This window comes from Microcoleus sp. BM001215392 (assembly GCF_036700185.1).
Classification (GTDB): Bacteria; Cyanobacteriota; Cyanobacteriia; order Cyanobacteriales; family Microcoleaceae; genus Microcoleus.
This window is the reverse complement of the sequence record NZ_JAUBOJ010000016.1, coordinates 1-40,959: the sequence shown is the minus strand read 5'-3', so window position 1 is coordinate 40,959 and position 40,959 is coordinate 1. Positions and strand designations below refer to the sequence as shown.

Genomic DNA, 40,959 nt, shown 5'->3' with positions numbered 1-40,959 from the left:
CGCCCAAATGCTACGCCCCTACATATACATTTCGACTTTTGCAAGAGATCTATTGTGCGGTCGATTTTATTTGTGGATTTTGGATGTATCCACACCCTACGGTGAACTGTATTTGGTAGGGTGCCCATCTTTGAGATTGTCGCTGTTGTTTGTGAATCTGCGATCGCGACCCACCCTACGGCTACTTAGCAAGGCTACTCCTCCTGGAAGATTATGGATAGAGGAAAAAAATACCCAGTTCGATCGTAACAAGCATAAACTCCATCAGATGTGTGGTGAGAGTCAAGTCGAATTTACAATTTTTCCTGGCTATTGTATGGATTCCTTTGTTTTCAGACCAGCTTTAGTTTTCACAAAATGAGGAGCAAGGATTGCATTTTAAAGTGTTGTCACCGTCAAGGACGAGCACCGAAAAAACAGTAAAGTATCACGCCCACAACATCCTGGCCTTTCATCCCAGCCGATCGGGATCGACACCCAACTCGCGCAACTTTGCAGCCAATACGTCCGCCCGCTGGCGTTCCTGTTCGGCCCGCTGACATTCCTGTTCGGCCCGCTGACATTCCTGTTCTGCTTGTTCCGAACTCCACAGCAGCAAATTTCCAGCTTCATCCCACCAGCGCAGCCAATTCATAGTTTGTCCCAAACGTTCCCCCCGCCAAATCCCCAGCCGCAAATCCAACTCTGGAATCCCCACCCGTCCGTCAGCATCAGCAGTCTGGGTTACATAACTCCCATTTTGCAGATACCGCACTTCCAAGTTGGGATCGTAGGGGTCGTAGGTAACATAGGTAGGAACTTGCAAAATCTGCTCGTAGAAGTAGAGCTTACCGTAGGGAGGAGTCGATCGCACAGACAATTCGCCGTAATCTTCATTAGACAAAAACTCCATCACCACCGATATCGGCGCACCCTCCAGATTCGGCGTGTAGCTGCGGCGAATCGTACCCTCTGCGACTCGATGCACTTGCGGCACGTAAAACCAATCGGGTGCTTTAACTACAGTTTTCTGATTGATAGTCGCTACCAGTCCAAAATTGGAACCGATAAGGGCGAGTCCAATGCGTCCAGCGGCCCCCAGAGCATCGGTGAGAGCAGCCGCAAGAGGTGGTTGTTGAATATTTTCCACGGGATCGTCCGGTAATACAAAGTCGGCTGGTAGGGCTTCCCAGGTGACAGTTGGTGCTTTGGAACTCGACGAAATTTGAAGTACCATTAGCCTATACCATTTGAGATTTTAGATTTGAGATGGGAAAAGAAGACGCTCGCGGTTGAAACCGCGTCTATACAGACCAAACCCGAGCGAGCGAGGGGTTAAAGAACGCGCTGTGAAGATTATGTTATTATCTTTACACCGCGGAGGCGGACTTTGTTTTTGTAGGCGCGGTTTCAACCGTACGTCCTATCTAAAAATCAATAGTCAAAGGTGCTCTCGGAAACGGAATCACATCCCGAATATTTCCCATTCCTGTCATAAACTGCACCAACCGTTCAAATCCCAAACCAAAACCAGCGTGAGGGACAGTACCGTAGCGGCGCAAATCCAAATACCACCACAATTCCTCCTTATTCATACCCTGAGCTTCCATGCGCCGCTCCAACACATCCAGCCGTTCTTCCCGCTGGGAACCGCCGATAATTTCCCCAATATTCGGAGCCAAAACATCCATGGCTCGGACGGTTTTCTCGTCATCATTTAAACGCATATAAAATGCTTTAATCCCGACCGGATAATCGCTGACAATGGTCGGCTTTTTAAACAAGTCCTCAGCTAAATAGCGCTCGTGTTCCGACTGCAAATCCAAGCCCCAACTGACGGGAAAATCAAATTTTTTGTCGGCTTTTTCCAAAAGTGCGATCGCCTCCGTGTAAGTGATCCGCTCAAACTGATTGTTAATAATATTTTCAGCATTCGCCAAAACAGTTTTATCAATCCGCTCGTTGAAAAACTCCATATCCTCCGGACAATGCTCTAAAACAAAGTTAAAAATGTACTTTAAAAACGCTTCAGCTAAATCCATATCTCCCTGCAAATCGCAGAAAGCCATCTCCGGTTCAATCATCCAAAACTCAGCCAAATGCCGCGAAGTATTGGAATTTTCCGCTCGAAAAGTCGGGCCGAAAGTGTAAACATTGCCGAAAGCCATCGCCATAACTTCGGCTTCCAACTGCCCGCTAACTGTTAAATAGGCGCGCTTTCCAAAAAAGTCTTTCGCATAATCAACTTCTTGCGAATCAGTGCGGGGCACATTCTTTAAATCGAAGTTAGTAACGGCGAACATTTCCCCCGCACCTTCGCAGTCGCTAGCAGCCAGAATCGGAGTGTGAACCCACAAAAAACCGCGTTCTTGAAAAAATTGGTGTACCGCCGCCGAACAAGCATTGCGGACTCTAAAAACTGCACCGTGGGTGTTAGTGCGCGGCCGCAAATGCGCGATTGTTCGCAAAAATTCTAAGGAATGGCGCTTTTTTTGCAACGGATAAGTTTGCGGGTCTGCTTCGCCGTAAACTTTTACTTGTGAAGCTTTCAACTCAATTCGCTGTCCTTTCGCTGGTGATGCTACCAGCACTCCTGAAACTTCTACAGATGCACCTGTATTGATTTGTTTGATGATTTTTTCAAAGTCTGGCAAATCCGTATTATTGATCACTACTTGCAAGTTAGCCATCGCCGAACCGTCGTTGACTTCGACAAAGGCAAATTCTTTTAATTCGCGTTTAGTCCGCACCCAGCCTTGAACCGTTACAGTTTCGTCAGGTTCCCCACCGCGCAAAATTGCTGCAATTCGTTGATTAGTCATTATATCCACTCCTGTTTATTTAATATTTTGCACCACAATTCTCTTGTTTCTCTTCCTCTGCGCCCTCTGCGCCCTCTGCGGTTAAAAAAAATCAAAAATCATCACATAATTCAACCGACATAGGATTTCAACATCCAACCCAGCAAAATGCCGAGTCCCCCAAAGCGAACTGCTTGCCAAAAAGGTTGTTTTATGCTTCCCCAAGAAAACAGGCTGCTTTCGAGATTCAACTCGATCGTTTCCAATTCTTGCTCAATTTCTCGCAATTCTTTCTTGAGTTGCGGTAATGGATTTTGGCGCACAGATTGGCGGACATCTTCGCGCAGGTTGCCGAGCTCGGCTTGGCGCTGGCGATCGCACTGAATCTGAGTGTAACGCTCTTTGACTGCTGCGAGCGATCGCTCCACAGATGCGATCGCCTGTACAAACTCATTTTCTGACTCTTCCCGATTTAACTCTGACGGCTGTTGAGGCATTTCGATCTGCAAACCTGACAATACTTTAAAAAAACCGATTCACTATTTAGTTGTTATTATGTGCAGTATATTATTTTTTCAATTCAGAAACAGCAGCCAAATCCGTATAATTGCCAAATATGCTTGAAACTACACAAACAACCCAAACTGTCAACCTCAACGATCTCAGCACAGTAGAACTGGCTCAAGCCCTAGCAGCCCGCCTCGCCATTTCCGAAAGAGATTGGCACCGCCTGAAAACCAACCGTTCCGCACGCGCCGGAGAGCAAGCCGCGGCCGCTTTGGTTTTTTTGCTCAAAAATCAGCCCGAAGAAGCCCTACCGCGCTTAAATCAAGCAGCAGGATGGTTAGATCGATCGATCTCTGCACCTCCGTGCCCGACTCACGGCAAATAATTTTGAGTCTTGAGTGAAATATTGGATCTGTGGCTCAAAACTTAGACAATCGCGCCGCTCGATCGAGCAGCGCGATTGCGAGCTAAAAAAGATTTATACTTTTCTGACTCAAAACTCACATTTTGGATTATCATCAACTATCAATAGCCAGAATATCAAAATTTTAAATCCCAGATTCAGCCCGGGAACTAAAAAATTTGCACTTCTAGCTTATGTGAATAATCTTGCCAAATATCAGTTTTAGCGCAAGCGAGGCAGTCGGTAGCGACTAGGAAGTTCTTTGCACAGTCGTAACTCTGTACCTTGAGAATTCCACTCTACCCGATCGAATATTTGGTAAAGAATAAACACCCCCCTACCACATTCTTGTTCAACATCCGGTAGTGCAGAATTATCTGCAACATCACTCTCGCAATTATCGAGATAAAGGTCACAGCCGCAAGGGGCCTTAAAGCCACAACCTTCATCCGATATCACCCACCAATATTCGTTTTGAACGATCGAAAAACGGACTCCAACAGTTTTACCGGGGTCTAACTTGTTTCCATGCTTAGCGGCATTTACCAAAGCTTCTTGAAGCCCCAACCGTAATTCCGCTTGCCAGTGAGCCGGAACCTCTGCTAGGAGCAGATCCAAAATAGGACAAAGGTATAGGGTAGAAGCGAAGCTAATCGTAATCCAATTGCGTCCGACGACCGGACGGGGTGAAATAGCAATCACTCAGAAAACTCCCTAACTCTCAGGTGGATAAAATTCACACCCTGCATAGTTGGCTCCCTAATATTCAAAATGCTAATTAATTGAGCTGCGCTGCTCTACTTCTATCTTAGAGTATCAAAGCCGTTAAGAAAAGCAAAGCCGATCGCCAAATATTCTGAGATTCTCAGAAACCGAAGCTGGCCACTACCAGTAATTTTACTTAGAACTTCTACCTGAAGTCGGATTTTTGATGTCGGCTTTTGCCACCACAGCCAAGCTGTTCCCTGCATCCATCAGCCGTCAACAGTTCACTAGCAAACGATCCCCACCTTGAAACTCTCCTAAATATCTATGAAAAAGTCGATCCCTTGACCTCCCCCCATCCGGCTCGCCGATCGCCCCCCATCAGGCTCGCCGATCGCCCCACAATTCCTACTTGCCGATCGAGATCGCACTTATCATACCTAGGTGTATTGCCGCCAATACCCAATATATTTCCCATATACCGATAGCACACCGAGATCCCACTGCTGCGGCCTTTACCAAATCAATATTTGTTACAAAACTTATTTACTCTCATGGATCTCGCCCGCCCTCGCGCAACTCGGACAAATTGACGTATCCCTTGCTGGGAGAACCCCAGCTCGTTGTCAAAACTTTATAAATCTGAACGTCGCGATACAATAGTTAAAGTAAATACTTATTTCTTTACATTATGCAAACCACCCCAGCCATCACCGCAGCCCCCATTCCAGGCACCTACTGGCAATGGCGGGGCCATTCAGTTTACTATGTGCGGTCGAGCGATCGGCATCCCGAACGCCCTCCCCTGCTGTTAATTCACGGTTTTGGAGCATCCACAGACCACTGGCGCAAAAATATCAGCGGGCTGAGCAAAGACTTTGAAGTGTGGGCGATCGACCTAATCGGATTCGGGCGATCGGCAAAACCCGAAATCCAATACAGCGGCGACCTCTGGCGCGACCAACTCCACGACTTCATCACCACCATCATCGGCCGGCCCGCCGTACTAGCCGGCAACTCCCTCGGAGGCTACGCCGCCTTGTGTGTCGCAGCAGGGTGCCCCGAATCAGCAGCCGGACTGATCTTAATAAACAGCGCCGGCCCCTTCAGCGAACCGCAGCCCGCACCCGAAGCCCCGCCGATGCAAAAAGCCATATCTGCTGTAGCTAAAACCTTATTTCAGCAAGATTGGGCAAGTTGGATGCTGTTCCAATACGTACGCCAGCGATCGACAATTCGGAAAACCCTAGAAAAAGTTTATCTCGACCAAAGCGCCATCACAGACCAATTAGTAGAAGAAATTTACCAACCATCCTGCGATCCCGGTGCGCCCAAAGTATTCGCCTCCGTATTCCGGACGCCCCAAGGCGAAAAAATCGACGTATTGCTGAGTCAATTAACCTGTCCGCTGCTAATGTTGTGGGGAGAAGGCGACCCGTGGATGAATTCTACAGACAGAAGCGCCAAATTTCGCCAACACTATCCGCAGTTAACCGAACACTTTATCAAAGCCGGTCACTGTCCCCACGACGAAGTACCAGAACAAATAAACGAACTGATTCGCGCGTGGATAATTGACCAATAGTCGATCGGCACATAGATGATTTTCCCCGTCCTTCCCCTACCTCGGAGCGGGGAAAATCATCCGATTTGTGCAAAAAATCTATGTATTGTCCGAACACAAACCCGATTAATTTAAACTAAAATATTCTGAAAATACCGAAACCACAACCTGCTTAAAAACTCAACAAAATTATATTCAGTAGCGCCGGAAATCGCAGCCACACCCAACAATCAAGCCACCGCCACATTCAAATAGCACAAAAACTTTTAGATAAAATCTGCACTTGATGCCGATTTTTAGTTTCGGATGGTTCCGACAAACACTGCTGTCGCAGCAGCGAAGAGTGGTTACAGTTAGAGGTTTGCTACTCGGGAAACTACAAAAGTGCTTGAAACAAATTATTCAAAAAATCACTCCGGGTTCAAATTTGTTCGTTGTCATCTGACAATTTTATTCTTGAAGCCCTATTCTAGATAGCTTCGTATTAAATTAGCATTGCTGAATAATGGCTGAAATTGTTTAAAATATATGCAATCAATATCGTGCGGAGTGCAATATTTATGCTCGCCGCCTACTCGCTAAATTTATAAATTTAAAAAAACACTTTTTTGAGCAATACTAATTAGAGACAAGTGAAACTAAGCTTCCAATGATTTTCAATGAAAAAAATATCACTTTTCAATCGCGCACATCCCTTTTTTAACTATCGAGTTGCACTTCTGCTGACCATCATCCCCGTTTTAATCATCGGTTTAAGCAGCGAATTCTATTCTGGCCCGGGACGAGAGTTTTTTAACGATTATTTTGGAGATTTCCTTTACCAAATTTTCTTGATTTTGCTAATTAGCTTCATATTTCCCCAAATCGATCCGAGTAAAACTGCATTGGGAGTTTTCATTTTCAACTGCATAGTTGAATTTAGCCAACTGTGGCGGCCTGCTTTTTTGCAAGCGATTCGCGCTACATTATTTGGGCGTTTGTTCCTCGGGAGCGGTTTTTCTTGGGAGGATTTTATTGGTTATTTTTTAGGATGTACTTTGGGGTGGGTTTTGGTGGTTTGGCTGAAACAAAAAATTAGATAATTTGCCCCTTTGTCAAACCTCGATTGGGTTGGATCGTTCCGACTGAGCGTCCTTTATGAATTCGGACTCTTAGTCAGAACGATCGAACCAATTTAATTAGGTGTTTTCGCTCTGGCTACTACAATGCCGATCGCACTTTCCACTCTGCTAATATATCTGTGTAAGTCGTAAGCAACTGTCACAGCCCCAGCCGGCGAGGCATGAATCAAACCCAGATTCCCGTCTGCATTCCTGTACACCAAACCCGTGTGGGTGACATCCAATCCTTTGACATCCGTGGCTACCGCCACAATATCCCCTGGTTTTAACTGGGAATAAATACTTTTTATCTGAGCGGTGGGGATGTAATTAACAGTTGTTTTGGCTAATTCTGCTTCGACGCCGACTATGCACTGATAAGTCGCTTCGTCTTCGATCATTTGCGGGTAACTGCTGCGGTGCTGGCTCATGAAGTTTAGTTGTTTGTTCATCGGGATTCCGCCCAATTGAACGGTGATGTTTTCTACAGTTTCGCGTTTTTGATTGTCGTTAATCCATTCCGAAAAATAGTGCAATCTGCTGCAATAACCGTTGAGTTTACCGTTTAAATACCGCTGTGATTCTAAGCGATTTACAAAATTTTGATATTCGTAATCTTTGACTGCTACGCCTCTGGCGATCGCCACGACTGTCTCGACAAACAAAACGCAATCAAATTGATTCAATGTGACGATTAACTTTTCTTCGCCGGATTTGTCCAGCAAACCCTCGGTGTAGGGTTTTCCTAGGAAATTATCGGCGATCGCCTGGACGATTTCTCCGATCGGGCGATCGGGCAAATTTTGTTGTTTTGCATACTGGACAACTTTTTCAAAACGTGCTACGTCTTCGGGTATGGCAGCAATTTCTGTCTCAGTAATCCTCTCGGTACTACTTGAGTCCGGTCGTCCCGCCAGCACCTCCAGCAATTGGGAAGAGGAAATTTCTGTTAAATTGTTGAAATCCCAAAACAGACTCGGCAAACTGAAAACTGTTTGTTTTTTTGTTGCTTCGGGATTTTCGCTTTCTCCCGTCAACTGAGTCGCTGCATCGGGGCCGCGTCTTTCTGTTTGTCTGGAGGTAACTTCTCTGGCTGGCGGGGACTGAAAAGCCCAAACATGAGGTATCAAATAATTATTCGTGCTGGCCACCGCCAATCCAAAAACTGCCAGACTCCAAAAATTTCTCATGTGTTTTAAAGGACTTTGCTTCAACTGAGTGCTATCCTGAAAATTTTACAATTACTTAGAAGTCTCAATCACCCTAGCAGACCGATAAAATTGCTAACAGCGGACTCGATCGACACCCTTGTCATTTAGACGCCGCCCTATTATAAACTGATCGTGCGAGTTTGATACCACAACACTGTAATGCAAGTAGACCGCCGACGCCGCCCCATTGGAACCCAACGCCCTGTTCAGCCCCGACGCCAAAGCCAGCGTCGGGTCCCATCTCGTCGCCCTATCCAGACCCTACGTGCAATAGATATCTGGCAAAAGTCGCTCTCAATTCTTAAAATTATCTGCGATCGCCTGCGTTCATCTGCTTTGTATCTGCACTTGAGCGATCGATCGCAGATTTATGCAAAAAATCTAATTCAACCCCGACGGCAAAATCAACAGCGCCCAGTCCACCCGCGACGGCAAAACACCCAGGGCCCAGTCCCATCTCGTCGCCGAGTCAGGACGAAATTTTCTCGGCTCAAATACCGTAACATTTTGTGTTTAATTGCCGGGGCGATCGCGTTCTGTTGGCTGATCGCCATGCCCTTCAGAACTCGCCGCCCCCCAGAACCGCCAGCGATATTGCCTCAAGAGGCCCTCTCGCCGCCGACAATTCAAACATCGGAAAATATAGTCGATGTTCAAAGCGATCCTACATTCAGCTACAACATCAAAACACCTCCCAATCCTGTTTACTCTCAAGAATTACAAGGGATTGTTGATGAAGCTGTCAAGATTGCCACCACCAAAGGATTGCCCGCAGAATCGCTCTCAATTAGTTTAATTGATGTCAGCAATTCCCAAAACCACACCTTTGCCGGATATCAAAATCAAACTCTGAGATTTCCCGCTAGCGTTGCCAAGTTATTTTGGATGACTGCCTTTTACTCAGCCATTGAAAAAGGCATAATTACCGAAAGAGAATATCGGTTTAAAAACGATCTAGAACAAATGATTCGCATCTCCAACAACGATGCGGCAAGCAGAATTTTAGACAAAATCACAGCTACAGAATCCGGGGGAAAGCTTGCAGGAGAAGAATTGCAAACATGGCTAAAAAAACGCAATCAAATTAACACATTTTTCCAGTCAGCAGGCTACAACAACATTAGTATAACTACCAAAAATTATCCCATATACTATTTAAGGCAAGAACAGCCAATCGGTCGCGATTTGCAATTGCGGGGCAATCCTTCTCAGCCGATTCGCAATCAAGTAACTACCGACCAAGCCGGAAGATTAATGTATGAAATATATACAAGGCAAGCAGTTTCGAGTATCGCCAGCCGCAAAATGGCTTACTTGCTGACGAGAGATTTAGAGCCTAAGGCTTGGAAAAATGACCCTAGTAACTCGATACAGGGATTTCTCGGCGAATCTTTACCAACTAATATTTATTTTGGTTCCAAAGTTGGCTATACTTCTCGTTCCCGTACCGAAGCTGCTTTTGTCAGAACTTTAGACGATCGCGCGATTTATATCTTAGTCGTTTTTGCCGACCATTCGGCTTATGCCAAGGACGAAACAGCTTTTCCGGCGATTTCGCGATACGTGTTCGATCGGCTCAACGCTCGCGGCCCGGGCAGTTGACAGCGATCGCACGGGCGATCGAACAACCACAATAAAATTTGGTCGTTCCTTCGGACTCTAGTTCTCAGATGAAGAAGGACTCAAGTCCTGACTACAAACCAATGAGTCAGGACGAAGAGTCCTCTTTCATCAACAATCCCAAAAATACTTTAACTGGGGCGAAAGGATTCGAACCTCTGAATGGCTGGACCAAAACCAGCTGCCTTACCACTTGGCGACGCCCCAACGTCTTAACCTTCATCATCTTAACATTCAAACACCGGAATCTGTCAAGCATTTTGACAATAAAACTTAAAAAATATTTTTCCAACCGATCGCCTGCGGGTTTATTCCTTGAGGCCCACGGGGCGGCACAGGGGGATCTCGATCCTGAACTCCGCTCCCTGTCCTGGTTCCGAGATACATTTCAAACTGCCGCCGTGTTTTTCCACCACAATTTGGTAGCTGATAGACAAGCCGAGTCCGGTACCCTTACCAACTGGCTTAGTGGTAAAGAAAGGGTCAAACAAGCGCAATTTTGCTTTTTGGGCCAATCCCGGCCCGTTGTCGCGAATCCGAATCACGGCAAGTTGACCGATCGACTTTCCTGACTCGCTTGGCTGGGAGTCACAGGGCACCACCGCCGTCGAGATGGCGATCGTCTTGGGTGCGGGCTGAGGTTCCAAAGAGTCGATCGCATTCCCCAAAATATTCATAAAAACTTGGTTTAGCTGTCCGGGATAGCACTCTACCTTAGGCAAAGCGCCGTAGTCTTTAATTATCTCAATTCCCGGTATCAGGCCGTTGGACTTTAAACGACTCTGCAAAATCAGCAGCGTACTGTCTATCCCTTCGTGAATGTCAACTGGCTTCATCTCGGCTTCGTCGTGCCGCGCGAAGTTTCGCAGAGACAGGACAATTTGCCTGATGCGTTCGGCTCCCATCTCCATCGAAGACAGAATTTTCAGCAAATCGGGCACGACAAAATCAATATCGATTTCTTCGCTTTTGTCGAGAATTTCCTCCCCCGGCTCCGGGTAGTGCTTTTGATACAAGCGCAGCAAATCCAGCAAATCTTTGACGTACTGCTCGCAATAAGTCAAGTTGCCGTAAATAAAATTAACGGGATTGTTGATTTCGTGGGCAACGCCGGCGACCATTTGACCGAGAGAGGACATTTTTTCGTTTTGGATGAGTTGAGCTTCTTTCTGCTGCAAACTCTGCAAAGTTTCGGTGAGTTGGCGGGCTTGAGTTTGAGCGGCTAAGGCGGCTGCTCGGGTTTGGGCGTAAAGTTCGGCTTGGTCGATCGCGATCGCCAGTTGGTCCACCACCGCTTGCAACAATTCCACTTCGCTCGCGGCCCAGGAACGGCTGGTGCTGTAATGGTTGCAAACTACCGCCCCCATTTGACCCGAGCGAGTTTTGAGCGGCAGCAGCAGCTTAGAAACAATCCCGACACCAGTCAAAAAATCTCGGGTGGGGGGTTCGATGCAGGGTGCGGTTTTAGCGTCGCCGATCCTGAGGGTTTGGCGGTGGCAAATTTTATCGGCTAGCAGGGTTACTTGGTCGATCGGATATTCTGTGAGCCGATCGTTGAGTTCGGGATTTGCCGCCTCGTGGGTCATCGCAAAGCTAGGCTGTCCCTGCCGCGAGACTGAGTACCACAAAAAGTAACACTGGTCAACCTGCAACAAGCTGCGAATCTCGTTCACAGCCGTATCTAAAATTTTGTCGAGGTCGAGGGAATTTCGCATCTGGCTGGCGAGGCTAAATAGCAAGCCTTCGCGGCGGCTCAACAATTCTTCTCGGGCCTTGACGCGATCGATCGCTACGGCGAGGGCGTTAGCCATCCATCCCAGAACTTCTAGAGCTCCGACGGCTAGGGCTTGGGTGCTGCACAGAGCCATCACTCCCACCAGCCGCTCCTCCACAATCAGCGGATAGGCCATCGCCCAAAGGGACGGGAGCGAAAGCAGGAACACAGGAGCTGCGGGGATTTTTCCTGCTTTGGCTCCTACCCAATCTTCTATTTCTGTTTCCCACTCTTGGCTGCTGAGTCCTGAAGTTGCCTGCAATTCTAGACGTTCTGTCTGCGGGTTAAACGTCCAGATACTCGCCCCAGAGGCGTCTATATCGTCTACCATTGCCTCCGTGCAGCGGCGGAGCGTGACCGGTATTGTCCCGCCTTCTCCGAGGGCTGCACCAATTTTTGCTTGCAGGGTTCCCAAGCGCGATCGCTCCTGTAGCCAGTCTGCCGTTGGTTGGCAAGCGGGCGATCTTTCGGGGATTTGTTTGGTATTGCGCCCCATGCACGCTGAAGTTTCGGTCAAATCAGGAGATTTGCCTGTTTCCCCCAGCATCGCGAGCTTTTGTGTGAGAAATATTCTCGTCCTGCTCTCTGGGGTCTGTACTGCCCACAAAAACTCTTGGTTTGAGCGAGCTAATTCCGAGATTTGCTGCTCGTCGGAGGTGATATTTTCTAACTCTGCTGCCTCTTTCTGGGCTTTGACTAATTGCCAGCGCAGCTCCACCAAATTCGCAATTTGCCGCGTCAAAGTTTGCATACCGTCAATCGTTTCTTTTGTCAAGTCTTTTGGTACCGAGTCCATGACACAGAGCACTCCCAGCATCTGTCCGTTTGAGGCAACGACTGGGATACCAGCATAAAATTTCACGAAGGGAAAGGAAACAGTGAGCGGATGCTCGATAAATCGCACATCTGTGGAAGCGTCTGGGACAATGACGGCAGCGGGCGGTTCCTGGCAGCAATTTGCAGGTAGCGCGGCTGCTCCAGCAGGATCGACCGCAGGTTTTTGCAGGGAATTTACGCGGTCAAATTCAGAGACAGAGTTAGAGCCGATCGGGATATCTGCGGCAGTTGGGTCGCTGGCACGATCGCAAAAATTTAGGTAACGGTGGGCAAAAGTTCGATCGATACCCAAGAGCGACTTCAACCAGTGGCCGTTAGCATCAATCAAGCTCAAAAAAGCGATCGGAGTTCTGGCCATTTGAGCAGCCAAGCCCACCAAATCGTCAAAGCAGGCCTCCGGAGCCGATCCCAAAAGTTGATACAAGTCGATGCGATCGAGATCGAAGACTGTTTTACCAAAAGACAAGGGTGCTTTCATCATCTATAACTGCTCATCTAGTTGCTGGCAACCGCCATTCTCAATACTGACGCTGGAAAAACGAGCTATGAATTTTGTGCTGGGAGAGTAAGGTGGGCGCAAGTTTCGCCGAGGCTGCTTCTGCCCAACTCCGACCTACCTCTTGACTGAGATGAAAACTTTTGAGTTATGGAAGTTAGAGCACCACAAATCTAATACTGTAGAAATTATACTTCGACTTGACTATGATTTTGAATACCTCCGGCGGGGTGAACCGTATTGCCTCAGTTGGGACGAACCACCGTTCCCAAATAAATAGCGGATAGCTTACATTGAATTTCATTAAAACTTTAAGTGTATTTTAACAGACTTATCTAATCGTGGGTAAGCAGGCTTGCTGGTAGATTAAAATAATTGGTTTGTGCCACAATACCAGTGCGGTTTACCGGGCTGTGCGGCAGGCAGCTCAACTACAGTGCAAAAATCAAGTACAAAAGATTCCGCAAATGTTAAACTTTGTAACAATAGTTGTTCAAACTCCAGCGTCGAGGGTTTCTGGGATCGGATGCACATTTGGCAACTCTTATAATCGCCGATCGCCCCCTCTGGCAATCCCTATTTTCGAGTTTGAGGGCTTCTAAACAGGGTTGGGGTTTTTACTAACGCTCTCACAAGGTTGGCAGTTATTTGGCAGAGGCAACTATCAAAAAATGACCCACCCAAAAACGGATGCAAGCCCCCGACACTCATGAGAGTTTAGATCCTAATTTTAGAGATAAATTTCAAGCTTCCAGATTCATCTGCCCAGGAAATCTAAAATTATTCAATCTAAAATCGACTGACGGCGGGAATTATGTTTGCTATTTTCAAGAACTATAAATAAACCGGGAGAATCATATGTGTGCAATTAGCAGTCAAGTACCAACTATTTTGGCAGTTGATGATAGCGTTGTGATGCAAGGACTTGTCAAACAAGCTTTAAGCAAAGAATTTCGAGTTCTAGTAACAGACAATGCAGTGGATGCCTTGTCAACGATTTATCACGAACAAATTTCGGTTTTGTTGCTGGATGTTTCGATGCCTGGGATTGATGGATTGGAACTGTGCCGGACGGTGCGCAGCTTGCCTCAATTTCAGAATTTGCCGATCGTCATGCTGACAGCCAGAGATGGAGCTTTTGATAAGGTACAGGGGCGTTTGGCGGGAGCAACCGAGTATTTGACTAAGCCATTTGATGCTGAGAAGTTGCGCGAAGTAATTGGTAAGTTTATCAATCTAAAATCATAAAAGTTACCCGCCCTACATCAAAGAAACAGTTTTTTATATGTAGGGTGTGCTGCCAGCACCAAAAGTGATATAATCCGCGGCTAAAACCATATTTTAACAGTTGCTAATTTCCCAAGCAGATGCAGTCGTGCAAACTGCTATATTTTATTTAAATCCTAAACTTTTAACTTCGCCAACAGCAGAGGAGCGATCGCGGACACGGGCAAAATGTGCTGGGCCGCACCTAGGGCGATCGCCTCTTTGGGCATTCCGAAAACAACACAACTCGCTTCATTTTCAGCAATTGTCAAGCCGCCAACTCGGGCGATCGCCAACATACCCTCAGCACCATCTCGACCCATTCCCGTTAGTAACACTCCCGCCGCCCCGCGACCGTGAAAATTAGCAACTGACTTAAATGTTACCGTTACAGAGGGGCAATGTCCCTCGACAGCATCAGCTTCCGAATAAATAAATCTCCCTTGAGCATCCAATTCTAAATGACGTTTTTCCGGCGGGAAATAAACAATACCAGCTTGTGGAAATTCGCCATAACGCGCTATTTTGATCGGCAGTTTAGATTCAAAACCCAACCAGTCAACCAATCCCTGCAAAAATCCTTCACTGATGTGCTGGATGCAAATTACAGGCACTGGTAAATTAGCCGGAAACTGCGAAATAATCGAGTGCAGCGCTTGCGGCCCACCCGTAGAGGCCCCCACAGCCAATAACTTAATAGTTTGAGAACTAAAATTTTTGTTAGATAATTGGTAATGTTGAATTGGTAATTGAGGAAGATTTTGCCTGGGGTGGCGATCGCCTGTTTCGATTAATCCCAGCCTTTGATGCCGCGTAAATACTTTAATTCCCGACAAAATTTTGACTTTAGCAATTAATTCATTCGCGAGGCGATCGTAGTCAGACGCCAACCCGCCAATTGGTTTGGGGAAAACATCTAATGCACCTGCTTTCATCAGTTCAAAGACATTTTGAGTATCCTTTGCTTGCACAGAAGCACTAATTATTAAAATAGGTAGCGGGTATCTCTTCATCACTTCCTGAGTGAATTCTAACCCGTTCATTTGTGCCATATTCAAATCTGTACAGATGACTTCCGGCTGAATTTTTGGGATCAATTCTAGGGCTTCTAAGCCGTTACAAGCCGTTCCCACAACTTGAATTTCTGGCGAACTATCCAAAATGCGCTTGAGAACGATCGTAGCTACTGGAGAATCTTCTACTAACAAAACTTTAATCGGCGATAACATCATATTATTTGAGATTTTAGATTTGAGATTTTTTTCGGCATGACTAATTGATGTGGCAATTCAGACTCAGGAATTGAGCCTAATTCATTTTGACAATTATCCTACTCTTTCCCCAATTAAACTAACCTTTTCAAGGTTTCGATTAACACATCTTGATTAAACGTACCTTTAGGAATATAAGCATTAGCCCCAGCATCAGCGCCTCTTTTTCGATCTTCATCCGACGCCAAAGATGTCACCAAAATTATCGGTAACTCACTATATTCTTTTTGCTGACGAATTTTAACAGTCAGTCCCAAACCGTCCAAATTAGGCATTTGTACGTCAGAAATCAGAGCATCAAAATAGCGAGTTTTTAATTTATTGAAAGCATCCAATCCGTCTACTGCTGTCACCACTTCATACCCTGCACCTTCGAGGATGCGCTTTTCTTGAGTGCGGGTAGCGATCGAATCTTCAGCTAAAAGTATAACTTGTTTGCGGCTGACAGTCTCAATGGGCGATCGGGCACCCGCCGTCCCGCGGGACAAAACTTGCTGGCGTACAGACTTGAGCAAATCGTGAGGATTGAGCACCATACAAACTTCCCCCGTCCCCAAAATCGTTGCACCTGAAACGTTTCGCACCCGTTTGAGCAATTGACTTTGAGGTTTAATTACCACATCCTGTTCGTCAATCAAAGCATCTATAAATAATCCCAATCTTTCCTCCCCAACTTTCAAAACAATACAAGACATTTTCGGATCGTCTGATGTCAGAGATTCTCCCTTTATTTTTCTGTTAAATTTCATCCAGCTATCTTGTCTATCAACGCGATTATTTTGCAGGAATTCTCTATTGTTCACATCAAGTAAATCTGCCAAATAAGCTACTGACAGTGGTTGGCTATCATAAATTATAGTTTCCTTAGATTCTAAAGAAAATATTTCTGAAGTCGCGATAAACTTGGCCGTTTCAATAAACTCAATCGGCAGCGCGTACGCAATACCTTCAACCGCCACAATCAATACGTTAGCAGTAGCTAATGACGTGCCAATCTGTAGACGAAAAGTGCATCCTTTTCCCGGAAAAGATTCAACTTGAATGCTACCTTTGAGGGCTTCAACATTCGTTCTAACTACATCTAGACCCACCCCGCGCCCCGAGATTTCAGTCACAAATGTTCGGGTAGAAAAACCAGGAGCAAAAATCAGCAATTGTATTTGGCTTTCTGTCATAATTGCAAGTTCTTCACGCGTACAGATGTTACGTTTTATAGCAGTTTGCTTAATGCGATCGAGATTTAGACCCCGACCATCATCAGAAATTTCAATAACAATATTGCTAGCAGTATGGTAGCCTTTAATTCGGAGAGTAGCTGCACGATTTTTGCCAATATTTTCGCGTTCGGCGGGCGTCTCTATCCCATGGTCTATGGCATTGCGAATCATGTGCATTAAAGGATCTTTCATTTCTTCTAAAATGCGTTTATCAGCTCTAGTATCTCCACCTTCGATGACTAATTCAACCTCTTTACCTTCCCGCTTAGCCAAGTCTTTAACTGCTCGGGGAAATAGATTAAAAATAGTAGACAAAGGCAGCAATCTGAGAGTGCGAATTCCAGACTCTAATTCATCGGCAATTAATTCGAGTCTGGTTGTATCTTCATCAACTCTATTTTTCAATCGATTTACTATAATTCCCAGACGTTCTAAACTTGCTTCGTTACGCTGGTAATAACTCTGTAACTGCACGATCGAGGCATTTTCTTGAAGGCCGTTTTTTTCAGATGCTATCTGCTGAAAAACTAACCGACTCATAAAAGCTTCTCTGCTCCAATCTTCCCACAAATTAGTAAGTTTTTCTATATCATTAAATCGGTGGAGCAGCCGAGTTTTGGTGACAGTTAATTCCCCAGCTTGAGTCATTAAATCGTCTAAATTTTGGGTAGCAACGCGAATAGTTTCGATGCGGTAAGATGAGCTAGAAGCAGCGCTAACATTTGTCGGGGAAGTTGGTGTTGCAACTAATCCACTAGCCACAGATGACTTTTGAGATTGCAGCAGCAATTCTTGCTCGGATTGCAGGGTTGAAACAGAGTAATTATTATCTAAGTTAGTGGCCGAATAAGATTCATTATTTATTTGTAGTGGCTCAGTTTCTGAATCACTAACTTGCGTTGTTATTAATGCTGCTTCTGGTATTTGTTCTGAGGATTTTGGCTCTACTGTGGAGGTGGAGGTGGCGGGCTGAGGCTTGTTAGAAGCACCCATCATGCTAGCGAGGACGTAAAATGTATTGACACCAGAGTCTTTACCCGTTACGGCTTCGTCAACGAGTTTGCGCATGGCGTCTAAACCTTGCGAAAGTCGATCGCTAATCTCTGGATTTAGTTGAGTCTCTCCCCGCTTGACACCTCCCAAAATATGCTCTATTTGATGAGCTAAAGAGGCGACATTTTTAACAGCCAGCATCCCCGCATCGCCTTTAAGAGAATGGGTTTCCCGCAGCAATTCTTCTAGCTTAGCTGAATCCCCCGGGTGTTGTTCCAAGTACAGCAATCCATCGTCTAGTTTCTGCAAGTGTTCTTCACTAGCAATTTTAAATACATCTCGGAGTTCTGCATCTTCAATTATCATATTTTTTGGGTAATTGGGAATTGCTGATTGGTAATTGGTAATTAATATTACTTGTTTTTTTTTCCGACTTCACGCTTGACTGATTACAACTAACAACTAACAACTAACTTTTCACACTACAGACTTAAGATTTAAAGCAGCTTGATTGAGTCTTTGAGTGCTTACTTTGACTTGAGTAATACCGCTGATAGTTTGAGATGCAGTGCGGTTAAGAGAGTTCATTTCATCAGCTACTTGCCCAATAGCGATCGCCTGCTGTTTAATATTCAAAGAGATTTGCTGATTGCTAGCAAAAACAAGATTGCAAGCTTCCCGAACCCCGGTAAAAGCTTCTGCCGTATCCTGCGCCGTTTTTACCCCTTCTGCGACTATTTTGCGACTTTCTTCGGTTGCTTTCACTGTCGATTCTATCGCGCCCTTAATCTCGGGAATAATACCATTAATCTTTTGTGCCGCTTGTTGACTTTCATCTGCTAATTTGCGAATCTCGCTGGCTACCACCGCAAAACCTTTACCATACTCACCAGCTCTGACAGCTTCGACAGCCGCATTAAGAGCCAGCATATTTGTCTGAGTGGCTAAATCGCTAACTAAGTTTGCCAAAGCCGAGATATTACCAATCTGACTCGTGCTATCGCCCAAGCGCTGATTTTGTTGAGAAATTGCCGCCACAGCTTGTCTGAGAGTCAGCATTTGATTGACAGTTTGCTCAACCATTTGAGTACCTTCTTGGGCTAGTGTTAAAGCTTGGCGAGCAGCAGCAGCAACAGCCTCAGCTTGCTCTACTGTGTGCCCAGAAGATAAGCCCAATTTTTCTAGGGTTGCAGTTGTTTCATTGACAGAGAGAAATTGCTGGCCGACGACTTGCTCTTGCTCGTTCATATTAGATAATATTTGCATTGAAAATGACGATATTTCGTAGATGATTCCGCGGATCAGCTTGATTAGCTGTTGTAATACAATAAATCCTAATACCAGCACAGTACCTAGGGATATTATAGTAATAATACTAGCGACTTTCCTCAAAACTACAATAGAAGCAAAGAGCGAACTTTTTGGTGCTTGATTGACAATTACAACAAAAAGATTATTCTTTTTTGTTAAAAATATTGTCTCGTAACTAATGACTCGATCGCTGAGTTCAACATTGCCTTTGCCCCCGGAAAGTATTTTAGTCACTACCTCTGCTGAATAATCTTTTTTGATATTTTCATTATTTTGTCCTTGAGTACCCCATTCTTTTGTAGAATTGGGATGATAAATATAGTTACCATCTTGATTTAACATAAAAGCTTCACCTGAATTTTCATTATTGATATTTTTAACTATATTGATTAGATACTGACCCAAAGAATTAGCAATTAAAATACCTTTTCTTTCTCCTCTGTCGTTAAATATTGGAGTGGCGTGGCGAATTGTTGGCTTGTAAGGAATTTGTATTTTACCGCGCTCCTGATTCAGATTGAATTGGGACACATATATTTCTCCAGCTTTTAGCTTCATGGTTGCGGAAAAGTAATCTCTCTGAGCTTGATTTTGTAGTTCAGAATTTGGAACAATTTTGATGTTCTTTCCGTCATAATTTAGGCGCACGAGTTCGTCACCTTTCTCGTCGATATAGCGCAACTGCATATAATATGGCTTAACTTCCATCATTGATGAAAATATAATTTGCATTCGCTCCGCTAAATTTTGATAAGTTGAATTAGTTTCTTTATCTACTCCATTTCCCTCTCTAGCTCTAATCATTGCTTGAATAGGGGGAGACTTGCTGAGTATCAAAACATCGTAACTGATATTTTCTAAATTGTTGACAATTTTTTCTCCGCTAGAAGCGACACTTTCAGAAAGATTTGTTAACGCTAAAGTTTGCAGTGCTGTTGCGGAAGAAGAAATTCCATACCAGCCTACCAGAGATACTGGAATTAAGGTACTTAAAATTAAAAGCAGCAACAGTCGGTGTTGGATTTTTTGAAAAAATTTATGAATCATTGATAATGGGTAATGGGTAATTAGATCCGTTAGATCCGTTAGATCCGTTGCCGAACTTTTTAGACTACTGATTGTAAATTTTGGGCTGCACGGTTGAGCTGAGAAATGCCGAGTTTAACTTGAGAAAGGCCGGAGGCGGTTTCCTGGGCGGCGAGGTTAAGAGAGTTGACGGCTTCAACTACATCCTGAATCGCGATCGCCTGATTGTTGGATCTAACAGAAATTTGTTTGCTGTTCAAAGCAATGCGCTCGATCGCCTCAGCTACCCCAGCAAATGCGTCGGCGGTTTTTCGGGCAATTTTTACGCCATTTTCTACGGTTTTTGTGCCGTCATCCGTCACTTTTACTGTCGAACTAATTGCTTTCTGGATATCTGCAACTAAAATCTTGATATTGCTAGCAGATTCCTTGCTGCGATCGGCTAATTTGCGAATCTCGCTAGCAACGATAGCAAATCCTTTGCCGCTTTCACCGGCTCTAACTGCTTCGACAGCAGCGTTGAGGGCGAGCATATTTGTTTGGTTGGCTAAATCGCTGACTAAACTGGAGATATTACCAATGCGATCGGTTTGCTCGCTCAAATGCAAAATTTGCTTTTGAATTGCTCCTACATTTTCTGTCAAATTTGCCATTTCTTTCAAGGTATTGTCTACTGCTTGACTGCCTCCTGCTGCGAGTTTAAGGCCTGCTGCTGCCCCGAAAGCAGCAGCTTCAGCTTCCGAGGCACAAGCTTTGCTGGATTCGCCCAATTCGTCCATTGTAGTCGCAGTGCGATCGACAGCATATAATTGTTGGCTGGCAATGCGTTCCTGCTGTTCGATGGTGACAGCAATTTGCGAAGAAGAAGACGCGATCGCCCGTACAATGTGATTAATCGAGTGAGTGGTGCGGCTGGCGAAAAAAATAGCGAGCGCGCTCACAATAGCAGTAGTGATTCCAACTCCTGACATCAGAGTATAAAGCAACTCTTCCTGCGGAGCAAATACATCTTGTTTATCGTTGGCAATAATCACGCTCCAACTTAATTCTGGCAGCTCTTTTGATGTTTGAATCGGAGCGTAAGTAATCAGTTGCTGAGTTCCATTAATGCGATCTATATCTATGGCACTGTCAATTTTTCTCTCGGATTGCATTCTTGTAAAAACACTAAAGTCTGACCGTGCATCTCGGCTCACTTGCTCAGTTTCTGTTGCCGAAAAAAACTTGCCATTGCCATCAATTAAATGGTATTGCTCTTGTTTTAATCCCTTCGAGTCTCTAGATAATTGTGCTTGGTTTTCATGAATTTTTTGCTCTAAATAAGTTGTAGGCGTGCGAGTTCTGATTACTGCGATAGTTTTGCCTGTGTTTAACTCGATCACGGGCGCCGCAGCAAAAATGGCGTATTTGCCATTAAGAAATGACTTTCTTGGCTGCACAACCGTAGCACCATTAGTTTTAATTACTTCCTGAAAATATTCGCGATTGCCTATATCTATAACTTTTTCTCCGCTAGATTGCAAAATTGTATTTCCTTGGAGGTCGGCGACCGCAATACTGTCGTAGCCAGCCGCTGCTGTGATATATTTATCTAATACAGCTTGTTTTTGACTGGTTGATGTGGTTTGGCTGACTCGGGGGTCATTCAGTATACTTAGATATGCCATATTCTGAACGTCATGATAGCGTTCTAATATCAAGTTTTGCACGTGATTTGCAGTGGCTATCGCCCGTGATTCTTGGTACTTAATTACGTAGTTAGTCAAGTGTTCGCTGGCAAATACATAAGTCATTGTTCCTGTCAACATAACAGGGATGGTACTGAGAGCGATCGCAAAAACAATCGCTTTAATTCTCAAAGACCATTTTTTTATTTTTTCGATCATAGCTGATAACTCATTAAATTTTAGATTTTAGATTGTGAGAATTGAAGGATTCAAGGATTAAAAAAGGAACGATCGGGATCGCAGTTTGGATATTGCCTACACTTGCATTATTTGCAGAAACTATCAGAATTGATAACTATTTTACACAACTGCTTTTAAATCTAAAGCAGCTTCATTTAATTTTTGTGTACCGACTTTAGTTTGAGTGATTCCGCAAGCGGTTTGTGCTGCTGCTTGGTTGAGGGAGTTCATAGCTTCTACCACTTGTTCGATCGCAATTGCTTGCTGTTTGGCATTCAGCGAAATTTGCTGAGAGCTCAAAACCACGTTATTAATTGCATCAGCTACTCCGGCAAATGCTGCGGCGGTTTCCTCCGCAATATTTACGCCAGAGTCAACAGTTTTAGTTCCTTCGTCTGTTACCATTACCGTTGAGTTGATCGCCCGCTGAATATCAGCAACTAAGAGATTAATTTGTGCGGCAGATTTTTTACTGCGATCGGCAAGTTTGCGAATTTCTGAGGCGACAACGCCGAAACCTTTGCCGTGTTCGCCGGCTCGCACTGCTTCGACAGCCGCATTTAGTGCTAACATATTAGTTTGATTTGCCAAATCGCTAACTACAGTTGAGATGTTGCCAATGCGATCGGTTTGCTCGCTCAACTGCATAATTTGCCCTTGCATATCCTGGACTTTGGTTTTCAGTGTTGCCATTGCTTCTAAAGTTTGTTCGACAGCTTTTGTACCGCCACCAGCTAACATTAAAGCTTGCATTGCTTGAGATGCAGCAGCTTCTATTTGCTGTGAAGTGGCCCTAGAAGATGCACCCAGTTCGTCCATTGTCGTAGTGGTTTGATTGACTGAAACTGCTTGCTGGCTTGCCATGCGTTCCTGTTGTTCAATTGTGGTAGCAATCTCGGCGGAGGAGCTGGCGATCGAACTAATTGCGCGATCGATAGTTCCAGCAATTCCTGACGAAATCAGCCAAGCAGCAGTGGCGCCAAGCAGCACTAACAGTATCGAACCAAACACTAGCGTTGATACCAAAAAGCTTAAAGCTGCCTTCGTGATTTGCGTTTCTTGCTTAATCATTTTTAATTCGATTTCCCGAAATTCCCGGTTCAATTCCACAAATTCATTCACAAATTTGGTATACTTGCCTGTATTAAATATAGCAAGGGCTTCGGCTGTCTGATTTTGCTGAACTAAGCGAACTATTTCGTTAGAGCCATTATAATATTCCTTGACCAGCTCCAACATTCTCTGCAAACGGGCTTGCTGTTCGGGATTTTTCACGATAGGTTCTACATTGATCGCCGACTGACGAGCTAAATCTGCACCTGTTTTAAAATCGGTTAAAAACTGCTCATTTTTGTTAATTAAATAGCCGCGCATTCCTCGTACCATTTGCTCGGCACCTACGGACATATTACTTGTTTCTCCAATGACATTTTCTACCCTTTCTACTTCTTTGAATGTTTCAAAAACTTTACTGGTAGTAGCGATAACTAGGACTGGTAAGGCTAAGTAAATAGCTGCTGGCGCTAGGTATCCGAGCAGCATCTTGTTTCTAATATTTAATTTTTTAATTTGAGCAAACATATTTTTTGGGTTAACTTAAGATAGGATTTCCCTGAGTAAGGTTGTGGCTTTAGGATAGTAGTTGAAAGTCCGGTGCGGGAGCATCTCTGCGGAAAGCAAAAACTATTTTTCAAGAGTACGAGCATCACTCTTCGCTTGCTTATATCTAAGATTTGCGATCGCCAGCGCTTTCGCACTACAAATACAAAACTGAGAGGCTCCTGTCTGGCGCTGGCAACCAAAATCAGCTCACCACTTCTGAGAGCGATGCCGTGCGGTGACAGTAGAAAATAGTATCATAGCAAATTCTGTTCTCTTGCTCTATTTTCTTTAGTTTCGGGTAGCGCTGACATCGTTTTTGCAAGTGCGACGCCGATGAAGCCGTCAAATCTTTGTTCAAACTTCCTCATCAACAACAATTCCTCCTTTTGTTAACAGTTTCTGCAAGTTCAGAATAGCGATCGGTTTTTCTTGGTAAAAAGCGGTACCTCGCAGATATTCGCGGTTAGCCGAATTTAGTGCGGCAGGAATAGTCGCCATCTCTGCCACATTCAAATGTATAATGTCTAAAATTTCGTCTACGACTATACCGGCTACCAAATCTTCAATTTCCACAACGATCGCCTTCGATAGAGATTTTACCTGAGCAGACGACATATTTAAAACCTTGCGAATGTCTACTAGCGTCAGGATTTCGCCCCGCAAATTCATATTTCCAATAATGCGATCGGGAGTGCAAGGAATCGGAGTTACTTGGCGAATGTCAGTAAATTCGCGCACTACCCCTAGATTGATACCAAAGTATTCGCCGTTTAAAAGAACTACGGCTAGTGACATATTAATTGCGGCAGAATTTTCCTGCTCGCTCTGCTGCCTCAAATTCTGAGCTCGCTCTCGAAAAATTGCTTTTTCTTCGGCTGTAGCATTCAAAGCAAAAACCTGCGGTTTGCTTAAAAATTGATGATTTTCTGCTAGCAAGTGTGAGGTTTCTAGGTTGTCTGCTGCGGTTAAAATTCCTGCATCGCTTGCAGAAATCGGGATTTGGGCATCAGTTTTTTGGGGAGAATCTCGAATTAGGCGATCGATATCTAGCAGCGCGATCGTATTTGTTTCACAGCGAGCGAATCCAGCTAAAAAATGATGCGGGGCTTCTGCATTATCTCGCCCGTAAGATAGCTGGGGAGTTATGGCGTCTGCGGGGATGTGCTTAACTTCGGTAACTCGATCGACAATGATGCCAAGTCGAACTTCTTGCCATTCTATGACGATCGCACTATCTGTCACAGAATACTCTTGCCAAACGTACCCAAAACGGAGATTTAGATCCATCACGGGGAGAAGGGAGCCCCTGAGATCGATCGCCCCGACAATATCTTGAGGCGCTTCGGCGATCGGTATCAACTCCGGCAAAAAGAAAATTTCCCGAACACAGCCGACTTCTACACCGCACAGCAAACCGTTATGTTCAAAGATAAGATACGGCTTGATTTCCATATTTATTCTGACACTTTATCTAGTAGGACTTCCAAAAAAACTGGTTTCTAGGATCGTATAAATTTTGCCAGCTAGGCACTTACAAAAAAACCCGGTGTTGAGATTTTTCGGGCGCATCAGTTTGGTTGGCTGTACAATTTTACCAATTTTTTTTTGAGATCCATCAATAATTGAGCGGCTGTCATTTTATTCTGTTGCTCGATCGGAGTATCGGGCGGGAGTTTTTTGAGAATATCGCAAGATGAATTGTACATTTTAATAGCTTTATTTAGCTTACCTTCTTTATTGTATATATTCCCGAGTTCGAGATAAGCGGAAACAAAAGACGGGCAAAGATAAATAGTTTTTTTAATAAAAAATTTAGCTGTTTCCAAGTCATCCTGTTCTTCGGCGATTTGAGCTTGCAAGAAATAAGGAAATACTGACATTGTATCTACTTTGCTAGCTCGATTGCAGTATTCTATCGCCTGAGAATACTGACCTAAATTTGCATAAATTTGAGCCAGCAAATAATTAGCATCAAAATTATGAGCTTGCAGGTCTATTGCCTGTTTAGCTTTATGAATAGCCTCCAGATAAGCTTTATTTTTCAAACAAGCTTTTGCCTCTAAAATCAGTATCTGAGGCGTTGGGCGATCGGCTTTTTCTGCTGCGGGCGCTGCCAGTAAACCAGACATTTTGTTGCTCAAAATATCGCCCTCAACATAGCGATTTCGCAGTATCTTTCCGATCGCGCTACCTGCCGTCAACAGCGACAGCGACTCTATCTGCCCAAAATAGCCATTACCAAAACGGGCTGGCTGCGTCTCATTCCCTAGCAAATGACCGCTGTCTTCGCCCAATTCCCCTTTTTTTCGAGTTCCTCCAAATGCCGATTTTGCTTTGGATGTCTGCCCCTTCAAAAAATTGATTTTAGCTTGTTCCTCGCCTTGGATATTCTTTGCTTGATAAACAACGGATTCCGGAAAAACTTTTGGTTGAAACTCGTTTGTCACGTGATTGTGAACTTCAGCGTGACCCGTCATTAAATATCCTCCAGGTCTCAGGGTCTTGGCAAACTTTTTCAATACCTGTACAATATACTTTTTTTCAAAATAAACAAAAACATTTCTGCACAAAATCAAATCTAGGTTATGAATCTCTGTGTAAATATTGGGAAAATTATCTGTTACTAAATTTACACAGCTAAATCTCACCAATTGACGAAATTTAGGGTCAATTTCCCACTCGGTTTTCCGCCGATCGAAATACTGCCTTTGCAGTTCCGGGTCAACTAAGCGAAACGACCAAGGGCTATAAATTCCCCGCTGGGCTTTTTCTAGAGTTCCTTGATTTATATCTGTACCTAAAACTAAAATTTTCCATTTTTCCCAATCAGAAATTAGCTGTTTTAAAATAATTACTAAAGAATAAGGTTCTTCACCTGTCGAACATCCTGCACTCCAGATTCGTAGTGTTGGCTTAATTCCCAATTTCTCGTACAACTTTCTTTTATTTTCGATTAATTCCGGTAAAATCACTTTTTTTAGCAGGGAAAACTGTCCTTTGTCCCGCATGAAATAACTTTCGTTCGTTGTTAGCAACGGCGCTAATTCTCGCCATTCGGTTTGACTTTCATGACTCGGAGCGGCTAAAATTTGATAGTATTTTTCCGGGGATATTATTTTTACAGCGCTCATCCGACTCAAAAGTTTTAGACACAAAGCCGATCGATCTTGCGGGCGAATTTGTAAACCTGTCTGAGCCGCAATTAATTGAATAAATAGCTGAATTTGTGCCTCATTCATGTCAACTCCGGTAAATATGTTTGCGTATAATTTGTTATTAGAGGGAATTGGGAATTGGGAATTGGGAATTGGGAATTGGGAATTGGGAATTGGTAATTGGTAATTGGTAATGGGGCATTGCCTAGGTATTTGAGCCGATCGCACTTTCACACAAAAATCATACCACCCGGAATAATATCATGTGGGGTCGATCGACCACAAGATTCGAGTCTGGGCGGTGAACCCACGCTACAAGAATTATGGTTAATACCATTTATCTAAAATTGTGCAACACTCGAAGACCCCCCTAGCCCGCCCCCCGATCGAGGGGGGAAGAATACTGTTATTTCGTTTTAAATTGGTATAATTTAGCCCACATAATATCAAAGGCAGCAAGTAGAAAACAGACAGCAGCATGAAAAAAATTCGGCCGTTTGCCTTCTACCTGCTACCTTCAAGCAGTAAGGTGCGGGGTGCACCCTACGCCGATTCTAGATCCAGGGCTGTTTAAGCTGGAAAAATCCGCAGGCGGCGGTTGGGTTCTTCCCCAAAACTGTGGGATTTCAGGTGATAGTGTTCCACAAGCTCGTGCTGCATTTTGCGGACATTGGGAGAACGGGGTAGAAGTTCCACCGGCTGTCCCTTGGGAATCACAATTTGCTCGACAGCTAGGCGGGTTTCTTCGAGAGCTTCGAGCTCGTCAGAAGTCCCGCTGCGGGCGAATAAGGCAAGGTCTGCCACTTCCGGGGTGCCCGGGTCGTCCATATCCAACAGGCGCCGCAAAGCTCTCGCTACGTGGGGAATAGTCCCAGCTTTGATTGTGTGCAGGGGAACTTGGCGAGTTTTGGCCAAGTGCCTCAATTTTGACTGGTTCCGCACGTTCGATCGCAAAGCCAACACCACGTCAGCACTTTCAATATCCTTCGTCAACTGCACCGGCAGGTTCAGGGTGGAAATGACCTGTTCGAGCTGGTGGCGAGCTATGCCGTAAGGATAAACGTGGAGGGGCAAATCTTCGCCGTTAGGGCCGACATTCTGGGAATAACGTCCGCGCTGCTGCGGTACGGGTTCCACGGACAGGGATTCTTCGAGCAGTTGCTCGAAATACCGAGTCTCAGTCACTGGCGCGCTGTTAGCAGCAGCAGCAGCAGCGAATTTCTCGTTTTGAGGGGGCATCGGCACCATTTTGCCGGCACTGCGCCACCCAGAAATCGGCGTGACTGACCGCATTCCTGATACCGCAGCGGGGCCTGAGGCGGAAGCTGGCATCCCTGGAAACCGGACGGGGGGAGATGCTGACTCGCGCTCGATCGTTACTTCTCCACTGTCGCTGACGCTTCTGATTTGCTGGTTCGGTTCGCGTCCCCGCAGCAGGCTGTCGATCGAATCTGAGACTCGTTCGTGGATTACCCAGCGCTGGCGTTCGAGCATTTCGATCGCAATTTCAAAAGTCGGCGGTGATTTGCGTTCCAAAACAGTCTTTTGAGAACCGCGGCGCCGGGCTTCGTCATCTCCCAGCGTCACGGCTTGGATGCCCCCGATTAAATCGGCCAGAGTCGGATTTTTCATCAAGTTTTCGATCCGGTTCCCGTGGGCGGTACCGACCAATTGCACGCCCCTTTCTGCGATCGTCCGAGCGGCCAAAGCTTCTAATTCCGTACCGATTTCGTCAATCACGATCACTTCGGGCATATGGTTTTCCACTGCTTCGATCATGACTTGGTGCTGGAGTTCGGGACGCGAAACTTGCATTCTGCGAGCTCTGCCGATCGCCGGATGCGGGATATCTCCATCTCCAGCAATTTCGTTGGAGGTGTCGATGATTACCACCCGTTTTTCCAAGTCGTCGGCGAGCACGCGGGCGATTTCGCGCAGGGCTGTGGTTTTGCCGACTCCGGGGCGGCCGAGCATCAAAATCGACTGACCGGTTTCCACTAAATCGCGGATAATCCCGATCGTCCCGAACACAGCGCGGCCCACCCTCAATGTCAAGCCGATAATCTCGCCGCTGCGGTTGCGAAGGGCGCTAATTCGGTGCAGGGTTTGCTCGATACCGGCTCGATTGTCGCCGCCGAAGTTGCCGACTCGATCGATACAATAGCTGAGGTCTGCTTTGGAAATCGGTGTTTGGGAAAGAGGTTCGGCCAAGGATGGAAAACGAGCTTCTGGTAGGCGGCCCAAATCCATCACAACCTCAATGAGATTGTTGCGCTGCGGGTGCTGCTCTAAGGGCTGCCGGATCTCATCTGGCACGATGTCTAATAGTCTGCTGAGGTCGTCTGTAATCTGCATTCGCCTCGGTGTGTTCGGTTCAGTGGACAGTGGACAGTGGACAGTGGACTGTTGTCAGTTGTCAGTTGACAGTGGACAGTTGACAGTGGACAGTTGTCAGTTTATGGATTACGCATTGGTGCGTCGAAACCCGGTTTCTATGGGTTTTGCGTTGGATAACGAGAAATATAGTAAGAAACCGGGTTTCTGAGGTCGCAAGTGCGATCGCGATTTCGCGAAGTACAGTTATCAGTTAGGAATGAAAATTAAATAACTTACAATTTTTATGCTTCTTGTGGGATGGGCCTTTATAGCCCGTCCAGAAAGGGTGGGCGAGGCGCCTATCCCACAGACTTGTGTAAATTATTTAATTTGCGATCCTTATCAGTTTTTTTGATTAACTAACAACTAACAACTAACAACTAACAACCAACAACTAACAACTAACAACCAACAATTAACAACTAACAACTAACTTTTGATCTGAGAAACTAGAGAACGAGCTAAACTCACCGCCTCCGAGAGAAGTTCTGGGACGGCTTCGAGCTGAGTCAACCGAGGTGTTTGAACTTCGGCTGCGCCGCAAGCGGCTGCTACCTCAACGGCATAAGCTCGATCGGTTTGCATTGTTTCTAATTGTTCTAAAATTGGTGACAGCAAAACCCTGGCATAGCTGCCGTAGGCTACACCTGCAATGTATTGGACAGGAGGAACAGACAAATTTTTCCCGCCATCCTTCATCAGTCCGCAGGCTTTAAGTTTGCTGACAGTGCGATCGTTAGTGCCGCCTGCAAGTTGCACATATCCCGGCAACCGGGCAGCCAAAACTTTTTGACCGAGTTTGACCGCGGCTCTAGTAGTTCCTATTCCAATATCTCCACTCATCGGCCTACCATCGGTTTGCCAAATTAGGGGACAAGGAAGGGGGGAAATTATTTGATAGAGTGTCCGCAAATAATCAATCAAACCGTCTCCATCGGGGCAACTAATTGCTATTACTTTAAGTTGATCTACCCAGGGAGCTATGCTCGACCAAAGTCTCGCAAAATCTGCCTCTCTGCCTACTTGCGTGTGGATTTCTAGGGCGTCCGCACCGGATTTCAAGATTAAAGGTGCGATCGCGCCTGGAGCAGACACGTAAGAACGAGTATAAATCAGTTGGCTGGGACAAACAGGCAGACAGCGACCGCAGCCATAGCACTGCTGGTCTATCACCCCGGAAAAACCACTACCAGCACTCTGAAAAACTATTGCGGAGGCTGGACATATTTTTTCGCACGGCCGCCAGCAGTCCGCCGGACAATCGGCTGGGTTGAATTCGGCCTTGCGAAAATGTGGATCTTCCCCATCGTTTAAACTCACCATCAGCAGTGGCAACCCTTCGCCGCCAAACCTGCGGTTTTGAGTTTTTGCCTGTAATTCGCTGGCAACTTGTAGGGCTTCTTTCGCTGCTGCGACGGCGGCGGGATCTGCCGCGACATCAATACAGTCAGCACCTGCTAAGGTGTAAGCCAATGTGAGATTCCGAACCGCCGGCAGGTGTTGAAAGCTCGCCCCACAGATCAGCTTGAACCAATGGCCGTTTTTTAATGAGTTTAGTGGATGATAATGTTCTGTCACCCTTATATGCTAATCCTTTGGGCTAAAAATTACTATATGAAAATTTTTACTTAATTTTAAAATTTCGGTTGATACAAGCTGGAAACGCTACTGATAGCAGTAGCTATGGCACTGTTGGCTCTATATGTAGAGGGCTACCTAATTTTTTTTTCTAAATTTGATTTTTTTTGAGAGCTGTTGCCCAGGGGCAATTTGTCGAGCTGGCGATCGCTTTTATTTAAGGGTAGACCTTTTACTATAGCATATTACAGCGGTTTTAGCAACGATAGAATCAGCCAGAGATTTTTGGGAGATTATTTAACTGGTTCCCAGGCTGTGTCTGGGAACCTATCTCATATTATGTCCCGTTGATTACCATCACAAAAACGGAACGCACGTGCGGACTTCAGTCCGCTCTCCGGCTGCGGACTGAAGTCCGCACGTGCGTTCCTTACTTCTTGCAGTCAACAGAATTAAGGAGGCTCTTCCTGCATATCTGTGTTATCAGGCACAGCCTAGTAACGAGCAGACAACGAAATATTTCAACTGTTTTAGGCTTAGGTTGATATCAATCTGTCCTCCCTGACTAGAATTCTATTGCTCTGCGTTAAGCCAGCAATTCAACTAGCTATCATGCTTGCTCAGCCGCTTATAAACCGTAGCCAAAGCATTGCTATCCCCCACATTCCCCGGAAACAAAACGACGGGTAAATCTGGAAATAGAGGATGATCTGGCTCTGTTTTAACCACCGAACAACCTGCGATAATTTGACCGATTTGTCTGACACTTTTCAGCGACAAAGCCGTACTCAAAACATCGTTGGAAGTAATGCCGCCCTTGCTAATTAAAAAGCCAATATCCGCAGGCATTCCGCGCACGACATCCATCAACAGAGCCGAAACTGCCGCTCCAAATTTTAGGCGCACTTCGGGATTTTCAAATTGTAGTTCCTTGCGGCTGGTATAAATTACAGGCGTTTTGCCATCTGCATGAGCAGTGCAGACTTTTTCGAGGATTTCATTGAGGATTTGAGTGCGATCCTCTGTTGAATCTTCTAGCAAGTGAGATACGTCTATTTCAATGCTAACTGTATTCGGTTCTTCTAACAAGCGTTCCAATTGATCGCTCGTTTTCTTAACGTGGGAACCAACTATGACTGCACCAGGTTTGCCGTCTTTCACGTATTTTGACATTTCATCAGCGGCTACAGGCTGGTGACTGAGGTCAGCTAAGGATGTTAAAATACTCGCCCCGCTGCGGAATAAAAACTTTTTGCCTTGACTGACTGCATCGAGAATGTGTTTGGCAAATGTGTTTAAATCACCTTGGCTTTCGCCGTCAACAACTGCACATTGGTTGTCTGTCATCTCCATCAATCGATCTAAACTTCCGTAGCGGATGTCTGCGAGTAAAATGCGATCGACTGCATCAGCATGGATGCGACCTTTGGTTTTTTGTTCTACGTAGTCGGGCAGGTAACTGTGACTGTAGCCGAAGACTGAATCTTTGGCAAATTCGGTTTCGTGAACGGGGATTTCGACGCTGTTAACCATGAGGTAGTGCACGCTGTTGCGGGTGATTCTGCCTCCTTCAAAAAAGGCGGGAATTAGAAAATGAGCGTCGAAGGGGCCGAGTTCTTCGGCGATGACATCGGTTTCGATCGGATAGTGGCCGCGCAGGGTAGAATCGGAACGGCTAACTATTAGGAAGTCTTCGATTTCTTCGATCGCGATCGCCTTTTTGAGATTTTGGCACACTTCGCGGGTGACGGAGGCTGCTTTTTCGGGAGTGAGCGATCGAGTATTTGTTAGTATGAAAACAATCGGGGACTTGTCCCGCAGTCCCAAACGCAGGGTTTCTTCGTCCCAACGTGTCAGCAGCAAGCAACTGTGCACGGTTTGAGAACCTGTGGGATCGTCATCGAGAACTATAATCTTTGGTTTGGTAGAAGACATACTGACCTGGTTGTTAACATCTCCTTTCCAAGATATCCTTACCTGTTACCTAACAGGAAAAAATTTACAATCATGATTTTTCTTAACAATTCTCATGATTCATGAATTTTAAAATGTGTGGGAGTTCGATCGGTTCGCGGTTGGTGCGCGTTGCTACCAAGAAGACGCCCGCAGTTGAAACCGGGTCTATACAGACACTCACGCGCCGTCTGCTCTGTTGAAGAACTGGCCGTTAAAATTCAATATGGTTGAGTTAACGCTAATGTCCGAAGAGATATCTTAGGGTTAGCGCAGAGATCCGCGACGATCGCATCGCCGAGACTATGATAGTTATCAATTAACTGATGTGTGCGGGGACAAATTAGCTTTTTAACTGCACCGTATTTGGCTAAGATTACGTTATTCTCTTCATGCCGCACCAGACCCAATTAGTTTTTGTAGGCGCGCTTGAAACCGTACGTCCGATTTTTTATTTTTTCAATTAGCAGCATTTCGATCTTGTAACTTTTTCATTTCTGCTTGAACTCCCACAGCTAGCTGCAAAGCTTCATTCAGCAATCGCCCTTGTTCGCTAGCCATATCGCTAATTTGTAAAGCATTCAAAGTTCTCAAATTATTGGCAAACAGTTCTGAGTTTGTAGCGACAAATTTTTTATTTTGTCTGAGAATTCTCTCTGTTTTCAAAGCTCGAACCAAATCTTCTCTGATGAGCTGCAAGGCTTGAATGACTTGTGGGCGATCGCCGATTTTGACCTCCGCGTTGCCCGCCTCCTCGATTTTGTCATTAATTTCGATCGCCTTAATTATACCATTATAGCGATCGACATCATCAAAAAGATTGACTAAATGTTTGTTTTGGCTGCACCAAATTTTCCAAGCATCCTCAAAGATTAAACCGCCGATCGCAGCGAGGTGGAGCGCAAACCACACCAAATAAGCTCTAGGAAATATCAGCACCAGCAGCCAACAACTGATTAGCACCAAAACAATTAAACCGACTGTTTTCAAAGCTTCGCGGGCAAACTTAGTCGCACTCGCAGGCCGGTACAGGCGATCGGGCCCCGCGCCGCACAGGTGCTTGAGCTCACCTACAGTAATTTCTAATCCCTGAATGTCAGCTCGCATAAATCTTCACAAATATTTGTTAAATATAAAGTTTGGTGCTAGAACAAAGGGCTCGTCTACAATAAACCTAACACTTTTTTCAACCAAAACAGCACTATGTCCGCACGTCCTATCTACCTCGACAACCACGCCACAACTCCTGTAGACAAACGGGTACTTGATGCGATGCTGCCCTATTTTACCGAACATTTCGGCAACGCAGCCAGCATCAACCACGTTTACGGCTGGGAAGCAGAAGCTGCGGTTAAACAATCGCGGCAAACCATAGCATCCGCAATCAACGCCTCCCCAGAAGAAATTGTTTTTACCAGCGGCGCAACGGAAGCAAATAATTTAGCGATTAAAGGCGTTGCTGAAGCCTATTTCAGCAAAGGAAAGCACATTATTACAGTAAAAACAGAACACAATGCAATTCTTGACCCCTGTACGTATTTGCAAAAATTGGGGTTTGACATTACTGTTTTACCAGTCAAAAGCGACGGGCTGATTGATATCGGCGATTTGATCAAAGCGATTCGGGCTGAGACAATTTTAGTGTCGGTGATGACGGCTAATAACGAAATTGGTGTGATTCAACCGATCGCCGAAATAGCTGCAATTTGTCGCGGAAATGACATTTTGTTTCACACGGATGCGGCCCAGGCGATCGGCAAAATTCCCCTTGATGTAGAGGACATGAACATCGATCTGATGTCTTTGACGGCGCACAAAATCTACGGGCCAAAAGGCATCGGTGCTCTCTACGTGCGGCGCAACAAACCGAGAGTCCAGCTAGCCCTACAAATGCACGGAGGAGGCCACGAACGGGGAATGCGATCGGGTACTCTTTACCCACCCCAAATAGTCGGATTTGCTAAAGCAGTAGAGTTAGCAATTTCGGAAATGGAGGCGGAAACAGCACGAGTTGTGAATTTGCGGCAGCGTTTGTGGGAAAATTTGAGTGAATTGGGTGATGTTGTGATGAACGGTCACGCAACTAAGAGATTACCTGGAAATCTGAATATTAGTGTAGGTGGGGTTGACGGTCAAGCACTGCTGTTGGGCTTGCAACCGGCGGCGGCGGTGTCTTCGGGTTCTGCTTGTACTTCGGCGAAAATATCTCCTTCTCATGTTTTAGCAGCGATCGGGCGATCGGACAAGTTAGCCTACGCTTCAATTCGGTTTGGGATTGGCCGCTTCAATACTGCTGCTGAAATAGATGCAGTGTCGGAGCACGCGATCGCCACTATTACATCTCTCCGACAAGCCCAAAAAGTAATGAGTTAGAAAGATCATTCGGCGGTTGAAACCGCCAAGAGAGTCAAACGAAGTCCGCCGGACGCCGACTAAGAGATCAAAGGGTTTTGTAACCCTGATTTATTTGGTATTAAAACTTTCCTATCTCTTCAGTCCGCGCAGGCGGACTTTGTTTGTGTAGCAGCGATTTCAATCGCCGAGTATAGTCAGAAAAGGGTTTTCAAATTTCCTATCTCTTCAGTCCGCGCAGGCGGACTTTGTTTGTGTAGCAGCGATTTCAATCGCCGAGTACAATCGACACGAATCCTTTATTTAGAACCAAACACCTCGCGCACCCGATAAATCGGCTTTCCCTGAGACTCGTGATAAGTCCGCATCATCACTTCCGCCAGCAAACCAAAACAAAATAACTGCACGCCAGTCAACAACAAAACCACAGCCAAAATCAGCAAAGGACGATTGCCAATAATTTGACCGAAACCCAATTTGAGGACTGTCAAATAAATCCCTAAAACCGTTCCCACCGCCATCGAACTCATTCCCAGAAGTCCAAAAACGTGCATCGGGCGAGTTAGGAACTTCTTCATAAAAGAAATAGTTAACAAATCCATCAACACCCGAAAAGTCCGCCAAATCCCGTACTTGCTTTGACCGAAACGGCGCGCGTGATGTCGCACCGGAATCTCTGCAATTCTCGCGCCTTCAATAAACGCCAAAGCAGGCAAAAATCGGTGCAATTCCCCGTAGAGATTCAAGTCTGCAACTAACTCAGATTTATAAGCTTTTAAAGAACAGCCGTAGTCGTGCAAAGTTACGCCCGTAACGCGACCAATTAACCAGTTGGCAATTTTAGAAGGAATCAGGCGGCTGATAGTATTGTCCTGCCTATTTTTGCGCCAGCCACTAACTAAATCGTAGCCTTCATTTAGCTTTTCCAGCAACATCGGAATATCCGCAGGGTCATTTTGCAAATCGCCGTCCAGGGTAACAATAGCACGACCTGTCGCGCGATCGAAGCCCGCGGACATGGCAGCAGTCTGCCCGTAGTTGCGGCGCAAAAGCACAGCACAAAGGTCATCGCGACTACCGGCTAGCTGCTTGAGAAGGTCAGCAGAATTGTCCGACGAACCGTCATCTACACAGATAATTTGATAGCTGAGTCCAGAGGGTTGAATCGCAGAGGCGATCGCCTCAATCAGATGAGGCAAACTTTCTACCTCATTATACACCGGCACCACTACCGAAACGTCGAGAATTACCTTAGTTGCAGCCTGCTGTTCAGCCAATTTTTCCAAAAATAATGCAGCGTCCATTGTTTTGTTAGATAATATCATTGGTTAGTTGTCAGTTGTCAGTTGTCAGTTGTCAGTTGGCAGTTGGCAGTTGGCAGTTGTTAGTTGTTAGTTGTTAGTTGTTAGTTGTTAGTTGTTAGTTGTTAGTTGTTAGTTATTAGTTATTAGTTGTTAGTCAACAGTCAACAGTCAACAGTCAACAGTCAACAGTCAACAGTCAACAGTCAACAACTAACTAGGTTGATAACTTGCCACAACTTTACCATATCCGCGTAATTGCTGGTAATAAGCTCGACTGACTGCATCGCCATCCTCCGACAAAACATCAATGCCAATACCGTCGCGACCTTGTACTTTTCCAGAACTGTGAATGTAGCGATTTTCTCCGAGGTACAATCCTACATGAGTTGCTTTTTCCGCTGTGCCAAAAAATACTAAATCTCCGGGTTCTAAAGAACTAAAACTAATAGGTTTCGTAAAAGCTTCTTGCTGGTAAGCATCTCTCGGCAACCAGATTCCCGCAGCCACAAAAGCAGCTTGCATCAATCCCGAACAATCATAATTTGGCTTGACTGTACCGCCCCAAAGATAATAATTTGATTGCTGCATCGCCTCGCGAGTAAAAGTAATTGCGATCGGCAATTTATCCCTAATTTCATCCTGAGAAACCACCAGAGGATGATACACTGTTTCTGTGACTTCGAGCAAATGAATATCTCGAAGATCCAACCATCCCGGATAATCGTCTTCGCACAGCCGCACCCTCACAGCCGTTGTATCCCCCTGCACAAGGGAATCTATGCCATCTCTCCCCTCCTTGTTAAGGGGGGGCTGGGGGGGGTCAAAAAAAAGCAAATGTCGCCCCTGCGCAGCTTGAGTGGCCAATCGATCGCACTTTGGGGAATCGTAAATATTTATGTGCGAGATCGCCCGATACTCCACAACATCAGATAATTGATAATTGACCATTGCTAATTGCTAATTGCTAATTGCTAATTGTTTGCTGTTAATTGTTCGCACTTAACGATTTATTGCCATTAGCCAACCGCCAACCGCCGTTAATCGCCAGCAGTCAACCTTTAACCATGACATTTTTCCACAAAGACGAACAATTAGAAACCCTCGGCAGTAGCATTATAGATGCAGTCCAGGCAGAATTTACAGGATTGAAGGGCGATCGTACAGCAGTAACCTGGATCGTCTACGATCCGCCAGTGCGAGTCAACACAGGCGGCGCCCTCAGCGCACAAGAATTTTGGAAATATCAACCGCGAGGCTTTAGCGCCAGGGCTTCGGAACGAATTTATCCCGCCAGCATCGTCAAACTATTTTACCTCGTGGCCATCTGGGAATGGGTACAAAAAGGCATGATTCAAACATCGCCAGAATTAGAACGCGCCGTCCGAGATATGATTGTTGATTCCAGCAACGACGCCACCAGCTTAGTAGTAGACGCCCTCACGGGCACCACCAGCGGCCCCGAATTATCACCAGGCCCCTTTGAAACTTGGAAACAGCAGCGAAACCTCATCAACCGTTACTTTCAATCATTAGATTGGCCGGAATTACAAAATATTAACGCCAATCAAAAAACCTGGTGCGACGGCCCCTACGGTCGCGAGCGAGCATTTCTGGGAGAATTAATGGAAAATAGGAATATGCTGACTACAAATGCAGCGGCGCGTTTGCTGCATACTATCATCGGCGGCGTAGCTGTTTCTGCACAAGCATCGCAAGACATGATGGGTTTAATGAAACGCAGTTTAGCACCAGCCGAATTAGAAGCAGATCCCGAAAATCAAGTTACAGGTTTTTTAGGTGGCGGATTACCAGAAAATACAAAATTGTGGTCAAAAGCGGGGTTGACAAGTCAAGTTCGTCATGATGCTGCTTATATTGAAATACCTGGTTTGCGACCGTATTTGTTAGTTGTGTTTACCGAGGGTAAAGAGAATAGCAAAAATGAAGAGATTTTGCCTTTTATCTCGCGGCAATTTGTGGAAGCAATGAAGGCACTTGATTAGATTAAGAGGGCGCTTGTTGCGGTTGAAACTGCGTCTATAGAAACAACTCACGCGACGGGAGCGGGTTGAAGACAGGTCGTTAAAATTACGTTTTTTTATTTAGACTGCGGAGGCGGATTAGCCTTTGGGAAGGCTAACACCTAGGTTTTTCTAGGCGCAACCAACTTCCACAGCGGTCTACATTTTTGTAGATATCTCGAATAAAACGGAGAGGGGGGGATTCGAACCCCCGAAGGGTGATAACACCCTTAACAGATTAGCAATCTGCCGCTTTCGACCACTCAGCCACCTCTCCCGATGACAGCAACTAATCATAGCACATAGGTTCAGCATTTGGCAACCCCGATTTTAAAATCTCCTGAAAGCCTTACTCTGCATAGCATCCGACACCTTAACCCGATCGCCTATTCCCCAAATCCCCTAGCCTTCAAGTGCTTTTCCCAGCTAAAGTTGGAACTCAAAAAGAACCTCTTAGTAGACACATACCCCAATCGATATAGCTTAGCCTTGCGATCGCCATCAAGCTGAAAATCCGTCGTCGTCACCCCAGCTTCAGTCACATCAATATTAATAACTCGCCCTTTATCCATTTCCCGCTGGTGATAGCGGTCTCTTGCTTTCATCATCGTTCGGAACATCGCCGCCAGCATCGACAGCGGACTGTTAATGTTAACTTGATTCTCAATGCCAGTATCGACCAATCGAAACCCAAAGGTAAACCAACGCGGCGCCACCGGAGTAGAACCGACAGATTGTTTGTCATAAATCCACAGCGGGAAATTGCTGAGAATTCCGCCATCGACAATTAAGTCGTTGCCGAGTTTTCCCGGTTCAAAAAATAGCGGAATACTCATCGACAGCCGCACCGCTTCAGCCACGCTAAAATCTTCGGGATTTGGGAGCCGCAACTGCTTGTACAAAGGATCGGAATCTGGAGAGTCTTGGCGCCGCAAGTCATCGGGAATCACTAACATTTCACCGCGAGTTAGGTTGGATATTACTACTTTTAATTCCCGCTCTTTTACCAGTTGTTTGACATCGGCAAAAGTGTGCAAGTGACCTTTACTAAGCGTTGCTTCCAACCACTGCCGGAAAGGTTGTGCAGAATATTCTCCCATCTGGCGGCTAACTGTCAAGAAAAGTAGCGTCCAAGCTGGAGATTGCAAGTCGTCGGCGGGGTCGCCGTTTAAAATTAGAGGACTGTTTTTCTTGGTTAAAAATATGCTGTAATCAAGCTGTCCTAACAACTCCTCTAAGTCGTCCATTGACAAGTCTGTTGCCAATACTGCGGCAGTAATTGCACCCGCAGAAGTACCGGCCAATTTTCGCCAGCTAATTCCCAAATCGTGGCAGCATCTGAGTGCTCCTAAAAATGCAAGTCCGCGCACGCCGCCGCCTTCAAAAATGGCGTCGGCATAGATTTGTTTTTTTTCGTCAGGAGGCGGAAACTTTTTGAGAATAGTTTCTTTTTCGGTGGCGGACATCCTGACGCCCGGTTCTTGTAAAATTTGCTGGGGAGACCAATTACTCATTTTAGATTTTTAGATTTTTAGATTTTGGATTTGAGATTTATACAGCAGATAGGATGTTAATTAAGAAATTTGGCATGGGCCGTAGGGGGGTAGCGCGCCGAAGAAAATCTTTTTTTGTACTGAGTTTGTCTGAAATGTCTTATCTATTATGCTTGATTTTTGTGGGCATTCATGGCTTCTTTGACGTGTTCTTGAACTTGCGATCGCACTTGTTCGTAGGCTACCGAGGCGCACCACGGTCGGAGAGATAGAATAGTTGTATCTGGAGTGATCTCGCTAACCAAACAAGTCGGGGGCGGATTCTCCAATACCAGCGGGTGAGAATGAGCAATTTCTAGTAACTCGGCTATGGTTGGACGGATCGGGCGATCGCCAATATCAATTTTTAAGTCTACTCGCCTCGTTCCCATTGCCGTGGTATTTTTCAGTGTACCGTTAAATAACTGATTGTTCGGAACAATAATTTTTATGCGATCGTCCGTCACGACGGTTGTCGAAAAAATCCCGATGCTATCGACAACTCCCTTCACGTCCGTAGCTTCGATCGCATCTCCGACTTCAAAAGGCCGTAAACTAATCAACATCACCCCAGCAGCAAAGTGGGATAGAGTATTTTGCCACGCCAAACCAATCGCCAAACCCGCCGCGCCGACTACCGCCACCACGCTAGTAGTTTGAATTCCCAACTGATTCAAAGCCGCGACTACACCGACTATCAAAATCACAATTTCCGCAGCTTGAACCAAGAATTTCCGCAGCGTGGGCTCGGTGCGGCCCAGAGTTCGGCGAGTCACGCGGCCCGCAACGTCGATCGCAAATCGCGTAATTAACAAAATGCCGATCGCCCACAGCATTTGAGGTATGATTGTAAATCCCAATTCTACGAATTTTTTTGTTAATTCTTGGGCTACTTGCATCGCCTGTATTCTTTCTGCATTTAGCGGCAGACTTTGAGCTATTTGTAGAAATGTGCTTGCTTTCATATCAATTGGGAATTGCGAATTGGGCATGGGGAATTGGGAATTATTAATTGTAGTCTCAGTATTCTCGCTTATTCCGAGAGTCCGACAGGGGTTGAAAACCCCTGTCTCATAGCGAAAGTCCTCTAAAAGAGGA

At 45.5% G+C, this 40,959-nt stretch carries 29 protein-coding genes, 2 tRNA genes and 2 pseudogenes; 7 read left to right on the top strand and 26 right to left on the bottom strand.

Going from position 1 to position 40,959, the window contains the following annotated elements; genetic code table 11:
* Positions 1-451 precede the first annotated feature (451 nt).
* The 3 genes from QT974_RS03685 to QT974_RS03675 form a co-directional block, all read right to left on the bottom strand.
* Positions 452-1,216, bottom strand: a complete 765-nt coding sequence (locus QT974_RS03685) for a Uma2 family endonuclease (protein ID WP_333467168.1) — start codon at positions 1,214-1,216, stop codon at positions 452-454.
* Between the two features lie 190 nt (positions 1,217-1,406).
* On the bottom strand, positions 1,407-2,801 hold the full coding sequence (gene asnS / locus QT974_RS03680) for an asparagine--tRNA ligase (protein ID WP_333467167.1): 1,395 nt from the start codon (positions 2,799-2,801) through the stop codon (positions 1,407-1,409).
* Positions 2,802-2,911: 110 nt separating this feature from the next.
* On the bottom strand, positions 2,912-3,277 hold the full coding sequence (locus tag QT974_RS03675; protein ID WP_333467166.1) for a DUF2203 domain-containing protein: 366 nt from the start codon (positions 3,275-3,277) through the stop codon (positions 2,912-2,914).
* Between the two features lie 119 nt (positions 3,278-3,396).
* On the opposite strand from QT974_RS03675, the gene QT974_RS03670 reads away from it, so the two are divergent.
* The gene (locus tag QT974_RS03670) at positions 3,397-3,672 is read left to right on the top strand and encodes a DUF6439 family protein (protein ID WP_333467165.1); all 276 of its coding nucleotides are present in this window, start codon (positions 3,397-3,399) and stop codon (positions 3,670-3,672) included.
* A gap of 240 nt (positions 3,673-3,912) precedes the next feature.
* Here QT974_RS03670 and QT974_RS03665 read toward each other — a convergent pair whose 3' ends face one another.
* The 3 genes from QT974_RS03665 to QT974_RS03655 all read right to left on the bottom strand — a co-directional run bounded on the left by QT974_RS03665 (position 3,913) and on the right by QT974_RS03655 (position 4,873).
* Complete coding sequence (locus QT974_RS03665) at positions 3,913-4,392, bottom strand: ATP-binding protein (RefSeq protein WP_333467164.1); 480 nt, start codon at positions 4,390-4,392, stop codon at positions 3,913-3,915.
* 101 nt (positions 4,393-4,493) lie between these two features.
* Positions 4,494-4,661: a hypothetical protein gene (locus tag QT974_RS03660; RefSeq protein ID WP_333467163.1), complete on the bottom strand. Its 168-nt coding sequence runs from the start codon at positions 4,659-4,661 to the stop codon at positions 4,494-4,496.
* 59 nt (positions 4,662-4,720) lie between these two features.
* Positions 4,721-4,873: a hypothetical protein gene (locus QT974_RS03655; protein WP_333467162.1), complete on the bottom strand. Its 153-nt coding sequence runs from the start codon at positions 4,871-4,873 to the stop codon at positions 4,721-4,723.
* A gap of 213 nt (positions 4,874-5,086) precedes the next feature.
* Here QT974_RS03655 and QT974_RS03650 point away from each other — a divergent pair, with 213 nt between their 5' ends.
* A complete protein-coding gene (locus tag QT974_RS03650) occupies positions 5,087-5,980 on the top strand; it encodes an alpha/beta fold hydrolase (RefSeq protein ID WP_333467161.1) in 894 nt (297 codons plus the stop codon).
* Positions 5,981-6,618: 638 nt separating this feature from the next.
* Positions 6,619-7,041, top strand: a complete 423-nt coding sequence (locus QT974_RS03645; protein WP_333467160.1) for a ribosomal maturation YjgA family protein — start codon at positions 6,619-6,621, stop codon at positions 7,039-7,041.
* Between the two features lie 92 nt (positions 7,042-7,133).
* Here QT974_RS03645 and QT974_RS03640 read toward each other — a convergent pair whose 3' ends face one another.
* On the bottom strand, positions 7,134-8,249 hold the full coding sequence (locus QT974_RS03640; RefSeq protein ID WP_333467159.1) for an N-acetylmuramoyl-L-alanine amidase-like domain-containing protein: 1,116 nt from the start codon (positions 8,247-8,249) through the stop codon (positions 7,134-7,136).
* 180 nt (positions 8,250-8,429) lie between these two features.
* On the opposite strand from QT974_RS03640, the gene QT974_RS03635 reads away from it, so the two are divergent.
* A complete protein-coding gene (locus tag QT974_RS03635) occupies positions 8,430-9,872 on the top strand; it encodes a serine hydrolase (protein ID WP_333467158.1) in 1,443 nt (480 codons plus the stop codon).
* 153 nt (positions 9,873-10,025) lie between these two features.
* Here the strand turns inward: QT974_RS03635 and QT974_RS03630 are convergent.
* From QT974_RS03630 to QT974_RS34710, 3 genes and pseudogenes are all read right to left on the bottom strand, one after another.
* Positions 10,026-10,097 (bottom strand) — tRNA-Gln (locus tag QT974_RS03630).
* A gap of 101 nt (positions 10,098-10,198) precedes the next feature.
* Positions 10,199-12,148, bottom strand: a pseudogene (locus tag QT974_RS03625) (ATP-binding protein); the annotation flags it as partial.
* A gap of 249 nt (positions 12,149-12,397) precedes the next feature.
* A pseudogene (locus QT974_RS34710) lies at positions 12,398-12,979 on the bottom strand (GAF domain-containing protein); the annotation flags it as partial.
* 876 nt (positions 12,980-13,855) lie between these two features.
* Between QT974_RS34710 and QT974_RS03620 the strand changes: the two are divergent.
* Positions 13,856-14,245, top strand: coding sequence for a response regulator (locus tag QT974_RS03620; protein ID WP_333467156.1), 390 nt, complete (start codon positions 13,856-13,858; stop codon positions 14,243-14,245).
* Positions 14,246-14,400: 155 nt separating this feature from the next.
* Here QT974_RS03620 and cheB read toward each other — a convergent pair whose 3' ends face one another.
* From cheB to QT974_RS03565, 11 genes are all read right to left on the bottom strand, one after another.
* Positions 14,401-15,492: a chemotaxis-specific protein-glutamate methyltransferase CheB gene (gene cheB / locus QT974_RS03615; protein WP_333467170.1), complete on the bottom strand. Its 1,092-nt coding sequence runs from the start codon at positions 15,490-15,492 to the stop codon at positions 14,401-14,403.
* A gap of 116 nt (positions 15,493-15,608) precedes the next feature.
* Entirely contained in the window at positions 15,609-18,110 is a 2,502-nt protein-coding gene (locus QT974_RS03610) for a hybrid sensor histidine kinase/response regulator (RefSeq protein ID WP_333467155.1), read from the bottom strand.
* A 111-nt stretch (positions 18,111-18,221) separates the two neighbouring features.
* Entirely contained in the window at positions 18,222-20,102 is a 1,881-nt protein-coding gene (locus QT974_RS03605; protein ID WP_333467154.1) for a methyl-accepting chemotaxis protein, read from the bottom strand.
* 59 nt (positions 20,103-20,161) lie between these two features.
* Positions 20,162-21,967 carry a methyl-accepting chemotaxis protein gene (locus QT974_RS03600; protein ID WP_333467153.1) on the bottom strand — a complete coding sequence of 602 codons (1,806 nt, stop codon included), beginning with the start codon at positions 21,965-21,967 and terminating at the stop codon, positions 20,162-20,164.
* 141 nt (positions 21,968-22,108) lie between these two features.
* Positions 22,109-23,569: a methyl-accepting chemotaxis protein gene (locus QT974_RS03595; RefSeq protein WP_333467152.1), complete on the bottom strand. Its 1,461-nt coding sequence runs from the start codon at positions 23,567-23,569 to the stop codon at positions 22,109-22,111.
* 375 nt (positions 23,570-23,944) lie between these two features.
* On the bottom strand, positions 23,945-25,042 hold the full coding sequence (locus tag QT974_RS03590) for a chemotaxis protein CheW (RefSeq protein ID WP_333467151.1): 1,098 nt from the start codon (positions 25,040-25,042) through the stop codon (positions 23,945-23,947).
* A gap of 116 nt (positions 25,043-25,158) precedes the next feature.
* Positions 25,159-26,829: a CheR family methyltransferase gene (locus QT974_RS03585; RefSeq protein ID WP_333467150.1), complete on the bottom strand. Its 1,671-nt coding sequence runs from the start codon at positions 26,827-26,829 to the stop codon at positions 25,159-25,161.
* Positions 26,830-27,315: 486 nt separating this feature from the next.
* Entirely contained in the window at positions 27,316-29,100 is a 1,785-nt protein-coding gene (locus QT974_RS03580; protein WP_333467149.1) for a R3H domain-containing nucleic acid-binding protein, read from the bottom strand.
* Positions 29,101-29,550: 450 nt separating this feature from the next.
* A complete protein-coding gene (gene ldpA, locus QT974_RS03575) occupies positions 29,551-30,699 on the bottom strand; it encodes a circadian clock protein LdpA (RefSeq protein ID WP_333467148.1) in 1,149 nt (382 codons plus the stop codon).
* 603 nt (positions 30,700-31,302) lie between these two features.
* Positions 31,303-32,634 (bottom strand): four-carbon acid sugar kinase family protein, encoded by a 1,332-nt coding sequence (locus QT974_RS03570; RefSeq protein ID WP_333467147.1) that lies wholly within the window; start codon positions 32,632-32,634, stop codon positions 31,303-31,305.
* A 477-nt stretch (positions 32,635-33,111) separates the two neighbouring features.
* Positions 33,112-33,759, bottom strand: coding sequence for a hypothetical protein (locus QT974_RS03565; protein ID WP_333467146.1), 648 nt, complete (start codon positions 33,757-33,759; stop codon positions 33,112-33,114).
* A 96-nt stretch (positions 33,760-33,855) separates the two neighbouring features.
* Between QT974_RS03565 and QT974_RS03560 the strand changes: the two genes are divergently transcribed.
* Entirely contained in the window at positions 33,856-35,025 is a 1,170-nt protein-coding gene (locus tag QT974_RS03560) for a cysteine desulfurase family protein (protein ID WP_333467145.1), read from the top strand.
* 278 nt (positions 35,026-35,303) lie between these two features.
* On the opposite strand, the gene QT974_RS03555 is transcribed toward QT974_RS03560, so the two are convergent.
* Together QT974_RS03555 and QT974_RS03550 are read right to left on the bottom strand one after the other, a co-directional pair.
* Entirely contained in the window at positions 35,304-36,308 is a 1,005-nt protein-coding gene (locus QT974_RS03555; protein ID WP_333467144.1) for a glycosyltransferase family 2 protein, read from the bottom strand.
* 210 nt (positions 36,309-36,518) lie between these two features.
* A complete protein-coding gene (locus QT974_RS03550; RefSeq protein WP_333467143.1) occupies positions 36,519-37,256 on the bottom strand; it encodes a C40 family peptidase in 738 nt (245 codons plus the stop codon).
* A 116-nt stretch (positions 37,257-37,372) separates the two neighbouring features.
* Between QT974_RS03550 and QT974_RS03545 the strand changes: the two genes are divergently transcribed.
* The gene (locus QT974_RS03545) at positions 37,373-38,311 is read left to right on the top strand and encodes a serine hydrolase (RefSeq protein WP_333467169.1); all 939 of its coding nucleotides are present in this window, start codon (positions 37,373-37,375) and stop codon (positions 38,309-38,311) included.
* 206 nt (positions 38,312-38,517) lie between these two features.
* On the opposite strand, the gene QT974_RS03540 is transcribed toward QT974_RS03545, so the two are convergent.
* The 3 genes from QT974_RS03540 to QT974_RS03530 form a co-directional block, all read right to left on the bottom strand.
* Positions 38,518-38,606, bottom strand: a tRNA-Ser gene (locus tag QT974_RS03540).
* A 109-nt stretch (positions 38,607-38,715) separates the two neighbouring features.
* The gene (locus QT974_RS03535; protein ID WP_333467142.1) at positions 38,716-39,843 is read right to left on the bottom strand and encodes a patatin-like phospholipase family protein; all 1,128 of its coding nucleotides are present in this window, start codon (positions 39,841-39,843) and stop codon (positions 38,716-38,718) included.
* A 146-nt stretch (positions 39,844-39,989) separates the two neighbouring features.
* Positions 39,990-40,826, bottom strand: a complete 837-nt coding sequence (locus QT974_RS03530; RefSeq protein WP_333467141.1) for a mechanosensitive ion channel family protein — start codon at positions 40,824-40,826, stop codon at positions 39,990-39,992.
* Between the last annotated feature and the right edge of the window lie 133 nt (positions 40,827-40,959).

Coding starts and splice junctions, on each gene's coding strand:
- QT974_RS03685 (WP_333467168.1), bottom strand. CDS start 1,216: ATGGTACTTCAAATTTCGTCGAGTTCCAAAGCACCAACTGTCACCTGG.
- asnS (WP_333467167.1), bottom strand. CDS start 2,801: ATGACTAATCAACGAATTGCAGCAATTTTGCGCGGTGGGGAACCTGAC.
- QT974_RS03675 (WP_333467166.1), bottom strand. CDS start 3,277: ATGCCTCAACAGCCGTCAGAGTTAAATCGGGAAGAGTCAGAAAATGAG.
- QT974_RS03670 (WP_333467165.1), top strand. CDS start 3,397: ATGCTTGAAACTACACAAACAACCCAAACTGTCAACCTCAACGATCTC.
- QT974_RS03660 (WP_333467163.1), bottom strand. CDS start 4,661: ATGCAGGGAACAGCTTGGCTGTGGTGGCAAAAGCCGACATCAAAAATC.
- QT974_RS03655 (WP_333467162.1), bottom strand. CDS start 4,873: ATGGGAAATATATTGGGTATTGGCGGCAATACACCTAGGTATGATAAG.
- QT974_RS03650 (WP_333467161.1), top strand. CDS start 5,087: ATGCAAACCACCCCAGCCATCACCGCAGCCCCCATTCCAGGCACCTAC.
- QT974_RS03645 (WP_333467160.1), top strand. CDS start 6,619: ATGAAAAAAATATCACTTTTCAATCGCGCACATCCCTTTTTTAACTAT.
- QT974_RS03640 (WP_333467159.1), bottom strand. CDS start 8,249: ATGAGAAATTTTTGGAGTCTGGCAGTTTTTGGATTGGCGGTGGCCAGC.
- QT974_RS03635 (WP_333467158.1), top strand. CDS start 8,430: ATGCAAGTAGACCGCCGACGCCGCCCCATTGGAACCCAACGCCCTGTT.
- QT974_RS03620 (WP_333467156.1), top strand. CDS start 13,856: ATGTGTGCAATTAGCAGTCAAGTACCAACTATTTTGGCAGTTGATGAT.
- cheB (WP_333467170.1), bottom strand. CDS start 15,492: ATGTTATCGCCGATTAAAGTTTTGTTAGTAGAAGATTCTCCAGTAGCT.
- QT974_RS03610 (WP_333467155.1), bottom strand. CDS start 18,110: ATGATAATTGAAGATGCAGAACTCCGAGATGTATTTAAAATTGCTAGT.
- QT974_RS03605 (WP_333467154.1), bottom strand. CDS start 20,102: ATGATTCATAAATTTTTTCAAAAAATCCAACACCGACTGTTGCTGCTT.
- QT974_RS03600 (WP_333467153.1), bottom strand. CDS start 21,967: ATGATCGAAAAAATAAAAAAATGGTCTTTGAGAATTAAAGCGATTGTT.
- QT974_RS03595 (WP_333467152.1), bottom strand. CDS start 23,569: ATGTTTGCTCAAATTAAAAAATTAAATATTAGAAACAAGATGCTGCTC.
- QT974_RS03590 (WP_333467151.1), bottom strand. CDS start 25,042: ATGGAAATCAAGCCGTATCTTATCTTTGAACATAACGGTTTGCTGTGC.
- QT974_RS03585 (WP_333467150.1), bottom strand. CDS start 26,829: ATGAATGAGGCACAAATTCAGCTATTTATTCAATTAATTGCGGCTCAG.
- QT974_RS03580 (WP_333467149.1), bottom strand. CDS start 29,100: ATGCAGATTACAGACGACCTCAGCAGACTATTAGACATCGTGCCAGAT.
- QT974_RS03570 (WP_333467147.1), bottom strand. CDS start 32,634: ATGTCTTCTACCAAACCAAAGATTATAGTTCTCGATGACGATCCCACA.
- QT974_RS03565 (WP_333467146.1), bottom strand. CDS start 33,759: ATGCGAGCTGACATTCAGGGATTAGAAATTACTGTAGGTGAGCTCAAG.
- QT974_RS03560 (WP_333467145.1), top strand. CDS start 33,856: ATGTCCGCACGTCCTATCTACCTCGACAACCACGCCACAACTCCTGTA.
- QT974_RS03555 (WP_333467144.1), bottom strand. CDS start 36,308: ATGGACGCTGCATTATTTTTGGAAAAATTGGCTGAACAGCAGGCTGCA.
- QT974_RS03550 (WP_333467143.1), bottom strand. CDS start 37,256: ATGGTCAATTATCAATTATCTGATGTTGTGGAGTATCGGGCGATCTCG.
- QT974_RS03545 (WP_333467169.1), top strand. CDS start 37,373: ATGACATTTTTCCACAAAGACGAACAATTAGAAACCCTCGGCAGTAGC.
- QT974_RS03535 (WP_333467142.1), bottom strand. CDS start 39,843: ATGAGTAATTGGTCTCCCCAGCAAATTTTACAAGAACCGGGCGTCAGG.
- QT974_RS03530 (WP_333467141.1), bottom strand. CDS start 40,826: ATGAAAGCAAGCACATTTCTACAAATAGCTCAAAGTCTGCCGCTAAAT.